The 57,671-nt window shown below is 45.9% G+C and carries 57 protein-coding genes, 1 pseudogene and 1 other annotated feature (2 of these 59 running past the window's edge); of the genes and pseudogenes, 36 read left to right on the top strand and 22 right to left on the bottom strand.

Annotated features, from left to right (window positions below; all coding sequences use genetic code 11):
• Positions 1-751 carry the 5' portion of a citrate/malate transporter CimH gene (gene cimH, locus bslm_RS19095; RefSeq protein ID WP_003227271.1) on the bottom strand. It extends 602 nt beyond the left edge of the window, so only the first 751 of its 1,353 coding nucleotides appear in the window; it begins with the start codon at positions 749-751; its stop codon lies off the left edge, out of view.
• 554 nt (positions 752-1,305) lie between these two features.
• On the opposite strand from cimH, the gene cydA reads away from it, so the two are divergent.
• The 5 genes from cydA to bslm_RS19070 all read left to right on the top strand — a co-directional run bounded on the left by cydA (position 1,306) and on the right by bslm_RS19070 (position 8,055).
• Entirely contained in the window at positions 1,306-2,712 is a 1,407-nt protein-coding gene (gene cydA, locus bslm_RS19090) for a cytochrome ubiquinol oxidase subunit I (RefSeq protein ID WP_014481318.1), read from the top strand.
• On the top strand, positions 2,696-3,712 hold the full coding sequence (cydB, locus tag bslm_RS19085; RefSeq protein WP_046381444.1) for a cytochrome d ubiquinol oxidase subunit II: 1,017 nt from the start codon (positions 2,696-2,698) through the stop codon (positions 3,710-3,712). Before cydA ends, cydB begins: the two co-directional genes overlap by 17 nt.
• Positions 3,712-5,415 carry a thiol reductant ABC exporter subunit CydD gene (gene cydD, locus bslm_RS19080; RefSeq protein WP_046381443.1) on the top strand — a complete coding sequence of 568 codons (1,704 nt, stop codon included), beginning with the start codon at positions 3,712-3,714 and terminating at the stop codon, positions 5,413-5,415. Before cydB ends, cydD begins: the two co-directional genes overlap by 1 nt.
• Complete coding sequence (gene cydC, locus bslm_RS19075; protein WP_046381442.1) at positions 5,412-7,139, top strand: thiol reductant ABC exporter subunit CydC; 1,728 nt, start codon at positions 5,412-5,414, stop codon at positions 7,137-7,139. Before cydD ends, cydC begins: the two co-directional genes overlap by 4 nt.
• Positions 7,140-7,224: 85 nt before the next feature.
• Entirely contained in the window at positions 7,225-8,055 is an 831-nt protein-coding gene (locus tag bslm_RS19070) for an NAD(P)H-hydrate dehydratase (protein WP_046381441.1), read from the top strand.
• A 14-nt stretch (positions 8,056-8,069) separates the two neighbouring features.
• Here the strand turns inward: bslm_RS19070 and bslm_RS19065 are convergent, their stop codons facing one another.
• Complete coding sequence (locus tag bslm_RS19065; protein ID WP_003244111.1) at positions 8,070-9,443, bottom strand: cytosine permease; 1,374 nt, start codon at positions 9,441-9,443, stop codon at positions 8,070-8,072.
• A gap of 211 nt (positions 9,444-9,654) precedes the next feature.
• Here bslm_RS19065 and sigY point away from each other — a divergent pair, with 211 nt between their 5' ends.
• The 6 genes from sigY to bslm_RS19035 are packed head-to-tail and all read left to right on the top strand — an operon-like array spanning position 9,655 to position 12,559.
• On the top strand, positions 9,655-10,191 hold the full coding sequence (sigY, locus tag bslm_RS19060) for an RNA polymerase sigma factor SigY (protein WP_015250905.1): 537 nt from the start codon (positions 9,655-9,657) through the stop codon (positions 10,189-10,191).
• Positions 10,184-10,504, top strand: coding sequence for a YxlC family protein (locus bslm_RS19055; RefSeq protein WP_046381440.1), 321 nt, complete (start codon positions 10,184-10,186; stop codon positions 10,502-10,504). Before sigY ends, bslm_RS19055 begins: the two co-directional genes overlap by 8 nt.
• On the top strand, positions 10,501-10,707 hold the full coding sequence (gene yxlD, locus bslm_RS19050) for a sigma Y negative regulator YxlD (RefSeq protein ID WP_003227291.1): 207 nt from the start codon (positions 10,501-10,503) through the stop codon (positions 10,705-10,707). The genes bslm_RS19055 and yxlD overlap by 4 nt, the downstream gene beginning before the upstream one ends.
• Complete coding sequence (gene yxlE, locus bslm_RS19045) at positions 10,704-10,892, top strand: sigma Y negative regulator YxlE (protein WP_003227293.1); 189 nt, start codon at positions 10,704-10,706, stop codon at positions 10,890-10,892. Before yxlD ends, yxlE begins: the two co-directional genes overlap by 4 nt.
• A gap of 6 nt (positions 10,893-10,898) precedes the next feature.
• The gene (locus bslm_RS19040; RefSeq protein ID WP_033882875.1) at positions 10,899-11,786 is read left to right on the top strand and encodes an ABC transporter ATP-binding protein; all 888 of its coding nucleotides are present in this window, start codon (positions 10,899-10,901) and stop codon (positions 11,784-11,786) included.
• Positions 11,783-12,559 (top strand): ABC transporter permease, encoded by a 777-nt coding sequence (locus bslm_RS19035; RefSeq protein ID WP_046381439.1) that lies wholly within the window; start codon positions 11,783-11,785, stop codon positions 12,557-12,559. The genes bslm_RS19040 and bslm_RS19035 overlap by 4 nt, the downstream gene beginning before the upstream one ends.
• On the opposite strand, the gene bslm_RS19030 is transcribed toward bslm_RS19035, so the two are convergent.
• Together bslm_RS19030 and katX are read right to left on the bottom strand one after the other, a co-directional pair.
• A complete protein-coding gene (locus tag bslm_RS19030) occupies positions 12,556-13,758 on the bottom strand; it encodes an MFS transporter (RefSeq protein WP_046381438.1) in 1,203 nt (400 codons plus the stop codon). The two genes, bslm_RS19035 and bslm_RS19030, sit on opposite strands and share 4 nt — an antisense overlap.
• A 102-nt stretch (positions 13,759-13,860) precedes the next feature.
• Positions 13,861-15,504: a catalase KatX gene (gene katX, locus bslm_RS19025; RefSeq protein WP_046381437.1), complete on the bottom strand. Its 1,644-nt coding sequence runs from the start codon at positions 15,502-15,504 to the stop codon at positions 13,861-13,863.
• Between the two features lie 128 nt (positions 15,505-15,632).
• On the opposite strand from katX, the gene bslm_RS19020 reads away from it, so the two are divergent.
• The 7 genes from bslm_RS19020 (at position 15,633) to licH (ending at position 21,985) form a co-directional block, all read left to right on the top strand.
• Complete coding sequence (locus tag bslm_RS19020) at positions 15,633-16,223, top strand: DNA-3-methyladenine glycosylase (RefSeq protein WP_003227303.1); 591 nt, start codon at positions 15,633-15,635, stop codon at positions 16,221-16,223.
• 28 nt (positions 16,224-16,251) lie between these two features.
• A complete protein-coding gene (locus tag bslm_RS21155; RefSeq protein WP_009968374.1) occupies positions 16,252-16,410 on the top strand; it encodes a hypothetical protein in 159 nt (52 codons plus the stop codon).
• 162 nt (positions 16,411-16,572) lie between these two features.
• On the top strand, positions 16,573-18,498 hold the full coding sequence (gene licR, locus bslm_RS19015) for a transcriptional regulator LicR (RefSeq protein WP_046381436.1): 1,926 nt from the start codon (positions 16,573-16,575) through the stop codon (positions 18,496-18,498).
• Between the two features lie 128 nt (positions 18,499-18,626).
• Complete coding sequence (gene licB, locus bslm_RS19010; RefSeq protein WP_003218755.1) at positions 18,627-18,935, top strand: PTS lichenan transporter subunit IIB; 309 nt, start codon at positions 18,627-18,629, stop codon at positions 18,933-18,935.
• 15 nt (positions 18,936-18,950) lie between these two features.
• Complete coding sequence (licC, locus tag bslm_RS19005; RefSeq protein WP_046381435.1) at positions 18,951-20,309, top strand: PTS lichenan transporter subunit IIC; 1,359 nt, start codon at positions 18,951-18,953, stop codon at positions 20,307-20,309.
• A gap of 18 nt (positions 20,310-20,327) precedes the next feature.
• Complete coding sequence (gene licA / locus bslm_RS19000; protein WP_003227313.1) at positions 20,328-20,660, top strand: PTS lichenan transporter subunit IIA; 333 nt, start codon at positions 20,328-20,330, stop codon at positions 20,658-20,660.
• Positions 20,657-21,985 (top strand): 6-phospho-beta-glucosidase LicH, encoded by a 1,329-nt coding sequence (licH, locus tag bslm_RS18995; RefSeq protein ID WP_003244285.1) that lies wholly within the window; start codon positions 20,657-20,659, stop codon positions 21,983-21,985. Before licA ends, licH begins: the two co-directional genes overlap by 4 nt.
• 33 nt (positions 21,986-22,018) lie before the next feature.
• On the opposite strand, the gene bslm_RS18990 is transcribed toward licH, so the two are convergent.
• From bslm_RS18990 to bslm_RS18960, 7 genes are all read right to left on the bottom strand, one after another.
• Positions 22,019-23,110 carry a branched-chain amino acid aminotransferase gene (locus bslm_RS18990; RefSeq protein WP_003244231.1) on the bottom strand — a complete coding sequence of 364 codons (1,092 nt, stop codon included), beginning with the start codon at positions 23,108-23,110 and terminating at the stop codon, positions 22,019-22,021.
• A gap of 140 nt (positions 23,111-23,250) precedes the next feature.
• Complete coding sequence (locus bslm_RS18985) at positions 23,251-24,009, bottom strand: SDR family oxidoreductase (RefSeq protein WP_046381434.1); 759 nt, start codon at positions 24,007-24,009, stop codon at positions 23,251-23,253.
• A gap of 90 nt (positions 24,010-24,099) precedes the next feature.
• Complete coding sequence (gene dltD, locus bslm_RS18980) at positions 24,100-25,278, bottom strand: D-alanyl-lipoteichoic acid biosynthesis protein DltD (protein WP_003227323.1); 1,179 nt, start codon at positions 25,276-25,278, stop codon at positions 24,100-24,102.
• Positions 25,278-25,514 (bottom strand): D-alanine--poly(phosphoribitol) ligase subunit DltC, encoded by a 237-nt coding sequence (gene dltC / locus bslm_RS18975; RefSeq protein ID WP_003227325.1) that lies wholly within the window; start codon positions 25,512-25,514, stop codon positions 25,278-25,280. Before dltC ends, dltD begins: the two co-directional genes overlap by 1 nt.
• A 16-nt stretch (positions 25,515-25,530) precedes the next feature.
• The gene (dltB, locus tag bslm_RS18970; protein WP_046381433.1) at positions 25,531-26,718 is read right to left on the bottom strand and encodes a D-alanyl-lipoteichoic acid biosynthesis protein DltB; all 1,188 of its coding nucleotides are present in this window, start codon (positions 26,716-26,718) and stop codon (positions 25,531-25,533) included.
• On the bottom strand, positions 26,715-28,226 hold the full coding sequence (gene dltA / locus bslm_RS18965) for a D-alanine--poly(phosphoribitol) ligase subunit DltA (protein ID WP_041054155.1): 1,512 nt from the start codon (positions 28,224-28,226) through the stop codon (positions 26,715-26,717). The genes dltB and dltA overlap by 4 nt, the downstream gene beginning before the upstream one ends.
• Before the next feature lie 17 nt (positions 28,227-28,243).
• Positions 28,244-28,393 (bottom strand): teichoic acid D-Ala incorporation-associated protein DltX, encoded by a 150-nt coding sequence (locus tag bslm_RS18960; RefSeq protein ID WP_003227330.1) that lies wholly within the window; start codon positions 28,391-28,393, stop codon positions 28,244-28,246.
• 149 nt (positions 28,394-28,542) lie between these two features.
• Between bslm_RS18960 and bslm_RS21495 the strand changes: the two genes are divergently transcribed.
• The 6 genes from bslm_RS21495 to bslm_RS18935 all read left to right on the top strand — a co-directional run bounded on the left by bslm_RS21495 (position 28,543) and on the right by bslm_RS18935 (position 33,169).
• Positions 28,543-28,677, top strand: a complete 135-nt coding sequence (locus tag bslm_RS21495) for a hypothetical protein (protein WP_003227332.1) — start codon at positions 28,543-28,545, stop codon at positions 28,675-28,677.
• Between the two features lie 162 nt (positions 28,678-28,839).
• On the top strand, positions 28,840-29,775 hold the full coding sequence (locus tag bslm_RS18955; protein WP_015714937.1) for a 1,4-dihydroxy-2-naphthoate polyprenyltransferase: 936 nt from the start codon (positions 28,840-28,842) through the stop codon (positions 29,773-29,775).
• Positions 29,776-29,916: 141 nt separating this feature from the next.
• Positions 29,917-30,549, top strand: coding sequence for a GTP pyrophosphokinase YwaC (ywaC, locus tag bslm_RS18950; protein WP_003244564.1), 633 nt, complete (start codon positions 29,917-29,919; stop codon positions 30,547-30,549).
• 129 nt (positions 30,550-30,678) lie between these two features.
• Positions 30,679-31,872: an MFS transporter gene (locus tag bslm_RS18945; protein WP_046381432.1), complete on the top strand. Its 1,194-nt coding sequence runs from the start codon at positions 30,679-30,681 to the stop codon at positions 31,870-31,872.
• 6 nt (positions 31,873-31,878) lie between these two features.
• On the top strand, positions 31,879-32,262 hold the full coding sequence (locus tag bslm_RS18940; protein ID WP_033882888.1) for a carboxymuconolactone decarboxylase family protein: 384 nt from the start codon (positions 31,879-31,881) through the stop codon (positions 32,260-32,262).
• Between the two features lie 67 nt (positions 32,263-32,329).
• Complete coding sequence (locus tag bslm_RS18935; protein WP_046381431.1) at positions 32,330-33,169, top strand: helix-turn-helix transcriptional regulator; 840 nt, start codon at positions 32,330-32,332, stop codon at positions 33,167-33,169.
• Between the two features lie 47 nt (positions 33,170-33,216).
• Here the strand turns inward: bslm_RS18935 and ywaD are convergent, their stop codons facing one another.
• The 3 genes from ywaD to ywaE form a co-directional block, all read right to left on the bottom strand.
• On the bottom strand, positions 33,217-34,584 hold the full coding sequence (gene ywaD / locus bslm_RS18930; RefSeq protein ID WP_046381430.1) for an aminopeptidase YwaD: 1,368 nt from the start codon (positions 34,582-34,584) through the stop codon (positions 33,217-33,219).
• A gap of 155 nt (positions 34,585-34,739) precedes the next feature.
• Positions 34,740-35,981: a tyrosine--tRNA ligase gene (tyrS, locus tag bslm_RS18925; protein WP_080480990.1), complete on the bottom strand. Its 1,242-nt coding sequence runs from the start codon at positions 35,979-35,981 to the stop codon at positions 34,740-34,742.
• Between the two features lie 41 nt (positions 35,982-36,022).
• Positions 36,023-36,237: a binding site (T-box leader), on the bottom strand.
• Positions 36,232-36,747 (bottom strand): tyrZ transcriptional regulator YwaE, encoded by a 516-nt coding sequence (gene ywaE / locus bslm_RS18920; RefSeq protein WP_046381428.1) that lies wholly within the window; start codon positions 36,745-36,747, stop codon positions 36,232-36,234. It overlaps the preceding feature by 6 nt.
• 150 nt (positions 36,748-36,897) lie before the next feature.
• Between ywaE and bslm_RS18915 the strand changes: the two genes are divergently transcribed.
• Both bslm_RS18915 and bslm_RS18910 read left to right on the top strand, forming a co-directional pair.
• Positions 36,898-37,611, top strand: a complete 714-nt coding sequence (locus bslm_RS18915) for a YwaF family protein (RefSeq protein WP_033882895.1) — start codon at positions 36,898-36,900, stop codon at positions 37,609-37,611.
• Positions 37,612-37,720: 109 nt separating this feature from the next.
• Positions 37,721-38,581 (top strand): glycosyltransferase family 8 protein, encoded by an 861-nt coding sequence (locus tag bslm_RS18910; protein ID WP_015714932.1) that lies wholly within the window; start codon positions 37,721-37,723, stop codon positions 38,579-38,581.
• A gap of 52 nt (positions 38,582-38,633) precedes the next feature.
• On the opposite strand, the gene sacY is transcribed toward bslm_RS18910, so the two are convergent.
• The 3 genes from sacY to epr form a co-directional block, all read right to left on the bottom strand.
• Positions 38,634-39,476, bottom strand: coding sequence for a transcription antiterminator SacY (gene sacY, locus bslm_RS18905; RefSeq protein WP_046381427.1), 843 nt, complete (start codon positions 39,474-39,476; stop codon positions 38,634-38,636).
• Positions 39,477-39,529: 53 nt separating this feature from the next.
• The gene (sacX, locus tag bslm_RS18900) at positions 39,530-40,909 is read right to left on the bottom strand and encodes a SacY negative regulator SacX (RefSeq protein ID WP_046381426.1); all 1,380 of its coding nucleotides are present in this window, start codon (positions 40,907-40,909) and stop codon (positions 39,530-39,532) included.
• A 426-nt stretch (positions 40,910-41,335) separates the two neighbouring features.
• The gene (gene epr, locus bslm_RS18895; RefSeq protein ID WP_046381425.1) at positions 41,336-43,273 is read right to left on the bottom strand and encodes a minor protease Epr; all 1,938 of its coding nucleotides are present in this window, start codon (positions 43,271-43,273) and stop codon (positions 41,336-41,338) included.
• Positions 43,274-43,500: 227 nt separating this feature from the next.
• On the opposite strand from epr, the pseudogene celB reads away from it, so the two are divergent.
• The 3 genes and pseudogenes from celB to bslm_RS18880 all read left to right on the top strand — a co-directional run bounded on the left by celB (position 43,501) and on the right by bslm_RS18880 (position 47,267).
• Positions 43,501-44,836 (top strand): annotated as a pseudogene (celB, locus tag bslm_RS18890) (PTS cellobiose transporter subunit IIC).
• A 78-nt stretch (positions 44,837-44,914) separates the two neighbouring features.
• On the top strand, positions 44,915-45,592 hold the full coding sequence (locus bslm_RS18885; protein WP_041338005.1) for a DUF2711 domain-containing protein: 678 nt from the start codon (positions 44,915-44,917) through the stop codon (positions 45,590-45,592).
• 382 nt (positions 45,593-45,974) lie between these two features.
• On the top strand, positions 45,975-47,267 hold the full coding sequence (locus tag bslm_RS18880) for a Kelch repeat-containing protein (protein WP_046381423.1): 1,293 nt from the start codon (positions 45,975-45,977) through the stop codon (positions 47,265-47,267).
• 249 nt (positions 47,268-47,516) lie between these two features.
• On the opposite strand, the gene glxA is transcribed toward bslm_RS18880, so the two are convergent.
• Positions 47,517-47,897 (bottom strand): glyoxalase GlxA, encoded by a 381-nt coding sequence (gene glxA, locus bslm_RS18875; protein ID WP_003227362.1) that lies wholly within the window; start codon positions 47,895-47,897, stop codon positions 47,517-47,519.
• A 120-nt stretch (positions 47,898-48,017) separates the two neighbouring features.
• Here glxA and bslm_RS18870 point away from each other — a divergent pair, with 120 nt between their 5' ends.
• A complete protein-coding gene (locus bslm_RS18870; protein ID WP_046381422.1) occupies positions 48,018-49,205 on the top strand; it encodes a class I SAM-dependent rRNA methyltransferase in 1,188 nt (395 codons plus the stop codon).
• Positions 49,206-49,238: 33 nt separating this feature from the next.
• Here bslm_RS18870 and bslm_RS18865 read toward each other — a convergent pair whose 3' ends face one another.
• The 4 genes from bslm_RS18865 to bslm_RS18850 all read right to left on the bottom strand — a co-directional run bounded on the left by bslm_RS18865 (position 49,239) and on the right by bslm_RS18850 (position 51,821).
• Positions 49,239-49,436 (bottom strand): YwbE family protein, encoded by a 198-nt coding sequence (locus tag bslm_RS18865; RefSeq protein WP_003227367.1) that lies wholly within the window; start codon positions 49,434-49,436, stop codon positions 49,239-49,241.
• Between the two features lie 33 nt (positions 49,437-49,469).
• Positions 49,470-50,672: an MFS transporter gene (locus tag bslm_RS18860; protein ID WP_046381421.1), complete on the bottom strand. Its 1,203-nt coding sequence runs from the start codon at positions 50,670-50,672 to the stop codon at positions 49,470-49,472.
• Between the two features lie 103 nt (positions 50,673-50,775).
• Positions 50,776-51,453, bottom strand: a complete 678-nt coding sequence (locus bslm_RS18855) for a CidB/LrgB family autolysis modulator (protein ID WP_003227371.1) — start codon at positions 51,451-51,453, stop codon at positions 50,776-50,778.
• Complete coding sequence (locus bslm_RS18850) at positions 51,435-51,821, bottom strand: CidA/LrgA family holin-like protein (protein ID WP_003227375.1); 387 nt, start codon at positions 51,819-51,821, stop codon at positions 51,435-51,437. The genes bslm_RS18855 and bslm_RS18850 overlap by 19 nt, the downstream gene beginning before the upstream one ends.
• 105 nt (positions 51,822-51,926) lie before the next feature.
• Here bslm_RS18850 and cidR point away from each other — a divergent pair, with 105 nt between their 5' ends.
• The 6 genes from cidR to efeB all read left to right on the top strand — a co-directional run.
• Positions 51,927-52,832 (top strand): cidABC operon transcriptional activator CidR, encoded by a 906-nt coding sequence (gene cidR / locus bslm_RS18845; RefSeq protein ID WP_003227377.1) that lies wholly within the window; start codon positions 51,927-51,929, stop codon positions 52,830-52,832.
• A 7-nt stretch (positions 52,833-52,839) separates the two neighbouring features.
• A complete protein-coding gene (gene thiM, locus bslm_RS18840) occupies positions 52,840-53,658 on the top strand; it encodes a hydroxyethylthiazole kinase (RefSeq protein ID WP_029726196.1) in 819 nt (272 codons plus the stop codon).
• On the top strand, positions 53,655-54,323 hold the full coding sequence (gene thiE, locus bslm_RS18835; RefSeq protein ID WP_046160983.1) for a thiamine phosphate synthase: 669 nt from the start codon (positions 53,655-53,657) through the stop codon (positions 54,321-54,323). The genes thiM and thiE overlap by 4 nt, the downstream gene beginning before the upstream one ends.
• A gap of 156 nt (positions 54,324-54,479) precedes the next feature.
• Positions 54,480-55,925 carry a ferrous ion permease EfeU gene (efeU, locus tag bslm_RS18830; protein WP_046160982.1) on the top strand — a complete coding sequence of 482 codons (1,446 nt, stop codon included), beginning with the start codon at positions 54,480-54,482 and terminating at the stop codon, positions 55,923-55,925.
• Positions 55,922-57,079, top strand: coding sequence for an iron uptake system protein EfeO (gene efeM, locus bslm_RS18825; RefSeq protein WP_046381420.1), 1,158 nt, complete (start codon positions 55,922-55,924; stop codon positions 57,077-57,079). The genes efeU and efeM overlap by 4 nt, the downstream gene beginning before the upstream one ends.
• Before the next feature lie 18 nt (positions 57,080-57,097).
• Positions 57,098-57,671, top strand: partial view of an iron uptake transporter deferrochelatase/peroxidase subunit gene (gene efeB, locus bslm_RS18820; protein ID WP_029318658.1) — the 5' portion only. 677 nt of this gene lie beyond the right edge of the window; 574 of the gene's 1,251 nt are visible here — the first part of the coding sequence; its start codon is at positions 57,098-57,100; its stop codon lies beyond the right edge, outside the window.

Below are 57,671 nucleotides of genomic sequence, written 5' to 3'. Positions count from 1 at the left end.
CTGTCCATTCCGGTTTTTTCTTTCCGATTCGGTTCAGCAATCCCGCTAGAATAATCGCGCATAAGCTGCCCAGCATAATCGATGGCAGAACAAGTGCGAACGCTTCCCCTTGAGAAATGGGCATGATGTCAGAATATCCGATGGACAGCGGGATAGCGCCTTCTCCGACTCCTCCAGCCATGATCGGAATGACAATGTACAGCAGGGTATGCTGAAATCCGAGTCCGAGCAATGTCCCGACAGCCAGTCCGACAATAGCGGCTGTGACAGAACCGACAATAAGCGGAATAAAGATTTTCATGAATGCTTTTACGAGTGTTTCTCTTTTCATGCCGAGAATGCTTCCGACGACAATACCGGCGATAAACAAATATAGAAAGTTTGAGTTTTCTGTAAATTCTGTGGTGGATTTTACGATATCATTAGGCAGCAGGTGATAGTACACGACAGCGGACGGAATAAAAGTAGCTAGGATGGCCGGGCCGCCGATAGAACGAACAATCGGTATCGATTTGCCGATTTGGGCAAAGGTAAATCCGAAAAACGCCATGACGGCAATGGATGTCAAAATGTCACTTTTTACATCGTGATGCATAACAAAAACAGTGATTAATATAAACAGCAAGGCATACACAGGAAGCGGTATGATGCCTACTTTTATATTCATGGCTTTCGCAAACCAATTCTCTTTTCGAACCCCTTCGTGAATTGTATCCGTTTGCAATTGCATGTGTGTTTGAAGCTCTCCCATTGAAAAACCTCCCCTATTCTTGATGCAGTGAAATTGTTCACTATGTTAAGTATACTAAAAAATTGAAATTATTAATATATTAAAAATTTACTATTCAACTTTTCTCCACTTGCCGGTTCAAATGAAAAGAGGCATCCTGCCTAAAATCTGTTTATGACGGAGTGCGGAGAAACGAGTGCTGGTGCAGGGCAAGCATTTTGTTCGCAAGGAACGATGTGTTGATGTACGATAATAAAGGGTCATTTATCCTAGCAGCCGACATAAATAAGCAACAAAATAGACAAAAATCCGTCACATAGTGCGGGACTTTTTAGGTATTTTAGGCTTTATTTTTGAAATGAATCGTTGTAAAGTACTTAATATGAACCAGTCAGAGATTGTGTCATTTGGTCAGTCTGGCAATCTTGCCTCATATTGGACGACTTTTTGACACATTTGTGAAATATTGAACAATATTTTTTTCGTCTATTTTGTGAATTACTGATCAAAGTCTCGGTTCTATTTGTGAAGTAGTGAGCAAATTAACAGTTTTAACCGGAAATGGAGGAGAAAGCATGAGTGAATTGGTATTAGCCCGCATACAATTTGCATCAACAACGTTGTTTCACTTCTTGTTTGTGCCGATGTCTATCGGGCTTGTGTTTATGGTTGCGTTGATGGAGACTCTTTATCTTGTAAAGAAAAATGAGCTGTATCTCAAAATGGCAAAGTTTTGGGGACACTTATTCTTAATAAATTTTGCAGTCGGTGTTGTAACGGGGATTTTGCAAGAATTCCAGTTTGGACTGAACTGGTCAGATTACTCCCGTTTTGTCGGAGATGTATTTGGCGCTCCGCTTGCGATTGAAGCATTATTGGCGTTTTTCATGGAATCTATTTTTATCGGATTATGGATTTTTGGCTGGGACCGCCTGCCGAAGAAAATTCACGCTCTCTGCATATGGCTCGTATCATTCGGAACGATCATGTCATCTTTCTGGATTTTAACAGCAAACTCCTTTATGCAGGAGCCGGTCGGCTTTACGATCAAAAACGGCCGCGCGGAAATGAATGATTTTGGCGCGTTGATTACAAACCCTCAGCTTTGGGTTGAATTCCCGCACGTTATTTTCGGTGCGCTTGCCACTGGAGCTTTCTTTATTGCCGGAGTGAGTGCTTTTAAACTGCTGAAGAAAAAAGAAGTGCCGTTCTTTAAGCAATCTTTTAAACTCGCAATGATCGTCGGCCTTTGTGCCGGTCTTGGCGTCGGCCTTAGCGGACACATGCAGGCTGAGCACTTGATGGAATCACAGCCGATGAAAATGGCTGCCAGTGAAGGCCTATGGGAAGACAGCGGTGACCCTGCTGCTTGGACCGCTTTTGCGACGATCGATACAAAAAATGAAAAAAGCTCAAATGAAATCAAAGTTCCTTATGCCTTGAGCTACTTGGCGTATCAGAAATTCAGCGGAAGTGTCAAAGGGATGAAAACCCTTCAGGCTGAGTACGAAAAAATATACGGAAAAGGCGACTACATTCCGCCAGTGAAAACGACATTCTGGAGCTTCCGCATCATGGTAGGAGCAGGTGTTGTCATGATTCTTGCTGCGTTAGGCGGCCTTTGGTTAAACCGCCGCAAAAAGCTTGAAAACAGCAAATGGTATTTGCGCATCATGATCGCGTTGATTTCCTTCCCGTTTCTTGCGAACTCCGCGGGCTGGATTATGACAGAAATCGGACGTCAGCCTTGGACGGTTATGGGGTTAATGACAACCGCTCAATCTGTGTCACCTAACGTAACAGCGGGCTCCTTGTTATTCTCAATCATCGCATTCGGTGTGATGTACATGATTCTTGGTGCACTGCTTGTCTTCTTGTTTATCCGTGAGATTAAAAAAGGTGCGGAGCATAGTGATCATCATGATGTTCCTGTATCAACAGATCCATTTAGTCAGGAGGTATACCATGGCATCTCTTCATGATCTTTGGTTTATACTCGTTGCTGTATTGTTTGTAGGATTCTTCTTTTTGGAGGGCTTTGATTTCGGGGTCGGCATGGCGACCCGTTTTCTTGGCCATAATGAATTAGAACGCAGAGTGCTGATCAACACGATCGGGCCGTTCTGGGACGCGAATGAAGTGTGGCTTTTGACTGGTGCAGGCGCCATTTTCGCGGCATTCCCAAACTGGTATGCAACGATGCTGAGCGGTTATTACATTCCGTTTGTCATAGTGCTGCTTGCGTTAATGGGCCGCGGGGTCGCGTTTGAGTTCCGCGGCAAGGTGGATCATTTAAAATGGGTAAAGGTTTGGGACTGGGTCGTTTTCTTCGGCAGTCTGATTCCTCCGTTTGTGCTTGGTGTGCTGTTCACGACATTATTCCGCGGGATGCCGATTGATGCCGACATGAACATTCACGCACATGTATCTGATTATATCAATGTATATTCTATACTTGGCGGTGTGACGGTAACACTTCTTTGCTTCCAGCATGGATTAATGTTTATCACGCTGCGTACGATTGGTGATTTGCAAAACCGCGCCCGGAAAATGGCGCAAAAGATAATGGGTGTTGTTTTTGTAGCGGTTCTTGCCTTCGCGGCCCTTTCTGCGTATCAGACAGACATGTTTACACGCCGCGGCGAGATTACCATTCCGCTCACTGTTTTGATTGTCATCTGCTTTATGCTCGCGGCTGTATTTATTCGTAAGAAAAAAGACGGCTGGACATTTGGGATGACAGGCGCTGGTCTGGCGCTGACCGTGGGAATGATCTTTATTTCCCTATTCCCTCGCGTAATGGTCAGCTCGCTTCATAGCGCATACGATTTAACAGTAGCTAACGCTTCTTCCGGAGATTATTCGCTTAAAGTCATGTCAATTGCAGCATTAACGCTATTGCCGTTCGTCATCGGCAGCCAGATCTGGAGCTATTATGTCTTCCGGAAGCGCGTCAGCCATAAGGAGCCTATGACTTATTAATGGGAAAAGACCTGTTTCGATATAAAGGAATGAAGCGGATTCTCACCGTGATTACTTGTTTAACGCTGATTCAGACAGCCGCCATTATTATGCAGGCAGAGTGGCTGAGTGAGGCCGTAACCGGACTGTTCAACGGGAAGGGCATTACCTCTCTTTTTCCGGTGATCGGCTTTTTCCTCATCGCTTTTATCGCCCGGCACGGGGTGACGGTGGCGCGACAGAAAATCGTCTATCAATACGCCGCCCGGACAGGAGCAGATTTGAGAAAAAGTTTTCTTGATCAGCTGTTCCGATTAGGCCCCCGCTTTGCAAAGAAAGAGGGGACGGGGCAAATGGTGACGCTGGCGATGGAAGGCATCAGCCAGTTCCGCCGCTACCTGGAGCTGTTTCTGCCGAAAATGGTCAGCATGGCGATTGTGCCTGCGGCAGTTGTCATTTATGTGTTTTTTCAGGATCGGACATCAGCCATCATTTTAGTCGCTGCTATGCCGATTCTGATCATCTTTATGATTCTCCTCGGGCTTGTCGCGCAGAGAAAAGCGGATCGTCAGTGGAAATCCTATCAGAGACTTTCCAATCATTTTGTTGATTCTCTTCGCGGGCTGGAGACATTGCGTTTCCTAGGTTTGAGCAAGTCACACAGCAAAAATATTTTCTATGTGAGTGAGCGGTATCGCAAGGCAACGATGAGCACACTCCGGGTGGCGTTTTTGTCATCATTCGCCCTCGATTTTTTCACGATGCTGTCGGTGGCGACAGTCGCAGTATTTCTGGGCCTGCGCCTTATTGACGGCGATATTTTGCTTGGCCCTGCTTTAACGGCGCTTATTCTGGCGCCTGAGTATTTTTTGCCGGTGCGGGAAGTGGGGAATGATTATCATGCAACGCTGAACGGCCAGGAAGCAGGAAAAACTATTCAAGAGATTTTGTCACAGCCTGGTTTTAAAGAAGAGACACCGCTTCAGCTTGAGGCTTGGTCCGATCAGGATGAACTGAAGCTGTCAGGCGTATCAGTCGGCCGTTCGGTGTCTGATATTGATCTCTCATTCAAGGGCAAGAAAAAAATTGGCATTATCGGTGCAAGCGGAGCCGGAAAATCAACATTAATTGATATTCTCGGCGGATTTTTAGAGCCGGATGGCGGAATGATTGAGGTTAATGGTACAAGCCGGTCCCATTTGCAGGTCGGCAGCTGGCAGAAGAACCTTCTGTACATCCCTCAGCATCCGTACATTTTTGATGATACGTTGGGGAACAACATTCGCTTCTACCATCCAAGCGCTTCGGCAGAGGATACAGCCCGTGCTGCTGCTGCGGCGGGACTGGCGGAGCTGGTGGATAACCTTCCTGAAGGATTAGAGGGGCGGATCGGGGAAGGCGGCCGGGCGCTCAGCGGCGGCCAGGCACAGCGTGTCGCGCTGGCCCGCGCCTTTTTGGGAAACCGTCCGATCCTGCTGCTGGATGAGCCGACCGCCCATCTTGATATCGAAACAGAATATGAAATAAAAGAAACGATGCTGGATTTATTTGAGGATAAGCTCGTCTTTCTCGCGACTCACCGCCTTCACTGGATGCTCGATATGGACGAAATTATCGTGCTGGACAGAGGCAGGGTTGCGGAAATCGGGACTCACAATGAACTGCTGGAGAAAAACGGTGTGTATACCAAACTCGTGAAGGCACAACTGGGGGAAAGAGCATGAAGAAAGAAGAATGGATTTTGCCGTATATCAAGCAAAATGCCCGCCTGTTTGTTCTGGTTATCTTTTTGGGCGCGGTGACGATTTTTTCTGCTGCTTTTCTCATGTTCACCTCAGGTTTTTTGATTTCTAAAGCGGCGACAAGGCCGGAAAACATTCTGCTCATTTATGTGCCGATTGTCGCTGTGCGCACCTTTGGGATTGCGCGGTCTGTGTCGCGATATGTGGAACGGCTCGTCGGGCATCACATCATTTTGAAAATCGTATCCGACATGCGCGTCCGCCTTTACAATATGCTTGAGCCGGGTGCTTTGATGCTGCGTTCCCGTTTTCGCACGGGGGATATGCTCGGCATTTTGTCTGAGGATATTGAGCATTTGCAGGATGCATTCTTAAAAACGATTTTTCCTGCGATCTCAGCCTTGCTCCTGTATGCTGTGTCAGTGATAGCGCTCGGCTTCTTCTCTTGGCCGTTTGCCATATTGCTTGCGCTGTATTTGTTTGTTCTTGTTGTATTGTTTCCGGTTGTGTCTTTGCTCGTGACGAGAGCGAAGAATGCGAAGCTGAAAAGCGGACGGAATGTGCTGTACAGCCGTCTGACAGATGCTGTGATGGGTGTCAGCGACTGGATGTTCAGCGGACGCCGGCATGCTTTTATTGATGCTTATGAAAAAGAGGAACGTGATTGGTTTGAGCTTGAACGGAAAAAACAACGCTTTACAAGATGGCGGGACTTTGCTGCGCAATGCCTTGTCGCTGGCCTTATTTTGCTGATGCTGTTTTGGACAGCGGGACAGCAAGCGGACGGCGAGCTCGCTAAAACGATGATTGCCGCTTTTGTGCTAGTGGTGTTTCCGTTGACGGAAGCCTTTTTGCCGCTTTCGGATGCCTTAGGCGAAGTGCCGGGCTATCAGGATTCTATCAGACGCATGAACAAGGTGGCTCCTCAGCCGGAGGCGTCACAAACTGAATCAGGGGATCAAATTCTCGATCTTCAAGATGTCACCTTGGCCTTTCGTGATGTGACGTTTTCTTATGACAACAGCAGCCAAGTGCTGCACAACTTTTCCTTTACGCTGCGCCAAGGAGAAAAAATGGCGCTGCTCGGCCGAAGCGGCTCTGGGAAATCAACATCGCTTGCATTAATCGAAGGCGCCTTGAAACCGGACTCCGGTTCTGTGACGTTAAACGGAGTGGAGACAGCGCTGTTAAAGGATCAGATTGCGGATGCGGTGGCCGTGTTAAATCAAAAACCGCACCTGTTTGATACAAGTATTTTGAACAACATCAGGCTCGGAAACGGAGAAGCAAGCGACGAGGATGTGCGCCGCGCCGCAAAGCAGGTCAAGCTGCATGACTACATTGAGTCATTGCCTGATGGATATCATACCTCTGTACAAGAAACCGGCATCCGTTTTTCCGGTGGAGAGCGCCAGCGGATCGCACTTGCGAGGATTTTGCTGCAGGATACACCGATCATCATCCTCGATGAGCCAACAGTCGGCCTCGATCCTATTACCGAACGTGAATTGATGGAAACGGTGTTTGAGGTGCTGAAAGGAAAAACGATTTTATGGATTACCCACCATCTCGCGGGAGTGGAAGCGGCTGATAAAATCGTATTTCTCGAAAACGGCAAAACAGAAATGGAAGGAACCCATGAGGAGCTTCTGGCGGCAAACGAACGGTACAGCCGCCTGTATCACCTTGATGTTCCTGTAAAATAGAAGACAGCCCTAAAAGGCTGTCTTTTTTGTTTGAAAAAGAAAAGGGACAGGAAAAATAGGAAAAGAAAGCAGAGGAGGGATAGAGATGAATGTTCCATATTGGACGGAAGAGCATGTAAGGGCCACGCTTCCTGAAAGAGATGCGGAGAGCCATAAAGGCACGTACGGTACGGCTTTGCTGCTGGCTGGAAGTGACGACATGCCGGGGGCAGCGCTGCTTGCAGGGCTTGGGGCCATGCGGAGCGGTCTCGGCAAGCTTGTCATCGGTACATCAGAAAGCGTAATCCCGCTAATTGTTCCTGTTTTGCCCGAGGCGACCTATTGGCGTGACGGCTGGAAAAAGGCGGCGGATGCTCAGCTTGAAGAGACGTACCGGGCCATTGCCATCGGACCGGGCCTTCCGCAAACGGAAAGCGTACAGCAGGCAGTCGATCATGTGCTTGCGGCTGATTGTCCTGTTATTTTGGATGCCGGAGCGCTGGCGAAGCGCACATATCCGAAACGGGAGGCCCCCGTCATCCTCACGCCGCACCCGGGCGAGTTTTCCCGAATGACAGGGGTGCCCGTGAACGAATTGCAGAAAAAAAGAGCGGAATATGCAAAGGAATGGGCGGCTCAGCTGCAGACTGTCATTGTGTTAAAAGGAAACCAAACCGTCATCGCGTTTCCTGATGGAGACTGCTGGCTCAATCCAACCGGAAACGGGGCGCTCGCCAAGGGCGGAACCGGTGACACGCTGACGGGCATGATATTGGGGATGCTCTGCTGCCATGAAGATCCAAAGCACGCCATATTAAACGCGGTCTATTTGCATGGTGCGTGCGCCGAGCTCTGGATGGACGAGCACTCCGCTCATACGTTGCTCGCTCATGAGCTATCTGACATCCTGCCCCGCGTGTGGAAACGATTTGAATGATAAAAAAGCTGTCTTCAGAGAGAAGACAGCTTTTCTTGATACCCCGCCCGTTTTTTCAGACGCGGTTTCATTAATACATAGTAAAGCACAGAAGGCACGGCCAAGCCGATAATCCATGCGATGTCTCCGCCGCCAAACATTTTGGCAAGCGGTCCGATGTAAAAGCTTGTGTTGATAAACGGAATTTCCAGCAAGATAGACAGAACGAACGCAATTGTGGTGATCCAATTGACCTTTCCATAAGGCCCGTTTACGTCGAACATGGCTTTGACTTGATACTTTCCGTGGCGAACGAAGTAGTAATCGACTAAATTGATTGCCGTCCACGGAATTAAGAAATAACTGATGAAAAAGATAAAATTCAAAAACAGCTCCATAAAATTGCTCTGTCCCAGTAGGCTTAAGACTGTGCCGACAAGCGTGACACCCAGGATCATGATGATTCTGACTTTGGGCGTGACTTTTAATTTCAGAAACGGCTCCAGCGTTGTTGTCGTGGACATGAAGGCCCCATACAGGTTAAAAACATTGATTGCCATTTGCCCAAATAACACAATGATCAGCATAATAAACGAGAAGGGACCGAACAATTGGACAATCTGGCTGCCTGAGTTTGCCGTAAAGTCAGGAAGTGAGGTTGTCAGCAATGCGCCGAGCAGCATCATCCAGATGGAGCTGACAGATGTACCTGCATAGCTGTACCAAAATGTTTTTGAAGCCGGTGTTTTAACTGGCAGATATCTTGAATAATCGGCAACGTACGGCGCGTAGGCAAGCTGCCACGTCGCAACTGCGCTGACTGCCACCAAGAAAATTGGCAGATCAATCGCTCCGGGAATCCAGCTGCCTGCTGGAATCGGCAATTGAAAAATGAGAATCGTTGCAGCAAAAAATACAGCAAAAGAGGTCCAAGAAAGGATTTTTTGCATTTTGTGAATCAAATCATGGCCGAAAATGGTGAGTAAAAAACATACGGCGCTTAAGCCTATAATGCTCCATGATCCCGGGATGGGAACAAAGCTGCTTAAGGTTCCGGCCGCCAGAATCGTGCTGCTTGCGAAGAAACCAAGGTAGATAAACATGACTAAGAAGAGGGGAAGAATCGCTCCGATTACGCCGAATTGGGCACGGCTTTGAATCATTTGCGGGATGCCTAGCTGAGGGCCTTGCGCGGAATGAGACGCCATAAATATGGCACCGATTAAGGTTCCGCAAATAATAGCGGCAACACTCCAAAACAGATTAAGTCCCATTGCAACGGGAATCGTGCCGGTCACTAACGTGGTGATATGCATATTAGCCCCGAACCATACGGGAAATAAATCTTTCGCTTTACCATGTCTTTCTTCATTCGGAATATATTCAATCGTTCGCCTTTCTACTTTCAATGCATCGTCCTCCATATTGGATGTTTTTTTGAAATCGACATAAAGTCATAGCTTAACAGACTATAAGGGGGTTTACAAATAAGGATATGCAGCCAAACGGCCGGGAAGCCTGATCTGTCAATGGCTGAAAAGAATTGTAAAAAAGATGAACGCTTTTGAATCCGGTGTCGTCTCATAAGGCAGAAAAACAAAAAAGGGGGGATCACGGTCATTGGATACACATGAAGAACAGCGGCTGATCCAGCAGGCGAAAGAGGGAAACGACGAGGCGTTTACAGCCCTTTTCCACTATCACTATTCTTTCTTATATAAATACTTGTTAAAGCTTTCCCTTCACCCCGATCTCAGCGAGGAACTTGTTCAGGAAACCTTTCTGAAAGGGTACATCCATTTAAGAAGCTTTCAGGGCCGTTCAAAATTCTCCACATGGCTGATCTCCATTGCATCGCGGCTCTATCTCGATCACCAGAAAAAGAGAAAGAGAGAATGGAAACGGAATCAGACAGTTACGGAGGAAACAATCCGCAAGATCAAGTGGGACGTGTCGGCGAAAGGGGCAGAGTGGAGCGAAACGCTCGATCTGTTTTCAAAGCTGGACCCTAAACTGCGCACACCGGTTTTATTAAGGCATTACTACGGCTATACCTACGCTGAAATCGGGGTGATGCTTCAAATCAAAGAAGGCACTGTAAAGTCCAGAGTTCATAAAGGGCTCCAGCAAATCAGAAAGGAGTGGGACGATGAATAAAGAAAAGCTTTCTGATCATTTAAAGTCAGAATGGAAAAAAATTGATCAAACAGCCAATCCCTCTATACCGAATCAAAAAGAACTGCTTCACCAGCTGTCACAAATGAAAGCTGAATGCAGAAAAAAACTTCTTCAAGAGATCATTTTATTTGTATTCTGCGCGCTGATGGTTGTGAGTGCTGCAATCTTAGCTTTCACTCAAGTTCCTGCTGTGTTTATTGTGCTTCAGGTTTGTGTGCTTGCGGTGCTGCCGATTTTGATTGCGGCTGAGAAAAAAAGGCATCTCGGCGAATGCGAGGTGAAACGCGGATGACACAAACAGAAATTATCATAACGGTTGCGGCTTGTCTCATCGTATTGGCGCAGGGAATCTTTTTATTTATTGATGCGAAAAAACGTAATCGCATGGCATGGGTTTGGGGGATTGTCGGATTGATTCAAGCACCGATGCCTCTGATTTGTTATTACTTTTTTGTCATTAGGCCGGATCGGAAGAAAAGGGGGATCAAGCAATGAATATTTCTTGGGAAATGATTTTGCCGCTGATTGTATTACAGCTGGCTTTGGCGGTGTTTGCCCTTATCAGCTGTATAAAAGAAGAGCGGACAAACGGTCCAAAGTGGATGTGGGCTGCAATCATTGTATGTATCAATATTATTGGGCCGATTTTGTTTTTTACCGTCGGCAGAAAGCAAAGGTAAGCCGATATGCTGTCTATTGAATCATTATGCAAATCGTACAGGCATCATGAAGCTGTAAAGAATGTCAGTTTTCACGTGAATGAAAATGAGTGTGTCGCACTATTAGGACCTAATGGAGCCGGCAAAACCACGACTCTGCAAATGCTGGCCGGACTGCTTTCGCCAACCTCCGGAAACATTAAGCTGTTAGGAGAAAAAAAGCCGGATCGGCGTTTGATTGGGTACCTCCCGCAGTATCCAGCTTTTTATTCCTGGATGACCGCAAATGAATTTTTGACATTTGCGGGGAGACTGTCCGGCCTTTCGAAGAGAAAATGCCAAGAGGAAATCGGCGAGATGCTGGAATTTGTGGGTTTGCATGAAGCGGAGCACAAAAGGATCGGGGGCTATTCAGGAGGAATGAAACAAAGACTCGGTCTGGCACAGGCACTGCTCCATAAACCGAAGTTTTTGATATTGGATGAACCGGTGTCTGCACTTGATCCGACAGGACGGTTCGAGGTGCTGGACATGATGCGTGAGCTGAAAAAGCATATGGCCGTTCTGTTTTCTACACATGTTTTGCACGATGCAGAGCAGGTGTGTGATCAAGTGGTGATTATGAAAAACGGTGAAATTTCATGGAAAGGCGAGTTACAGGAGCTGAAACAACAGCAGCAAACGAACGTTTTTACCCTTTCAGTGAAAGAGAAGCTGGAAGGCTGGCTTGAAGAGAAGCCTTACGTCTCAGCTATTGTCTATAAGAATCCGTCCCAAGCTGTTTTCGAGCTGCCTGATATACACGCTGGCCGGTCATTATTAAGTGACTGTATCCGAAAGGGATTGACCGTCACCCGATTTGAACAGAAAACGGAGTCTCTAGAAGACGTCTATCTAAAGGTGGTGCACGCATGAAGGTGATGATGGCGCTTTTGCAGAAGGAGTGGCTGGAAGGATGGAAAAGCGGCAAGCTGATTTGGCTGCCGATTGCGATGATGATCGTCGGGCTGACACAGCCGCTGACCATTTATTATATGCCGGAAATCATCGCACATGGAGGGAACCTTCCTGACGGCATGAAAATCAGTTTTACGATGCCCTCCGGGTCTGAAGTGATGGTCAGCACGCTTTCTCAATTCAACACGCTTGGCATGGCTCTGGTCATCTTTAGCGTGATGGGCAGTGTAGCCAATGAAAGAAATCAAGGGGTAACAGCGCTGATTATGTCGCGGCCTGTGACGGCAGCCCATTATATCGTGAGTAAATGGCTCATCCAAAGCGTGATCGGCATTATGTCGTTTGCAGCTGGATACGGGCTTGCTTATTATTACGTTCGGCTGCTGTTTGAGGACGCATCATTCAGCCGCTTTGCTGCAAGCCTTGGCCTTTACGCGCTTTGGGTGATATTTATTGTGACCGCCGGCCTTGCCGGAAGTACGATATTCCGGTCTGTCGGAGCAGCTGCGGCTTGCGGGATCGGGTTCACAGCAGCCGTTTCCTTTACTGTTTCACTATTTCCAGATGGTGCGAAGTGGCTTCCAGCTGAGATTTGCAAGCAGGCGGAGCATATCCTTCTTCATGGAGAGCAGGCAGATTTTTTCGGATGGTCACTCACTTTCTCCATTCTGTGCATCATGCTTCTGGCCGTGTTTTCTGTGTGGCGCTTCCGGCGGTATGAAAGCTATTAATTGATCATGTTACGTTTTTGCGCGAGCATCACAAAAAAGGCGGCAAATGCCAGAGACCCGGCTCCATAAAAAACTCCCGCAAGCCCGACAAGCTGTGCGATTTTTCCGGCAAGAAGGGGCCCGAGGAAGATGCCTAGCGCATAAAATGATTGATAAAACCCCATCACTGACATTTTTAAACGGGCAGAACTGATTTCGACGACATGGCTTAGCAGCAGAGGAAAAACGATGCCGAGCGCCAGTCCGATACAGGCGTGTGTGATGCAAACCGTGAACAATGCAGCTGAAAAAGGAACATATAGCAAACAGACCCCGGTGACAGCGAAACTAATGAGCATCACGGAGTAAGCGATACGGCTTGTAAAGCGCAGAAACACAAAGCTTAATGTGGCGGCTGCGTGTGGGAGGAAAAATGCGCTCATCACCCAAAGCAGCTCCGCGTCGCCCATTCCGAGCTGATCCATGTAAAGCGGCGTAAAACCAAACACTGTCATAAATAATACGGCATGGGCCGTCATAGACAGGATGGTGAAAAGCTTCAGCTTTGGCAGCCGCAATGTATCTTTGATGTACTGATTGACACGAATGGTGTCACGGTTTGCGGGAGGAGCAGACGGATCCTTAATAAAGCAGCAGATCACCAGACCTGCGGCAGAAGCTGCCAGCGCCATCCAAAAAGGAACCTGCCTCCCTAAATGGGCTGCGGCGAGCCCGCAGAACACAATGCTGGCAAACTGAGGCATGACGGTAAAAAACTGCATGATGCCCATTGCTTTTGATGCATTGCCATTGTTGAAATAATGTGCGTATAAAATGGTCGCCATCACCCACATAGAAGCAGTGATTCCCGCGAACAGCCGGGCGGCCAGCACGAAGAAGAAAGAATCAAACATCAGAAAAAGCAGGCTGCTGAAGACGGAAAAGCCGAACCCGGCAATTAACAATTGCTTGCGCAAGGAAAACAGGATGTCTGACAAAAGGCCGAGCGGGAATCGCAGAAGGATTTGCGTGACCCCGTAGCTGCCGAGAATGATGCCGATTGCGCCATATGAAAAGTGCAGATCCTCCAAATACAGGCTGAATACAGGAACGTAAATATAGCCTGAAAACCAGAAACAAAATACCATGCATAAAAAAACGGCGTGATCTAAAGCGCCGATTGTTTTTTTCTGAGGAATCAAGTCCTGCTGTAATTCCATCGTATCTCTCCACCCCTTTCCTTCCAGTACAACACAATTGTTGAAAGCGTTTCAATAGAAAAATAAAAAAACAGGGCTTCAAAAAAGCCCTGTTCGCTGTTGTTAATACGGATCAGATGGATGGCTCTCCTGTTCAGCCTGCTTTGCAGCCTGTTCCGTTTCAGTTGTGCCGATCGGCCCGTTGCTGTTGTTTTCGGAAACCTTTTTTATCCCTTCTGCTACGCGTTTTCCGTAGTCAGGATCAGCTTTTGTGAAATTCTCAATCATTTGATCCTGAATTTCTTTTCGGCACGTAGAAAGCGCATTCACCAAATTCGTAATCAGTTCGTTCCGCTCAAATTCAGTAAATCTCCGGTACGTTTCTCCAGCCTGTCCGAAGTTGTTTGTTCTGTCAATCGCTTCACGCTTTACATCACCTTCGACATGCGGCGTATGGTCTTTTCCGTCCTGCTTCGCTTCCTTCAGCCCGCCCATAATGGATGGCTCATAGTTGACGTGCGGGTTTTGTCCTTCTGCTCTATCGACCCGATATTGCATTTGCCCGCCTTCCTGGTTGGTGGCGACATGCTTTTTCGGCGAGTTGATCGGAAGCTGCAGGTAATTTGCGCCTACACGGTAGCGCTGCGTATCAGAATAAGCAAACGTACGCCCCTGGAGCAATTTGTCGTCTGAAAAATCAAGCCCGTCGACAAGCACTCCCGTTCCAAATGAAGCTTGCTCCACTTCCGCATGGTAGTTTTCCGGATTTTTGTTCAGCACCAATTTGCCGATCGGTTTCCATGGGAAATCGTCTTTATACCACAGTTTTGTCGGATCAAGAGGATCAAAGTCCAGTTCAGGATGCTCATCATCGCTCATGATTTGAGCATACACTTCCCACTCTGGATAATCGCCATTTTCAATCGCGTCATATAGATCCTGTGTGGCATGGTTAAAGTTTCTCCCTTGAATCTCTTCTGCTTCCTTCTGTGTCAGGTTGCGGATGCCCTGCTTCGGTTCAAAATGGTATTTCACGAGAACGGCCTTGCCCTCCTCATTCACCCATTTATAGGCATGTACGCCTGAACCCTGCATTTGCCGGTAGTTGGCCGGAATGCCCCAAGGCGAAAACAAGAAGGTGATCATGTGTGTCGCTTCAGGAGATTGAGAAATGAAATCGAAAATACGTTCACCATCCTGGATGTTGGTCACTGGATCAGGCTGAAATGCATGTACAAGATCCGGAAATTTCAGCGGGTCGCGGATAAAAAAGATTTTCAGGTTGTTCCCGACCAAATCCCAGTTTCCGTCTTCTGTATATAGCTTTACAGCAAAACCGCGCGGGTCTCTCAATGTTTCAGGCGAGTGTTTTCCATGATTCACAGTTGAAAAACGGACAAATGCCGGTGTTTTCTTGCCTTTTTCCTGAAAGAGTTTGGCCCGTGTGTATGTTGAAATCGGTTCATCTCCGAAGCTTCCGTACGCTTCAAAATACCCGTGTGCACCTGCTCCCCTGGCATGAACAACCCGCTCAGGGATGCGTTCCCGGTCGAAGTGGCTGATCTTTTCGAGAAAATCATAGTTCTCAAGTGTTGTAGGCCCTCTATTCCCGACGGTTCTCGCATTCTGGTTGTCAGTAACAGGATGCCCCTGCCTATTCGTTAAGGTATCCTCTGACTCGTTTTTCCCGGATGTCTTATGGGAAAGCGCTTCCTCGCTCCCTTGGGCATTTGATTGGTGCTGCTTGTTTTGATGATCATCTTTCAATGGTTGGCCCTCCTTTTTTGAACGGTAACAATATTCCCTGAATGGAAAGATTTTAAAACAGCCGTTTTTTTTGATCTGCTTCGGGAATGGTACAATGTACAAAAATCGGTAAAAGGAGAGGTCGATTCGTGACGAGAGAAAAAAATCCGCTGCCCATCACGTTTTATCAAAAAACCGCTCTTGAGCTTGCCCCATCGCTTCTGGGCTGCCTTCTTGTAAAAGAAACAGACGAAGGCACAGCGTCAGGCTATATTGTGGAAACAGAGGCCTATATGGGGGCTGGAGACAGAGCGGCCCACAGCTTTAACAACCGCCGGACGAAGCGGACTGAGATCATGTTTGCAGAAGCTGGGCGGGTATATACATACGTGATGCACACCCATACATTGCTGAATGTCGTTGCCGCGGAAGAGGATGTCCCGCAAGCGGTATTAATCAGGGCGATTGAGCCGCATGAAGGCCAGCTGTTAATGGAGGAGAGAAGGCCGGGCAGGAGTCCGAGGGAATGGACAAACGGACCAGGAAAGCTGACGAAAGCGCTTGGCGTCACGATGAATGACTACGGACGCTGGATCACGGAACAGCCGCTTTACATCGAAAGCGGGTACACACCGGAAGCAATTTCAACCGGCCCGCGCATCGGCATTGACAACAGCGGGGAGGCACGCGATTATCCATGGCGTTTCTGGGTGACGGGAAACAGGTACGTGTCGCGTTAGCATGTTTAAGGAAGAGGCAATCAGGGGAATGGTTGAGAAAAAAGAAGGGAGAATCGGAGCTTTGAAAAAGATGATCAAAACCGTTATCAAATGGGCGCCGGTCATTTACCCGATTGTTCGAAAAATCATGAAGGATCGCAAGGCGTCTAAACAAAAGAATATGTCCGCATCTAGAACAGCCGGCTGATCCCGGCTGTTTTTTTATAGGTCAGTTTTCCCTCTAGTCCTCCGGATGTTCATTGACTTGCCATTCTCTCCATTATAGAATTTATATACATTTCGCATCCCTTCATCATCCTTTCTGCCTATTCACTGAATCCCTGCATCTACTAGTTAGGAGGTTTTTCTCATGCTTCATGGGCGACTACGTGATATTCTGCGCTTGCTGATGGCGGCTGAAGCCCCGGTGACAAGTTCGTTTTTTGCCGCGCAATTAAACGTAACGACGCGGACAGTCCGCAATGATATAAAGGAACTTCAAGGTGTGCTAAGCGGTCACGGTGCCTTTGTACAATCTGTAAGAGGCTCCGGCTACAAGCTCCGCATTGATGACGAGCAAGTATTCAGAACACTGCTGCAAGATGAATTTCAGCAAAAAAAGGGCCTGCCGGTATTGCCGGAGGAGAGAATGGCCTATCTTATGAAACGTCTGCTGCTGGCGGACCATTATCTCAAGCTCGATGAACTTGCTGAAGAACTATTTATCTCAAAATCTACACTCCAAACGGATTTAAAGGAAGTAAAGAAACGTCTGCTGCCTTACCGCATCGTCATGGAAACACGTCCGAATTACGGCTTCAAGCTGCGCGGGGACGAGGTGCAGATGAGGTACTGCATGGCGGAGTACATTGTCGATGAAAGAGAAACGGAGATAGATGTTTTAAATGAAAAGGCTGATATTTTGCCAAAAGAAGAAATTGAGATCATCCGTTCCGCCATCTTGAAAAAAATGAAAAACGACCGCATCCCTCTGTCCAACATGGGACTGAATAACCTCATTATCCATATCGCTATCGCCTGTAAACGGATCAGAACGGAAAACTATGTATCTCTTTTCCCGAAAGATATGGATCATATCCTGCATCAAAAGGAGTACCAGGCTGCAGAAGCCATCGTAAAAGAGCTGGAATCAGCGCTTGCCGTTACGTTTCCGAAAGACGAGACGGCCTACATCACCATGCATCTCCTTGGCACAAAACGAATGACACAATCACAATGCGGAGAGGGCACATTCTCAATAGAAGAAGAAACCGATCAGCTGACACTTGCCATGATCGAAGCTGTTGATCGTGAACTGAAGCTTGGCATCCTGCATGACAAAGAGCTGAAAATCGGCTTGGCCCTGCATATGAAGCCGGCGATCAGCCGCAACCGATACGGCATGAATCTTCGAAATCCGATGCTGGCAGCGATCAAGGAACATTATCCACTCGCTTTTGAAGCCGGGATCATTGCCGGAATCGTGATAAAGGAACAAACGGGTATTGAGATTCATGAAAACGAAATTGGATATTTGGCTCTCCACTTTGGCGCCGCGATTGAACGAAAAAAAACAGAAAGCCCGCCGAAACGCTGTATCATTGTATGCGCATCGGGAGCCGGAAGCGCCCAGCTTCTGCGCGAAAAACTGCGTTCCCATTTCGGCAAGCGGCTCGATATTCTTGGAACGGCTGAGTATTATAGTCTTGATCAAATGTCCTACGAATCAATTGATTTTGTCATCAGCACCATTCCGATTAAAAAAGAGCTCCCTGTACCAGTACTGAAGGTTAACACAATCTTAGGCGGAACTGACTTTACAAAAATAGAATCTATTCTGAGTGATGAAAAGGAAAAAGCCAATCGCTACCTAAAAAAAGAACTCGTTTTTTTTCAGGAGGATCTGCGCTCAAAAGAAGAAGTGATTCAATTTTTAGGGCAGAAAGCGGTCGAATGCGGCTTTGCCGATGAAGAAATCATAGATTCCATTTTTGAAAGAGAAGACATGTCGCCAACGTGTTTTGGCAATCTAGTTGCCATCCCGCACCCGCTTGTTCCGCAGACGAAAACAACGTTTTGGGCTGTTTGTACGCTCAAAAAACCGATCGATTGGGAGAGTCAGCGAGTTCAATTTGTCTGTCTGCTTTGTGTCGAAAAGGAGAACAAAGCGGATTTGCAAAGCATGTATAAACTGCTTGGCAGCATTTTGGATGACCCGGCGGCGGTGAACCAGCTGGTCAAATGCCGTTCGTATCAAGAGCTTTCGGATGTGTTTGACCAAAAAATGCTGAGCTGACAGCCTGTATATACCTTTTTTCCGTTGCCTGCGGAAAAACCCTGAGTGTTTATGAAAGCGATTTCATAATATGATGATAGCAACAGCAGGACATTACAAAATTGATCAAACTCTAGGGGGTCTTTTACATGAATATATTACTCGTTTGTGCAGCAGGCATGTCTACTAGTTTACTGGTGAGCAAGATGGAAAAAAGTGCGCAGGAACAGGGAAAAGACTATACCATTTGGGCAGTTTCAGGCGATTCTGTACAAAATCATATCGATAAAGCGGATGTATTGCTTCTCGGTCCGCAAGTCCGTTACATGCTTCCACAGCTCAAAAAATTAGGAGAGTCAAAGGGGGTTCCGGTAGACGTCATTAATACCGTCCATTATGGCACGTGCAACGGGGCGGAAGTGCTGAAATCAGCTGAACAGCTTGGACATGTGTCATAGAGAGGGGCGGGCTATGTGAATAAAGTCAATCAGATCTTAGAAGAAAAGGTCATGCCTATAGCGGGAAGAATTGCGGGACAGCGTCATTTGCAGGCGCTGCGTGATGGTATCATCCTCACGATGCCCCTGATTATCATCGGTTCCTTTTTCCTCATCATTGGCAACCTCCCGATCCCGGGATACGCTGAGTTTATGGCAAAAACGTTTGGCAGCTCCTGGTCTGAAAAACTGGCCTACCCAGTCGACGCGACCTTTGAAATTATGGGTCTTGTCGCCGCGTTCGGCATCGCCTACCGGCTCGCCGAGAAATACGGCGTTGATGCCTTGTCGGCCGGAGCCATTTCCCTTGCGGCATTTTTATTAGCAACACCTTATCAAGTGCCGTTTATGCCGGATGGCGCGACGAAAGAAATCATGGTTGGCGGCGGGATTCCGCTTTCGCTCATGGGAAGCAAAGGCTTATTTGTCGCCATGATTATCGCAATGGTGTCCACAGAGATTTACCGCCTTATTATCCAGCGCAATTTAGTCTTCAAAATGCCGGACGGTGTTCCGCCGGCGGTAAGCAAGTCATTTGTCGCGTTAATCCCCGGCTTTGCCGTTATCTTCCTGATTTGGGCAGCCCGGCTGATTGTTGAAGCGACACCGTTTGAAAGCCTTCATAATATTGTAAGCGTTTTATTGGGGACTCCGCTTTCCATTCTGGGAGGAAGCCTTGGAGGAAGCCTTGTCGCCGAAGCCGTCAAAATGCTTTTATGGGCCTGCGGCCTTCACGGTGCAAACATTGTCGGCGGTGTCATGGCACCGATTTGGTACGGCGCAATGGATGCCAACCGGATCGCATTCCAAGCCGGTGAGGAGCTTCCTAAGATTTTCACCCAGCAATTTTTCGATATCTGGGTCAATATCGGCGGAAGCGGCGCCACATTGGCACTGGTTGTCACGATGTTCCTGCGCGCCCGAAGCAAACAAATGAAGCAGCTCGGGAAGCTTGCGGTCGGCCCGGCCATCTTCAATATTAACGAACCGATTATATTCGGAATGCCGATCGTCATGAACCCAATGCTCTTACTTCCGTTTATCATCACGCCGCTTGTCACAGTGACACTTACGTACATCGGAATGAGCACCGGCCTTGTCGCCAAACCGGCGGGTATCGCAGTGCCGTGGACCATGCCGCCGATCTTTTCAGGCTACTTGGCGACAGGAGGAAAAGTCTCAGGCGCGGTCATGCAAGCCATTAATATCGTCGTATCCTTTGTTGTCTACTATCCATTCTTCAGAATGTGGGATAAGCAGAAGCTGAAAGAAGAAAACGATCTGGAGCCGGTCCAAACGCCTGCAGCATCAGATGACAAAGAAGCGGCTCTGTAGAGAAAGGAAGTGAATCGCGTGAATGAGGAAATGGAACAAATCATTTTTCAAATCATCCTTCACGGAGGAAACGGTAGGAGCTCCGCAATGGAGGCCATTGCCGCTGCGAAAAGCGGTGACGCAGAAGAAGCGCGGAAAAAGCTTCAAGACGCTGCTGAAGAATTGTCAAAAGCCCATCATTATCAGACAGAGCTGATCCAAAATGAAGCGGGCGGAGAAAAGACGGAAATGACGCTTCTGATGGTTCATGCACAGGATCATTTAATGAATGCAATGACAGTGAAGGATATGGCTGCAGAGATCATTGAGTTATATGAAAAAATCACCGAGCAAAGGGGTGCAAGCATATGACAAAAGGATTGAAGATTGTAACGATTGGCGGAGGTTCAAGCTATACGCCCGAGCTAGTGGAGGGGTTCATTAAACGGTATGATGAGCTGCCTGTCCGTGAATTATGGCTTGTCGATATCCCCGAGGGCGAAGAAAAGCTGAATATTGTCGGCACACTCGCCAAACGGATGGTTGAAAAAGCTGGCGTCCCGATTGACATTCATCTTACGCTCGACCGGAGAAAAGCGCTGAAAGACGCAGACTTTGTCACGACCCAATTCCGCGTCGGACTTTTGCAGGCAAGAGCAAAGGATGAGCGAATTCCGCTAAAATACGGTGTAATAGGCCAGGAAACAAACGGCCCGGGAGGCCTGTTTAAAGGATTGCGCACAATTCCGGTCATCCTTGAGATCGCAAAGGACATAGAAGAGCTTTGCCCGAACGCTTGGCTTGTTAACTTCACAAACCCTGCCGGCATGGTAACAGAAGCCTTGCTTCGCTACTCCAACCTGAAGAAAGTCGTCGGTCTCTGTAATGTTCCAATCGGCATCAAAATGGGCGTAGCCAAAGCGCTTGATGTAGATGTGGACCGCGTAGAAGTCCAATTCGCCGGACTGAACCATATGGTATTTGGGCTGGATGTTTTCTTGGACGGCGTAAGTGTGAAGGAGCAAGTCATCGAGGCGATGGGCGACCCGAAAAACGCGATGACAATGAAAAATATCTCAGGCGCCGAATGGGAACCGGATTTCTTAAAAGCGCTCAATGTCATCCCTTGCGGCTATCACCGTTACTATTTCAAAACAAAAGAGATGCTGGAGCACGAACTGGAAGCATCACAAACGGAGGGCACCCGCGCTGAAGTCGTACAGAAGGTCGAAAAAGAGCTGTTCGAGCTTTATAAAGATCCGAACCTTGCGATCAAACCGCCGCAGCTGGAAAAACGGGGCGGAGCTTACTACAGTGATGCAGCATGTAACTTAATCAGCTCCATTTATAATGATAAACATGACATTCAGCCGGTGAACACGATCAATAATGGTGCAATAGCGAGTATTCCAGACGATTCCGCAGTTGAAGTGAACTGTGTGATGACGAAAACTGGCCCTAAGCCAATTGCTGTCGGCGACTTGCCGGTGTCTGTCCGTGGCCTCGTCCAGCAAATCAAATCCTTTGAACGTGTCGCGGCAGAAGCGGCAGTTACAGGTGACTACCAAACTGCACTCCTTGCCATGACGATTAACCCGCTTGTCCCGTCCGATACTGTGGCCAAACAGATTTTAGACGAAATGCTGGAGGCGCACAAAGCGTATCTGCCGCAGTTTTTCAACAAAATTGAAGCGTAAAAAAAGCCGGCCTGTAATGGGCCGGCTTTTTTCTTATTTGCTTTCAGTCAGCGCTGCGACTTCGGTCGTCCATCCGAATTCGTCTGCGACAGCGCCTTTTTGAATGCCTGTAATCGTGTCATATAGTTTTTTTGCGATTTCCCCTGTTTCACCGTTGTTGATCGAAAGTGTTTCATCCTGCCAAATCAGCTCGCCGACTGGGGAAATAACAGCTGCTGTACCAGTTCCGAAGGCTTCTTCAAGGATGCCGTCTTTATGGGCTTGGATGACCTCATCGATCGCAATTTTTCGTTCTGAAACTTGAAGGCCCCAATGCTTAAGCAAGGCGATGACTGAATTGCGCGTAATGCCTTCCAGGATGCTTCCGTTCAGCATCGGCGTTACGATTTCACCGTTGATTTTGAAGAAGATGTTCATGCTTCCTACTTCTTCGATGTATTTCTTCTCAATGCCGTCCAGCCAAAGCACTTGGGAAAATCCTTTCTCTTCGGCCACCTGCTGCGCTTTTAAGCTTGAAGCATAGTTCCCTGCGGTTTTGGCATTTCCTGTTCCGCCTTTTACCGCACGGACAAATTCACTTTCAACAGCGATTTTGACCGGCTTAATGCCTTCTTTGTAATAAGAGCCGACCGGAGAAAGAATGATCAAGAGCTTATACGTATGAGATGCCGCAACACCAAGGAAAGGCTCGGTTGCGATGATGAACGGACGGATGTAAAGGGACGTGCCCTCCGCATTTGGAATCCAGTCTTTATCAATTGCGACAAGCTGCTTTAAGCCTTCAAGAACCTGTTCTTCATCAATTTGCGGGATGCAGAGGCGGTCGTTTGATTGATTCAGGCGTTCCATATTTTTTTCCGGTCTGAAAAGCAGAACATGGTCATCCTCTGACACGTAAGCCTTTAACCCTTCAAACACGGTTTGGCCGTAGTGATAGACCATTGCAGCCGGATCCATTGATAAGGGTTGATAAGGAATGATTCTTGGATCGTACCAACCTTTATCTGCCGCATAGTCCATTACAAACATGTGGTCTGTAAACACTCTTCCGAACGAAAGCTGATTTGGGTCTGGTTTCGGTTTTTTTGTTGATGTCAATTCAACGCGAATCGTTTGTTTAGTCATGGTCAATCTCCCTGCTGTTAAATTGTTTATATTATCAAACTTATTTGAAAATAATTATATTCTATTGTATACCTTCAACAAATAATCGCAATAGGTTTGCTCAAATTTGTAAGAAATTCATATGAAAAAAGCAGGAGAAATTAATTCTCCTGCGTGTTCATTTGCTCGAATAATCTGTCATAATCGGCGCGAGTGGCATCCCGAAGACCTTCAACACGTTCATTTGTAATCTCCTGTTTGCCTTCCTTCAAGCCGTCCAAGAAATATTGAACATATTCTTCAGATGAAATGCCCCGGTACGTCTGGCCTTGTTTATCGCGTGATTTTTGGTTTAAGCCCGTGTCCACCATAGGCGGTGCCATTTCAATCACTTCCACGCTCGTGTCGCGGAGCTGGTGTCTGAGCGTAAGCGAGAACGAGTGAAGTGCTGCTTTTGTTGCGCAGTACACCGGATAAACAGCTAACGGGTTAAACGCAAGCCCGGATGTGACCTGAACGATTGCCGCTTCAGGCTGCTTCATCAAATGAGGTGTGAAAAGGGCGGATAAATGGACAGGCGCTTGGAAATTAAGTTCAATTTCATCACCGTCCACAAAAAGATCCTCTGTCCCTTTTTTAAAGTCAATTTCCTTTTGAATGCCGGCGTTGTTGACGAGAACATTCAAGTTCGGATATTCCTTTAAAGCCCATTCATACAATGCTTCCCGCTGCGAACGGTCTGCAACATCACATTGCTTTGTATGGATGTTTGGGAGCTGCTGCTTCGCTTCTGCAAGACGTGCTTCGCTGCGTCCGCAAATGATAACTTCATTGCCGAGCTCCAGCAGGCGCTTGGCCAGTTCAAGCCCGATGCCAGCAGAACCCCCTGTGATTAAAACCGTATTGCCTGTCATCTTCATTGGATGTAACACCTCTTAATTAAGTTGGCTGTGATTCCTTTACTATTTCAAATCTTAGCAGGAAATATGCAGCCGCGTCCTATGAGATGCTCAGGATGAAGTGACTTTTCCGGTTTTATAAAATTCGTCAATTGCTTTATCGACATACACCCAGCCTTTCCAGCCGATGTGAATGGTGTCTTTCATGAAATACGGGTCATATTCATGCCCTGAGAAATCAGCAACCTGGAAGCCCTTCGCTCTGATTTGTTTATTTACCTTTTTGTAATAGTCAGTGCGTCCTTTTTTCGGGAAGCCCGTGTAATCGTACCATTTCCCGTTAACAGGAATGGTGACAAACATAGGCTCTGCGCCCGCATCCTTCAGGATATCGAGCATCATTTCAAAGTCGCCATATTCCGGTGACACCGCATACGATCTTCCTTTGTTTTTCCCTTTCAGCTTAGGCACTTTCGGCTTCAGCTTTTTATAGACAGGGTTGTCGATGTGAAAATCGTTAGAACCGGAGTGGCGTTTGCCTGATTGATCCGCTAGTTTATTCAATTCAGACCATGACTTATCCTTTACTGACTGCGAGATATAGCGCTTTGGCCCGGATGATTCTGTCGTTGAATAATACAGATCTTTCTTTTCCAGCATGCTGTAATACACTTTCGCCGCCGGCTTCAGCGCGTTCACTTTCCACGTCTGACCGTTTACCATTGCTTTGTACAGCTCAGAAAGAATGGCATCGTTTTGCACAGCCTTAAAGCGAAGCATGCGTTTCATCATTTTCTTTTTAATTTCAGGATCGATCTGATCGTTAAATGCCAAATCAAGCCCTTGCAGCGCAGAATAGTTCGGCGCGAAATGCTGTTCATCAGACCCGCGCTTAATAAACCATTGCGGAGACACGATGAATACGATTTTTTTGCCCTTCAGCTGATCCATATGGGCAGCGAAGTTTAAAGAATGAATCAATGACTGGGATCCGCCTTTGCCGACAAGGTATGGCGTGAATCCCTCATTGTTTACCTGAAAATAATTAGATGGGTGGAACTCGTCCAGCCGAGAAAGCTCAGAAGACCCGTAAATCGGAAGATATGTCGGATCTTTGAGCATCTGATCTTGTAAATATAGCCCTTGAAACATACTCGGATTCAAGGCTGTTGCTGACTCTTTCACACGCTTATCGGTGATGAAGCCTGTCAGCCATGAAGATGGAATTGCGATGGCGCCTGCGAATAGAATAAACGCCAAAATAATTGGACCGAAAAAACGCTTTTTCATTATTTCAACTCAGACAGCTGATTTACAATGTTGTTAGGTGTATTCCAAACGTCCCGGTCAAATTCAGTGATCGGCACTAAAATATCAAAACGGTTTTCAATCGCAAGCAGCAATTCTACTGTTCCAAAAGAATCAAGCAAACCTTCTTCAAAAATTTCAATATCAGGATTTTCCTTTACGATGTCATCCTGGCAAACCTCTGCTAAAACGTCTAATACCTCTTGTTTAAAATCCATAGCTTTCTAATCTCCTTTAATGGTGGTGATGAAATGGTTTTCCTGAGAAAATGTAAAACCCGAGGCAAACGAAATGGAATGTGATCACAATAGCGAGAATGGTTGTCCAGCGGTTGGACGGCAGCCATTTATATTTCTTATTCCACTTCTCGAAAAAGTTGTAACACGTCATCAGCACGGCGTGATAGAGGCCGTAAATGATATATTGCGGCGCGAGCCCGTGCCAAACCCCCATCAGCATAAACAGCAGGAAATACCCGATGTTTGAGACGGCCATACGGTTTTTGATCCACTTTTTCTTAGTCATCCAAAATACGAATCTCATAAACACATAATCTCTGAACCAAAATGACAGAGACATATGCCAGCGATTCCAGAAATCTTTAATATTTTTACTGATAAATGGTTTATTAAAGTTTTCTGGTGATTTAATGCCCATAATGTAGCTGACCCCGACGGCAAACATCGTGTAGCCGGCGAAATCAAAGAATAAATACATGCTGTAGCCGTACATGTACAGCAGGTTCCCAAGAATCTTATTGTGCGTGATTGCGGGAAGATTCATGATGAAGTACGTATTGATCGCGTAGCCGATAATAAATTTATACAGGAAACCGATGAAGATTTTATGGATTCCCGTATACAACAGGTCGGCGTATTCTTCTTTCGTCCAAGCCTTCTGTTCATCCTTGACGAACCGGCGGTATCTGTCGATCGGGCCGGAGGAAATCGTCGGGAAAAACAGGATGAAATACAGCAGGCGGTGCAATGGCAGCTGTTCTTTCAGCAGTCCGTCTCTTGCTTCCATAATCAGCTGAACGCCTTTAAAGGTTAAATATGAAATCCCTAAAAAGCTGATCAGGTTATGCGGCGGATGATGCGGCTGCGGGTGTGAAAGAAACGGCCATATTTTTGACAGAAATAAAGGCAGAATAGACGCGATAACAGCCCCGCAAAAGACAAAGCCACTGTTCGCTTTCTGCCGGTATGCCAGATAGCCGCTGATCAGGAGCACCTGCCATATTGTAAACAGGCACAGCGCGATGACCCCGTGTAAGTCGTGCGAAAAAATTAAAGCCAATATAATGATAGATATGAACATGTTGTATGCTTGAAATCTTTTTCCGTTTAAGCCGAGAATGATCGTCGGCAGAAGAAGAATGCCAAGCAGTATAAAGAATAAAAACGAGCTGTAAGGCGTCATACAAGAACCTCTTCGCCAATGCGTTTTCGGTCAATTTTGCCGTTAGCCGTCATTTGAATGTGATCCTGATAGATAAATTTTCTCGGGATCATATATGCCGGAAGAGAAGCGGCAAGCTCTTTTTTAATAGCGCTTGTCAGCTGGAATTCCTTCTCGAACTCATGCTCCTCAGGCACAATAGCAGCGATCAGGTACTCAACTGTTCCGTTTGGCTGATAAGGAATCACGACAGCAGAGCGAACGTACTGTGACTGTCTGACATGGAACTCGATTTCCTCCAGCTCCATTCGATAGCCGTGAAGTTTAATCTGAAAATCCAAACGTCCTTGGCAGAAAATCTGACCGTCTTGAATAAAGCCGGCATCGCCAGTTCGGTATGCCCACTGGCCTTCATGAGAGAAAAACGCTTTTTCCGTCAGCTCTGGCTCACCAAGGTAGCCTCGGCTTACACTCGGCCCTGCAATGACGATTTCTCCTTTTTCTCCATCAGGAAGCGGCTGTCCCTGTTCATCCATAATGAAAATGTTCATATCTGGTTTGGCGAAGCCCACTGGAAGCGATTCGCTGCGGCTGATGACGTCAGCCGTAATTTCAACCGATGTGACAGCCACTGTCGCTTCAGTCGGGCCGTACGTATTAAAAATCTTCGCTTTCGGAAAACGCTCAAGCAGCGCTTTTGCCACAGAAACCGGAAGAACCTCTCCGCAAAACATAAATGTGTCCGCATGAGGCAGCAGATCCTGTGAAAAACCCGGATCCATCAGGCACATTTGCACAAAGGAAGGTGTTGATGTCCACACATTCAGTCCGGACTTCTTCAGCTCTTCAAATAAGACTTTCGGCTTGTTCACAGCATCCTTTGTCACGCAATGTAAAGTCCCGCCTGATTGAAGGCACGGATATAGGTCCATGACAGACAAATCAAATGAGAACGGCGCTTGGTTTAAAAATATTTTTCCTCCGCTGACTGGAAAGTCTGCACAAATCCAGTCTGTGAAGCTTTGAAGGTTCGCAGCGGAAATCTGCACGCCTTTCGGATTTCCTGTGCTTCCGGAAGTGTAAATGATATAAAACGTTTCGTGTTCTTTGACCCATTGATCTTGGCTGACAGAGCCGCCTTCGTTTTCCAGCAGTTCTTCCGCAGAAACTGTCTGAATCTGCTGGCCGACTGCATCAATTGAGAGTCCTGCTGCATGGATCAGCAATTCTGCTCCAGAGCTTTCGATAATTTTCGCAATCCGTTCGGACGGAATAGACAGGTCAACCGGAATATAAGGATGTCCCGCTTTGACACTTCCCAAGAAGGAAACAAGCATGTGCGGCTCCATGTGGCCGTACACAAGGATAGGAGATTTCTTTTCCCCAGAAATGCGTTTTTGGATCGCGGCAGCCGCGCGGTCAGACTGCTCCCATAATTCCTGATACGTGAGCGACTGGCCTTGAGAGCGGAAGGCATCGGTTTGCGGATAAGTTTCCGCATGTGTTTGAATAGCATGTAAAAGTTTCATAGTTATTCTCTCTCCAATTAGAAATCGTTATAAATATATGAACCGGTATTCGCGGTGTGAAAACCATACATAAAAAACAAAACAAGCAGTATCATCAAATAAAAGCCTGTATGACATGTCCACTTGACAGCGGGTTTTTCATACAGCTGTTTCATTAATTGCAGCATATCAAAAATTCCCTTCCCGTTTTTTCGACAATCACATGATTATTTGACGATCAGATGCTCAAAAAGTTTCATTTTTTCCCTAATCTCCCTCAAATTAATATATCGGCGTATGTTTTTGAAAATGAATCTTTATACCTGCAAGGGCAAGAATGGAATGTTTCGAGCTGATTCATAATAAAGGAAAAGATACCTGGAGTCAAAAGATCTTTTTAACTTTTAAAAAGTGTAATGTACTTAAAAAAATTTTTCTGTACCTGTTCGTTCAAGTGAAAGCAGAAACCTAATGAAATCAGGGCGAGAAGCGTATAATAAGAAAGAAAACGCCTTCTTGCGGTATCTTGTGAAATAAGGGAGAAGTCATTATGATAGATAAGGAAGCAAAAGGAGTTTTTTATTAAGCTGCCGGCTGAAAAAAAGTAAGCCTTTTAATAGAAAGGAAGAGGAAGATGAACCAAACAAATAAGGGTGAGGGTCAGACAGCGCCGCAAAAAGAAAGCATGGGGCAGATCCTTTGGCAGTTAACCCGTCCTCATACGTTAACCGCATCGTTTGTGCCTGTGCTGCTCGGAACCGTTTTGGCGATGTTTTATGTGAAGGTTGATCTGCTGCTGTTTTTGGCTATGCTGTTTTCTTGCCTATGGATCCAGATCGCGACGAACTTATTTAATGAATATTATGATTTTAAACGCGGATTAGATACAGCAGAATCAGTCGGAATCGGAGGGGCCATTGTACGCCACGGAATGAAGCCTAAAACGATTTTGCAATTAGCTCTTGCCTCATACGGGATTGCCATTTTGCTCGGTGTCTATATTTGTGCCAGCAGCAGCTGGTGGCTTGCGCTGATCGGCCTTGTCGGCATGGCGATCGGCTACCTGTATACAGGCGGGCCGCTGCCGATTGCGTACACGCCGTTCGGTGAATTATTCTCAGGCATTTGCATGGGTTCGGTGTTTGTGCTGATTTCGTTTTTCATTCAGACAGATATGATCAACACGCAAAGCATTTTGATTTCCATCCCGATTGCGATTCTTGTCGGCGCGATTAACCTGTCGAACAACATTCGTGATATTGAAGAGGACAAAAAAGGCGGACGCAAAACATTGGCGATTTTGATGGGGCATAAGGGAGCTGTTACTCTGTTAGCTGCGTCGTTTGCCGTCGCTTATATCTGGGTTGTCGGCTTGGTTATTACCGGTGCCGCAAGCCCATGGCTGTTTGTCGTCTTTTTGAGCGTGCCTAAGCCGGTTCAGGCAGTGAAGGGCTTCGTCCAGAACGAAATGCCGATGAATATGATTGTCGCAATGAAATCAACAGCCCAAACAAATACATTTTTCGGATTCCTGCTCTCGATCGGATTATTGATCAGCTACTTCCGATAATAAAAAAGACCGCTCGTTTCGTGCGGTCTTTTTTTGTTACAATCGACCGCATTTTGTAAAAAAATTCATAGAACCTTGCAGCAGACAGGGACGTCTAGTACATGGACAGCGGATAAAGTTCCGTTAAAGGAGATGACGAACATGGATTTATCTGTAACACATATGGACGATTTAAAAACAGTAATGGAAGATTGGAAAAATGAATTATTAGTTTATAAATTTGCGCTAGATGCACTCGATACAAAGTTCTCAATTATCAGCCAGGAATATAACCTCATTCACGGACACAACCCGATTGAACATACAAAATCCCGTGTCAAAAGCTTTGAAAGCATCGTGAATAAGTTAATGAGAAAGGGCTGTGAGATTACGACGAAGGAAATGAAGGAGCATATTCACGACATTGCCGGCGTGCGCATCATCTGTTCCTTTATTTCTGACATTTATAACGTCGTGAATGTGTTGAAGCAGCATGAAGATTTGAGAATCGTAAAGGTAAAGGATTATATCCAGACACCCAAACCGAATGGCTATCGAAGCCTGCATTTAATCATTGAGATGCCTGTGAATTTAACGAACCGTGTGGAATACGTCAAAGCAGAAATTCAAATCCGGACAATCGCGATGGATTTCTGGGCGAGCCTTGAACATAAAATTTATTATAAATTGAACAATGACGTTCCTAAGCAATTAACAGATGAGCTGAAAGAAGCCGCGGAGATTGCCCATTACCTAGATGAGAAAATGCTGGGGATTAAGAAAGAAGTGGATTGATAACAAAAGCGAAGCCTGACAGGGTTTCGCTTTTTTGCTTTGCTTGCTAGTACTTTTTATACCATTATAAACTCACTTCTGTTTCCAGGATTGAACCTGCTTTATCATGCATGAAGAAAGGGGGTAAACATGAACCATTCCATTTCATTATCGAGAGGTTTGATTTTTCTTATCGCGGTGACTAGCGGGTTTACGGTAGCTAATGTCTATATCAATCAAACATTGCTCGTCAGCATGGCAGGCACGTTTCATGTGACGCCGGCACAAGCTGGGATGATTGCTACATTGGCGCAGATTGGCTATGCGGCGGGGAACCTTCTGCTTGTTCCATTGGGAGATCTTTTTGAACGCCGCCGCTTAATTGTGAGCCTGCTATTCTTAGTGGGGGTTTGTTCGGTCGCTTCAGCGTTAGCTGTAAGCTTTCCATGGCTAGTCATCACAAATTTATTATTGGGATTCTTCACGATTATTCCTCAAATCCTTGTGCCGTTTGCGGCAGGTTTAGCAAATGACAGGAACAGAGGAAAAGTACTCGGAAACGTAGCCATCGGCTTGGTTTGCGGAATTTTAGGGGCGAGAGTGGTCAGCGGGGCGATAGATGCCCATTATGGCTGGCGCGTGATGTATTGGATTGCCTGTGCAGCAGCCGTCATCATTATGTTGATCATTCACTTCTGCTTTCCGAAAAGCAAAGGGACACATGCATTTCATTACGGAAAACTCATTTCTTCATTATTTCCGCTTTTGATCAAGGAGAAAGTGTTAAGAAAAGCATGTGTAAACCAAGGCTTCATGTTCGGCGCCTTCAGTTTATTTTGGACGACGTTAGTGTTTATGGTGAGTGAACCTCCATTCTCGTTTGGCAGCCAGACTGCCGGAACAATCGGTTTGGTGGGAATTGGCGGGGCTTTTGCAACTCCGCTGATCGGCCGGATTATTGATCAAAAAGGAGTTGCTTTTTCCAACAAGCTTTGTATGTCTTTTACCTTATTGTCATTTGTTTTATTAATGGCAGGCCAGACTTCATTGATTGTGATTGTATTGGGCGCTTTATTCATCACCATGGGCATTCAGGCGAATCAGGTGGCGTGTCAGGCGGAGATTTTCCAATTGTCGGCTGAAATGAGAAGCAGATTGAATGGCATCTTTATGGTCAGCACGTTTTTAGGCGGCGCCTTGGGATCGTATGCAGGGGGTGCAGTCTGGATGCTGTTTCATTGGAACGGTGTTTGTATTCTGGGGATGATCATGGTCGGTATTGCCTTCAGTTCAAGGATTACCATAAATCGTACTACTAAAAAAGCGATATTGGAAGGGAGATAGAAGCTGGTGCGAACAAGTGAACATTATAAAAAAGGGTTAGATATTCTGAAACAAATTGATGAGGAGAACTATGAAGCGATCGTGGGCAATTTTAAACATTCCATCGCTCCGGACCTTGGTGTGCTTGCCGTGGAGTTTAACTACGGTCAGATTTTTTCAAGACCAGGTCTTGATCTGAAATCCAGATTATTAGCAACCGTTGCTGGATTGACTGCATTGGGCAATACCCAGCAGCTAAAATTCTATATTAACGGAGCCCTGAATGTCGGATGGACACAAGAAGAACTCATAGAAGTCATGATGCAGATGATTATTTACTCAGGTTTCCCGAATGCACTGAATACCATTCTTCCTGTGGCCGCGGAAGTATTTGCAGAACGAAACAAATAATATAAAAACCTTCTCCTTTTTATGTAGAATACTAATAGGAAATTCTATGCAGAAGGAGAGTGTGTATGTGGACAGTATGGCAGAAAAACGGAAAGAGCTAGGGGAGTTTTTAAAACTGAAAAGGGCACAGCTTTCTCCGCAAGAGTTTGGATTGCCTATGGGCACCAGAAGGAAAACAACAGGCTTGAGAAGAGAGGAATTGGCCCAGCTGTCCGGTATAGGTGTCACATGGTACACATGGCTGGAGCAGGGAAGGGATATTCGGGTATCGACACAGGTACTGGAAAGCATATCGAGAGTGCTCAAATTGAATTATGAGGAAAAACGTCATGTCTTTCTGTTGGCTGGCCATCATGTTCCTTTAGATGATCAGGATGAAGATAATAAGAGCCTTCCTCTGGCTGTGCGGCACTTTATTGATCATTTAACCAATTGCCCTGTTTATGTGACTGACGAAAAGTGGGACGTTATTGCTTGGAACACACCAGCTTGTGCTGTGTTCGGCAATTTTGGCCAAATGGGCAGTAAGGAAAGGAATGCCATATGGCGATGTTTCACCTCGAAGGAGTATCGGGATCTGCTTGACGACTGGGAAAGCCACGCCAAAAAACTTATCGCACAGTTTCGATCGACAGCCAGCCGGTTTCTTGGGGAAGCATGGATAAAAGAGCTGATCGATGAGTTAACTGAAAGAAGCCCGGAATTTAAAAAGTGGTGGAACCACCACGAAGTATTAGGCACACACGCAGGAGAAAAAGTACTTCATCACCCGGCAGCCGGAACAATGGTGATGGAGCATATGACATTACAAATATATGACTCTCCTGATTTGAAACTGACCATTTATCGCCCGTTAGAAAAAGAAAATACAGTTGATAAACTGAAAGCTTTACTTATAGACGGCTAAACAGCTGATTATTATAAAAAAAGACGGCAACCAAGTGCCGTCTTTTTTTATTTGATATTTTCAAAAATGTCAGATGCTTTGGCTTTCATTTGTTTCTTAATGGTTTTTGGTTTCTTCTCTCTTTTCACAGCCTCATAGACTGCGGCTGTCACAAGATCGCCTGCTTGCTGGAGGCGTTCTTTGCTGATATGTTCGATCGAGTCTTCAGGGGTATGATACCACGGCTCAACTTCTTCTGTTTCCGGGTCTCCCCAAATAAAGTTGGCGGAATCAATGCCGGCTTCGTGGAATGGCACATGATCAGATGATCCTCCCTGTGTCAGAGACAGGCTGTCAAATCCAATTTTTTCAGCAGCCGTATGACTGGATTCCCAAACATAGTTAGATTGGCCATCCAATGTGTTGACATACAGCTCAGACGCTTTTTCCCAGCTTGTGCCTACCATGTCTAAGTTGAAGTTCACTTCACTTCGTTTCAGCTCTTTTTCCGATAGATGATCTACATAGTGAGAGGAGCCGAGCAGGCCGAGCTCTTCGGCGCCGAAAGCGATAAAGCGGATTTCTTTATCAGATGGAACGCTTTTTAAGACACGCGCCATCTCCAGCATAACAGAGGTTCCTGAGCCGTTGTCATTTGCCCCGGGTGAAAAAGGAACACTGTCGTAATGGGCCGTCACGTACACAATGTCTGGATGTTTGATGTTCTTTGGTTTTTTGATTCCGATGATATTCTGGGAGGTTTGGTTTGTGAATGCTTTTAGTTTTAAGGTGGCTTCTTTTTGCTGGGTAAGTGCTTCGCCGTCTTCTTTCTTAATGCCGACGACCGGAATGCCGACTTTATTTCCCGACAGGTTTGGCGTCATAGGCACGAGGCTTTCTTTGTTGTTATAAATGATGACAGCTTTTGCTCCGGCGGCTTCGGCATTTTTGGCTTTCTCGTAATAAGTCAGGTCTCCTCTGGAAATTAAGGCAATTTTGCCCTTGGCGTCAGCGGTAAAGTCCTTTTGATTGCCCAATCCCGCATTGTAAAGCGGGGCCGTCAGTCCTTGTTCCTCAGTCGGAGCTGAGCCGGACGCCGCTTGGAGGAGAATATCGCGTCCTGCTGAAGACAGTGTTCCCTCAAGCCGGTCAGGAATGTTGAATCGTTGAACCTTCACATCAAGCTTTAATTTTCTCATTGATGAGGCGATCAATAGGGCACTCTTTTTTTCAGCTGCAGTTCCGGCTATTCTGGGGCCGATTGCTTCACTTAGCTGAGAAATGGTAGAGTACGCATGTTTTGCTTTGAATGGAAGCTCGCGCTCGCTATTTGATATTTGTACAGCGTGCGCGGCAGGGGTGACACTCTGTGCCGGCAAGAGCAGTGTGCCGGCAGTTAAAACAGCCATCGTCATGACAGTCAAAAGCTTTTTCATCAAAAATAAACCTCCCCTAAATGTATGGTTGGGGAATATTTCGGGATGCTAAAGGAGTTTCCTGCAAGATGGAGAGCGTTTTTGAAAAGACAGTGCTTTATACCTGCAAAAAAACGCTTATGAATGAAGGGTCATAAGCGTTTCGGAATATCAGACTATTGGAGCTTTAAAAACTTGCGTTTGCCGACTTGGATGATCATATTCTCTCTTATCTCTGCTTTGGTCTGAACATCTGTTATTTTCTCTCCGTCGATGCGTACACCTCCGTTTTGAATCATGCGGCGCGCCTCGCTCTTCGAAGAAAGGAGCTTTAGCTTGACGAGCAGATCAATCATCGCTATCGTTTTTTCGCCTTTCCAGTTTACGGCCGGTATATCTTCCGGCAGGCTGTTTTCCTGAAAGACTGTCTTAAACGAGTGTTCGGCAGCTTCTGCTGCTTTCTCTCCGTGATACATTCGGACGATTGTTTTGGCTAAAAGCATTTTGGCATCACGCGGATGAACGGCGCCGGTTTCTAAGTCTTTTACGAGCTGTTTTTTCTCTTCAAGCTCTAAGTCTGTCGCCAAGTGGATGTATTTTTTCATCAGGCTGTCGGGCAGTGACATCGTTTTTCCGTACATGTCGTTTGGATGTTCGTTAATGCCAATGTAGTTGTGTTTCGACTTCGACATTTTCTCGACGCCATCCAAGCCTTCCAAGAGCGGCATAAGGATAACGACTTGTTTTTCTTTGTTGTATCGTTCTTGAAAATGCCGCCCCATGAGGACATTGAAATGCTGATCCGTTCCGCCTAATTCAATATCACTTTCGAGAACGACAGAATCATATCCCTGCATCAATGGGTAAAAGAATTCATGCAGTGAGATTTGTTTTTGCATGGCGATGCGTTCTTCAAAGTCGTCGCGCTCCATCAGGCGGGCTACCGTTATTTTCCCTGCTAATTCAATGACATCTTCCAGATTCAATGTTTTCAGCCATTTTGAGTTATAGTGAAGCTCGACTTTTTCTGGATCAAGAACTTTTCCGAATTGCTCAAAGTAGGTTTTGGCATTGTGCTGAACTTCTTCATCAGTCAGTTGCTTTCTGGCTGCCGATTTTCCGGTCGGATCACCAATTTTTCCTGTGAAATCCCCAATTAACAGCTGGACAATGTGGCCGTTTTCTTGAAATTGGCGAAGCTTATTTAACACAACCGTATGGCCCAAATGTACATCCGGTGCAGACGGATCTAATCCGAGCTTAATTTTAAGCGGCGTGCCTGTGGAAATTGATTTCACGAGCTTTGCCTTTAATTCCTCCGGCGGTATGACTTCGTGGGCGCCTGTCATGTATAGCTGTAGCTGTCTTTCTACCTCTTTTTGCTGTGATGCTGTGAGCTGCTCAAATGTTATCATCATTTTTCCTCCTTTTTTACAAACACAAAAAAGAGCCCATCCCGATAAGGGACGTGGCTCAATGCACGCGGTACCACCCTGGTTGAAGACATCGTCTTCCGCTCATTCGAATAACGGTTTCCCGTTCTTTGCTACCTTTAAGGTTCACAAAGAAAGCTCGGGGAGGTAATTCACGTTTGCTGTGTGCCGGCTCGCACCTTCCGCCGGCTCTCTGAAACAGGGAGACAAACCGCTACTGGATTCCCGTCAAAGCTTATGTTGTATGAAGATTGTCAGCTACCTTTCTAAGCAGCCCTGTCAATATTTTCTGTTCGTCCTTCGTCATTCCCGCAATGAGCTCTGTTTCCCCTTTGTGAAACTCCGGGTAGAGTTCTTCGATCGCTTGTTTGCCGGAATCGGTGATAGAGACAAACACGAGTCGCCGATCTCTTGTGTCGATGCTTTTACGGCAAAAACTCTTTTTTTCGAGCGTTTTGATCACGTTGCTTGCTGTAGCTGTAGATATCCCTGACAGCTCAGCGATTTTTCTCGTTTCGAGCGCTCCCCATACCCATAGATCATAAAGAATGGAGAAAGCGGTCCAAGAAAGGTTATAGGAAGAAAGAACCTCAGTCTCCATTTTGACACGGAGCCTTTGTGCAGACCGATACAGATTCGTAGCGATCGAAATGGCTTCCAGGCTAAGTGACTCGATGGGCATTTGTTTGAGCTTAGAAAGTGTATCGTGTTCTTCCTTCCGAAGCTGCTGATGTTGATGTGAACGTTCCATTTTTTAGGCCTGCCTTAAATTATCAGAATCATTAGCTATGAAACGAATTGTAGCAGAGTCTGGTGTGAACTTCAAGCCCATATATCGGTTGAATAAAAAAAGCCCAAACAACGCCAAAATAAACAAAAAACCGCAAACGGGGGTGCAGTTTTGCAAAAATATGTTCAATCCGTCTATAAACATGATCCGTTTCATCTATTTTCGACAGAGCATGTAGTGACGTTAGCGATTATCGCCCTTTTGGCCATTCTGTTGTTTTTGTTCCAAGAGAGGGTCAAGCAGCCGAGGGCCAGCCGGTTTTTGCGTTCTCTGTTTGTGTTTCTTTTGCTTGGTTCGCAAATCGGCTATCAAATATGGATGGTCGCCACGGGCAGGTGGTCGGTGCGCACTTCATTGCCTCTCCAGCTTAGTGACCTGTCGGTGTATTTGTCAGCTATTATGTTAGTGACAAAAAGCAGAAAGCTGTTTGTATTTTTGTTTTTTGTCGGCGTCGGCAGTTCGATTCAGGCTCTTGCCACTCCTGACCTCGGTATGTTTTCATTTCCGCATATACGATATATCCTCTTTTTTATTTCTCACGGATCTGTGTTTTTATCTTGTCTGCTGATGGCTGTGATTGGCACCTACAGAATGGGCCAGCGCTCATTATGGGTGACAGTCCTGCTTGTTAATGTGTACGGCGTCTGTATTTTCCTGATTGATCGCTGGCTTGGCGCAAATTATATGTATTTGACGAAAAAACCGGGCGGATCCTCTCTCTTAGATGTTCTCGGACCATGGCCGTGGTATATCGTCTCGGCTGAAGCCATCACAATCGCAAGCTTTTTCATTCTTTATTGGCTTTATCGCATCTTCAAAAAATGACACCTTTTTTGTTGTATCACACATTCTGTTTAAAAAAATGTCGGAGAACGTGTTTATTTTTTTGAAAAAGGGTATGTAACTTGTACAACAAAAAGGGAGATGAATACCATTGAGGAAAGATGAAATCATGCATATCGTATCATGCGCAGATGATAATTATGCTCGTCATTTAGGTGGGATGTTCGTTTCTTTATTGACTAACATGGATCAGGAGAGAGAGGTAAAATTATACGTCATTGATGGCGGAATTAAGCCTGATAACAAAAAAAGACTGGAAGAAACCACTTTGAAATTCGGAGTGCCGATTGAGTTTTTAGAAGTGGATACCAAAATGTATGAACATGCGGTAGAGAGCAGCCATATTACAAAAGCCGCGTATTACCGCATTTCGATTCCCGACTTAATTAAGGATGAAAGCATCAAACGAATGATTTACATCGATTGCGATGCGCTTGTCCTAGAGGATATTTCTAAGCTATGGGACTTAGACATTGCGCCATACACCGTAGCCGCTGTTGAGGATGCGGGGCAGCATGAACGCCTGAAAGAAATGAACGTCACTGATACAGGGAAGTATTTTAACTCAGGTATCATGATTATTGATTTTGAGTCTTGGAGAAAGCAAAACATCACAGAAAAAGTCATCAACTTTATCAATGAACACCCAGACGAAGACTTTCTTGTGCTGCATGACCAAGATGCACTGAATGCGATCTTGTATGATCAGTGGTATGAACTTCATCCGCGCTGGAACGCTCAAACCTATATTATGTTAAAGCTGAAAACCCCATCGACTCTGTTAGGGCGGAAGCAATATAATGAAACAAGAGAAAACCCGGCAATCGTGCACTTCTGCGGCGGAGAAAAGCCTTGGAACTCCAATACAAAACATCCGTATCGCGATGAGTATTTCCATTACATGTCCTATACGAAGTGGAATACGATTGGGAATCCGGCGATCAACCAATAATACAGATATAAAAAAACGCTTTTGAGATGATCAAAAGCGTTTTTTGTTTGTCTCAGCGTGCGACTGACCGTTGGTAGAACCGCTGAATATGCATGGCGATGTAGCACAATTCTTTTTCAGGAAATTCAAAGCCGTATTCCTTCTTCACAAAGGTGCCGATGCTTAGGGCACACAGGAAGGCATCCTTAAACTTCTCTTTAATGATGTCGATCATTTCTGCGTCCAGCTCGTAAATGGATTCGCCTGCTTTGATATGCTGAATGGCAAAGCGGAGATGGGTCACAAGCCGTTCATAAGAGATGGTATCTTCAACGATATTAATAGACAGTTGAATTTCGATAATCTCGATAATATCACGGATCATTGTTGTAATATCAAGCGTTTGTGTCATATCGCCGGCATTGTTTCTTGCTGTGTGGATATGCATGGCGATATTGCCGATTTCATCATCAGGAATGTGAATCCCCAGTTTATCTTTAATCAGTGTTCTGGCCCATAAGCCGATCTGGAACTCCTTTGGATAAAGGACTTTGATTTCATTCAGCAGCGGATTTTTGATAACCATCCCATTGCTCAGGCGTTCAATTGCAAAAGAAAGATGGTCTGAAAAAGCGACATGAATGCGCTCGTTGATTTTGATGTTCAGCTCTTTTTCGGCATGAGAGATAATTTGCTCAGAAATCTGAATGTGGTCTTCAGGCAATGTTTCTAAAATCTCTTCGAACTGCTTATAGTCAGCTGTATCTTTTCTGATAAAGGTTTTTTCTATTTTTGACGGATCGACAATATCATTCTTCTTTTTGTTAAACGCAATTCCTGCACCCAAGAGAATCTTCTCTTCATTTTGATCTTTTACGACGATAGCATTATGATTTAAGATTCTTTTAATTTTCATAGCTTTTTTGTCCTTTCATCCCCCGTTTTATGAATGAAAACGAATAAATCCAGTTATTCTGTCTCTTCTTTAAACCCGAGAAACAATGTAGCTATAAAAGCAGAGACGGCTGCGATCAAGAAACCGATCATATAATGAACAAAATTCGCGGCGCCAAACGGCAGCACAATTGAAATCATCGGAATGCCTGTCAGCCCGTAGGAATTTGCCACAACTTGTACCGCAACCACGTATGCTCCGCCAATAGCACCGCCGATGGCTGCTCCGATAAAGGGACGGATCAATTTGAGATTTACCCCGAATACAATCGGCTCAACAATGCCTAAAAACGCGGTCAGAGAAGCGGGGAGCGCAATTTTCTTCAGGCTTGATTGTTTCGTTTTGAGGAATACCGCAAGCCCCGCTCCGCCTTGGGCCACATTCGCCATCGACCATATCGGCACTAAAAAGTTGACACCGACATGCGGATTAGCAAGCAGCGTTGCCTCAATTGCATAAAAGCTATGATGCAATCCAGATAGGACGATGGTGGAGTAGATGCCGCCGAAAAGGGCTCCGGCGGCAATGCCGGCGTGATCATAAATATAGACGATCGATTGTGTCATGATCTGGCCGATGATGGACGCGGCGGGATTCATCACAATCAGTGCGAGGCATCCTGTCACCATGACCGTAATAAAGGGAATGATCACGACATCAAGCGACTTCGGCACAATCGATTTTAATAGCTTCTCAATTTTGCTCATGACAAAAACGGAAAGAAGAATCGGTATCATGGAACCCTGATAGCCCATCATTGGGATATGAAGCCCCCATATGTCTAAGGAAGACGGGGTTTTGCTGCCGAGCATAGACGGGTCCAGCAGATCAGGATGCGTCAAAAGCCCTGCAATCACTGCCCCTAGGTATGGGTTGCTGCCAAATTGCCGTGCAGCACTGAAGCCAACTAAAATCGGCAGTAAAATAAAGGCTGTGCTGGACACGAGGTCGAGCATTTTAATCCATGGGCTGCCGGCAGCGAACCAGTGAAACACTTTTATCATGCCGATCAGCCCCATGAGCAGGCCGCTTGCTGTTATTGCCGGAATAATCGGCACAAAAATATCAGATAGTGTTTTCGCAAAAGCTGCGGCAGGGTTCAGCTTCCGGCTGGCTTTTTTCTGGTGGACAGGCTCTTCAGAAGGCGCGGTCTCCCATTCATGAACGACTTCTTTATATATTTTGTTGACGACGCCTGCTCCGAAGATAATCTGGAAAAGCCCATAGCGGAAAAAGGTGCCCTGCACACCTTGCAGGTTCTCAATGGCATGTATATCAATTTTCGTCTCGTCCTTTACATCAAAACGAAGACGGGTCGTACAATGGCTGATGCTAATAATATTGTTTTTTCCTCCTGCGAGCAGCAATAATTCTTTTGCAATCTCTTTCTGCAAGCAATCAAAACCTCCTTTGCTGAAGAAAAGTCGGCTTGTTCATCGTATCAAATGAAAAGTTGACAATCAAAATGAAAAAAGTGAGAAATACCGGCTGAAAATGACAAAAATGCTCGCGTCGACGACGGAGCATGAGAATAGGGGTTGTCCAAGGCGCCGTTATGAGCCCAACACGAAAAGAAGAGTTAAAATGCCCTGCTTTTTAGGCACTAATACTCCCTTTGCATCATTGGGTCTTGCCTGCCTGCCCAGTCACAATCCCGCCATATGTGGTGATAACTGTAATAACGTTCATTTTATGCTGTTCATGGCTGTATAGCAATAGTATGAAAAGCCTGTACAATGGATGGGAAAAAGGTTGTGTGTGATGTTCTTAGAATGTAAAAAACCTTTAAGACCTGGAATGCAAGTCTTAAAGGTTTTTGGTTACTTTTTCGGTTCGACGGCGTTCAGCCGTTTTTGCAGCTTTGTTTTTTCATGGGATGCTTTTAATTGATTCACTGCAGACTGAGCGGATGTCTTTGATTTCTTTGTTTTGTCTTTTTCCGCTTTCTTCACTTTTGCCTTTGCAGTTTCCACTTTTTTTGCTTCAGCCGCCGCCACCTTTTTCTTCACTTTGTCTAACCGTTTTTGCAATGCCATTTTGTCCTTGCCTGCTTGAAGCTGATTGACGGCTGATTGTGCTTTTGCCGCATTTGCATCAGTTGATTTCTTTTCAGCCGCAGATACGGATTGCTGTGCCGTCTTCAAATTGGTGCTCTTCACTTTGTTAAGGCGTTTCTGCAGGGACGTTTTTTCTGAACTTGCAGGCAGCTTGCCAATTGCTGATTGTGCGCTGTCCACATCTGTTTTCTTTTTGCTTTTTTCCGCTTTCGCAACTTTGTCTTTCGCTTGCTTTGACGCGATGTAGCGTTTTACTTGGTCTAAGCGTTTTTGAAGGTTCTTTTTGTCTGTTCCGTTTGGCAGCTTGTTGATGGCAGTTTCTGCTGTATCAACGGTTTGCTGTGTTTTATATTTTTCTGCCTTTGCGACTTTGTCTTTCGCATCTTTTACATTTCTGTATGACTGTACTTTATCCAGTCTTTTTTGCAGGGCAGTTTTGGCGTCGGAGCCCGGCAGCTGGCTGATGAGTTCTCGCGCTTTGTTGATATCGGTTTGTGCTTTTGTTTGTTCCGCTTTTTTCACCGCTTGCTCTGCTGCCGCGTACGCTGAATCTGTTGCCTGTGCTTTATATTGGATTAAGCCGTAGCCAAATTGCTGATCGCGGCCTGCGGTACCAAGATCAACGATATTTCTCCGCATTTCCTCGCGAAGCTGGACGTTTGTCTCGGCAGGATCACGCTGTTTTAACAAGGCAAACATGGCAGCGGCGTGCGGTGTCGCTTGGGATGTTCCGCTTCCCGTTGCATAATACTGGTTTAAGTAAGTGCTTGTGATGTTTGTCCCCGGCGCTGAAAATTCAACTTCATCTCCAGTTGTTGAGAAGGAGGCAAGCTGATTCTTTTCGTTTGTTGCTGAAACAGCAACGACACTGCTGTATGCCGCCGGATAATTCACTGGCTTGCCGTTTCCGTCGTTACCGCTTGCGGCAACAAGCAGAACACCTTGTTCATATGCTTTGTCCACGGCGTCATGAAGGATTTTGCTGTCTGACGTCGTGCCAAGGCTCATATTGACGATGTCCATCCCGTTTGCGATCGACCAGTCAATTCCTTGGAGAAGACTTTGAAGATCCCCCGAGCCGTTCTGATCAAGCGCTTTAACCGCGTATATTTGTGCTTCCGGTGCGATGCCGTCAATTCCGTAGCCGTTATGCTTGGCTCCGATAATCCCTGCGACATGTGTTCCGTGGCCGTTATCATCTTTGTAAGAAGAGGTATAACTGACAGCTGAATACCCGCCGGCAATCGACAGGTCATCGTGGGGGGAGATCCCGCTGTCAATGACGGCAATTTTGATATTTTTTCCTGTCAGTCCTGCCTTCCAAGCCTGTTTCACCTGAATGGGCTCAAGGTTCCATTGCTCAAAGTTGTCAGAGGTGTCAGTGCCGTCTGACAGCACTTTGAAATCCGTGCTGTCTGCTGCGGTAAATGATACGTTGTTTTCTACATACAAAATATCAGGATCCTGCTTTAATTCTTTTACTGTCTCCTGGTCTGCTGTGACCGCTACCGCGGGAAGATGTTTATACTGCTGTTCAACATCAGCATCACTGTCCAGGATGGTTTCCTTACCGTCCTTGTTTTTATAAACCACAATAACCTCTTTCTCGCTGCTGTTTTGCGCATGAGCGAGAGGGCCTATGGTGAGAAAACTGAAAAACAGAGTGACTGATACAACAAGTTTGCAAGACATGTTTTTCATGGTTCATCTCCTTTTTCTATGATGTTTGATATATATATCGGAGAAAAAAAGAGAGATTAATAGTAAGAAGGGAAAAATTTTTCATGGGCAGGGTTGTTTAGCAAAATGCAGATTTTTTCCGCATAAAGAGGAAATTTTTCAAATGAATTTGTAAGCGTTTTCAAAATAAGATAAAGAAAACATTGCGGAGGTTGTTCACAAAGCAATGAGAAAAGGGGGCTTTTAAGATGAGCGCATTCACTCGGGTAATGGAAGAAAAAATAATGCCTGTCGCCGGGAAAATTGCCGGGCAGCGGCATCTCAGCGCTTTGCGTGACGGAATTATCCTGACCATGCCGCTGATTATTATCGGGTCTGTCTTCTTGATTTTAACGAGCCTGCCGATTCCGGGGTATGCTGATTTCATGGCGAGTGTGTTTGGGAAGGAGTGGGCTGATAAGCTCGGATATCCTGTTAACGCTTCGTTTGATATTATGGCGATGATTGCCGCTTTTGGGATCGCCTATCGGCTGGCGGAAAGCTATGGTGTCGATGCCCTTTCGGCCGGAGCGATTTCAATTGCCGCATTTCTATTGGCAACGCCGTTTGAGGTGCCGTTTACACCGGATGGCTCAACGGAACCCATCATGGTAGGGGGCGGAATCCCGATCACGCTGCTTGGCAGCAAGGGCTTATTTGTCGCCATGCTGATCGCCTTGTTTTCAACCGAAATCTATCGGTACATTATTCAAAAAAATATCGTCTTCAAAATGCCAGACGGTGTGCCGCCTGCGGTAAGCAAATCGTTTGTCGCGCTGATTCCCGGCTTTATCATTGTGTTTCTCGTGTGGCTGGCGCGCCTTCTGATTGAAATGACACCTTTTCAGAGTCTGCACAATGTCGTAGGAGACCTGCTTGGCACACCGCTTTCCATCCTAGGCGGCAGTCTCGGCGGAAGCCTGATCGCTGAATTTGTGCAGATGCTGCTTTGGTCGTGCGGGATTCACGGGGCTTCCATCATTGGCGGAATCATGGCGCCGATTTGGTACGGCGCGATGGATGCCAACCGTCTTGCCTTCCAAGCGGGCGAGGCGCTGCCGAGTATTTTTACGACTCAGTTTTTTCAAATTTGGATCAATGTCGGCGGGAGCGGAGCGACACTGGCGCTTGTCCTGACGATGCTTGTCCGATCTCGCAGCAAACAAATGAAGCAGCTTGGCCGATTAGGGATTGGGCCCGCGCTTTTTAATATCAACGAGCCGATCATTTTCGGCATGCCGATTGTCATGAATCCGCTCCTTATTGTCCCATTTATCATCGCACCGCTCCTCACGATTACCGCGACTTATATCGGCATGAGCACCGGGCTGGTGGCAAGACCGGCCGGAATCGCGGTGCCGTGGACGATGCCGCCGCTCATATCAGGCTACCTGGCGACAGGCGGAAAGGTGTCGGGCGCCGTTATGCAGCTGGTAAATCTGCTGATCACCTGTGCTATCTACTATCCGTTTTTCAGAATATGGGATCATCAAAAATGGCGGGAAGAGAGTGCGGTTGAATCTGGCGGATAAAAATGTGATGTGATAGATGATCAGCCTGTCATAGGGCTGATCATCTCCTTTTAAACGAAAGAGAATGTTAGAATATGTAAAGGAGGTGCGCATGCTAGATTATATATGGTTAGATGACGAATCACCAATCTTACAACAAGTACCAGTTGAATACTCATCTGCTGCACTTATCTTTTCTCCTTTTATCCAAATGCCTGAAGGATGGGAGAATGCAAAAAGAAAAAATGATTACGAGCATATTTATCCAAACGATGATGAAATAAGAGGAATAGGCAAGGCTGTTTCCTGGAAGAAGGTTATGTCTTCTTGCGGCTTTCAAACACATGCTGAGCTGGCGCTGGCTTTAATGACGTCGATAGGCGCTTTAAGGGACGAGTTCGCGAGAGAGGATTTGGCTGAGGTGTTACATGAAAACATAAATGGAGACCTCTATTATCCCAGCGAGGATCATATTTCAAATTTTCATATTCCGAGTTTGGTAAAGGTGTTAGGTGCGAACGGATCCAATCGGTTTTATTACGCAGAACCGATTGTGGAAAACCGCGGCGTTTTGGACATAACTGAAGCCAACTTGCGGACGGTTCTTGATGAAGCCGCAGCAGAGCTCGTTTTGACTGATGAGAAAATGGATTTTGTGTTTATGAGTGTATATGACTCATTCATTAATGTCTTTTTAGCAAAAGATAAAAACATCAATGACCTGGTTCAGCGTATGGGCTGGGAAGCCATGATTTGCGATGAGTCAACGTATATCAGTTGGTATAGATAAAAAAGAACGTACATCACAAAATGTACGTTGGATATGTTGAATTTTCCCTATTGTTTTGCTCTGTGCGAAGGTCTATAGCGGTTTCTTGAATATGAAAGTATATATAAATAGACGCCAGTTTTTTTTCTGTAGATTTTCTTTCTAAGCTCTTAACTGATAAAGAAAGTACTACTCGATGATATCCTGATACAATATCTGTAAATCATCAACTCCTTGATGTATAATGTCAGCTAGTTTTTGATTTTATTTCAATTTATAAAAAGACACTCCTATAATAGAGCGAGAACAATGCATTTTAACATAAATTTCAATAAAAGCTATAAAAAATTGGTAAACGAAGTCGATATTTGTTAAGTGCACCTATTAAAAAGGAGTGTTTAATTTGAGGAAATACTTAATTATGTTACTTTTGTTGATCATTTCAGTGACTCAATCGTTCCAGACTGCGAGTGCGGCTGAAGAAATTGGATGGAAAAAAAAGGCGGATTTACCAGAGGCGAGGGTTCATGCAAGTAGCAGTGTTGTCGATGGAAGAATTTACATAATTGGTGGTGGGAGCACTGCGAACTATGCTGAAAATCAAACATTTATGTATGATCCAAAAACAAATGAATGGACGAGGAAAGCTAACATGCCTACAGCGAGAGCGGGTGCTGCTACTGTTACCGTTGATAATAAGATCTATGTAATGGGGGGCAGATCGTTAGAGGGGTATGTCAATACAGTAGAAGTGTATGATACCAAAACTGATACTTGGGAAAAAATGGATGATCTTCCGTTTGAGTTGAAAATTCCAGCGAATAGTTTATACGCAGGGGTCATCGGAAAGAAAATATATGTAGTCGGATCTGGGAATACTTTAGCTCATAAAGATTATGGGAATACTTATAGTTATGACTTGGAAAATAAAAAATGGGAAAAGAAACAAAGATTTAATTATGAGGTAACTGATGGAACCTCGGCGGTAATCAATGATAAATTATATATTTCTGGCGGCAGACAAGCATCGAATCAAAGTATGTATGAATATAATCCAGTGAGTGATAGCTGGAAAGTAAAAAAGGGAGGATTTTCAGGACATTATCTTTCGTCGGTGGTTTATAATGGTAAGATGTTGGTAACAGGGAATGTCTATACAGTTAGGGTTTATGATCCTAACTCGGAAACATTTACAACTCTATCTGTTCCTAAAACAGACTATTACAAAATGGCGCATTCATCTGTAATAGTTGATGATACTCTTTACATGATAGGCGGAAGGGAGCAAAACGGCGGTTTTGCTGAAAAAGCGTTCAAATATAAATCAGTTGATGCAATTTCATTAAAAGATTTAGGTATAAAATCAGATAGTAGTACAGAAGGTGAAAAAGATAAGCCTTCTGGTGGTGATACGACAATACCAGGAGATAAAGATAATGATGATGTAACATCTGGCTCAGATGAGGGGCAAGCTCTTCTTGTAGTCACGATGACCAACGGTCTACAAAAGGAATATGAGCTTTCCATGAAGGAAGTGAATGATTTCATCAAATGGTACGGAGCACGTGATAAAGGGGAAGGACCTGGTTTTTATGTAATTGATGAGCATGACAACAACAAAGGGCCGTTTGAAAGCAAAAAAGATTATGTTGTATTTAAGAATATTTTAATGTTTGAGGTTAACAAATATAAGTAAGCCTGTCAGCCATTCAGTGAACTGAATGGCCTTTTTATTTTACACTAATTTTTTTATTCTGCTTAAAGAGATTTTTTTCTCATCCTCCCCTTCATGCATAGGATGCGCGCCTAGATACGGCTTCGCCACACCTTCAAGTAATTGCGGAATTCATACGGAAACTGATGTAGTGTTGCTGGCCTTCCGGATATGACATACTCTCTGTTAATCAGGCTCGAACGTACATCACAAAATGTACGTTCTTTATTTTTATCGCTGAAAGAACTCAATCCACTCACCGTCAGGGCCTTCGATATAGAAATAACGGTATCCGTTTGGAAGTGTTGTGATCTCCTCGTCGATAAATTTTGCGTTCATTTTTTCCGCTTTTGTATATTCAGCCGCGATGTCATCAGTCAGCAGGGCAATGTGGTGCACTTTTCCTTCAGCGGGAAGCTCGCTGCTGTAGCCTTGAATCAGTTCAATTTCTGTTTCCGGGCCGTCTTCAAAGCCAAGAAATGCAAGCTCGATTACACCGTTCGTGTGTGTGATGCGATCCTTCAATTTCATGCCGAGTACCTCTTCATAAAATGTGATGGACGCGTTAATATCTCTTACCATGATGCCTGTATGGTCAATTCGTTTTGGCATGCTGCTCCTCCTCGAAACTCTTTTTGTCTATCGTAGAAAAACCTTTCCTTTCTGTCAATGCAGACATCTTGGCGTTTTGTGGTACGATAAGAGAAAGCAAACAGAAAGAGGACGACATATATGAAGCTACTCATCCTAAAGAAAGCACACGCTGCCAAAATCAAAAAAGGCTATCCCCTTATCGAAAAAGAAGCTCTCGCAGGGAGTGCGGGGCACATGAAAGAAGGAGACCTCGTTGATATCGTGTCTGAGAGCGGCGAGTTTCTCGCGCGGGGCTATTACGGCCTGCAAAACAAAGGGGTCGGCTGGACACTTACCCGCAATAAACATGAACAGGTTGACCAGGCATTTTTTCTCACCAAATTAACAAAAGCGGCCCAAGCGCGCGCCAAACTATTTGAGGCTCAAGATACAACAGCTTTCCGCCTGTTCAACGGTGAGGGCGACGGTGTCGGCGGCGTCACCATCGACTATTATGACGGCTACCTGCTGATTCAATGGTACAGCAAGGGGATTTACACCTTTAAAGACATGCTGATTTCCGCATTGGATGAGATGGATCTTGATTATAAAGCGATTTACGAGAAGAAACGCTTCGACACGGCTGGACAATACGTTGAAGATGATGACTTCGTGAAAGGGAGAAGGGGCGAGTTCCCGATCATCATCCAGGAGAATGGCATTCAATACGCGGTGGATCTGAATGAAGGCGCCATGACGGGCATCTTTTTGGATCAAAGACACGTGCGCAAGGCGATCAGAGACCGCTATGCAAAAGGGAAAACCGTTTTAAATACATTTTCTTATACGGGTGCATTCTCCGTGGCAGCGGCGCTTGGCGGAGCGGAGAAAACAACAAGCGTCGACGTGGCAAACCGAAGTCTGGCCAAAACGATCGAGCAATTCAGCGTGAACAAGCTGGATTACGAAGCGCACGACATTAAAGTGATGGACGTGTTTAACTATTTTTCATATGCTGCAAAAAAGGATTTGCGCTTTGATCTGATTATTCTCGATCCGCCTTCCTTTGCGCGCACAAAAAAACGCACCTTCAGCGCGGTCAAGGATTATAAAAACCTGCTGAAGGAAACGATCGCCATCACTGCTGACAAGGGTGTCATTGTTGCCTCTACAAACAGCAGCGCCTTTGGCATGAAGAAATTCAAAGGCTTTATCGATGCCGCATTTAAAGAAACAAACGAACGCTACACCATCATTGAGGAATTTACGCTGCCGGAGGATTTCAAAACGATTTCGGCATTTCCGGAAGGCAACTACCTGAAAGTGGTCCTTCTGCAGAAAAAATAATGAAAAAGCTGCCCTGTTCAGGGGCAGCTTTTTTTATGTAGAAATGATCTGCTGGACGCGGCCAATGCGGCCATCTTCAAGACGGACTTTAATGCCATGCGGATGAAAGTTTGATTTCGTCAAAATATCCTTCACTGTCCCTCTCGTCAGTTTTCCTGTTTTTTGATCTGCTTTCAATACAATATCAACCTGCAACCCTTTCGAAATGCTGTTTCGCTCTTGCCCGTTCATAACGCACATCCTTTCTTTTGTTCATTATAGTCATTATGGTTTAAAAGTAACAGCCGGCTGATGAAGTGTATGTTTGTTTTTTTCAGCCTTCATTAAATATAATGTCAGGCCAAAGCCTGCTATGCTCAGAATGCCAAAAAGCAAGTAGACTGCGAAAATCGACACGTAGTCAAAAATGTACCCGCCTGCAAATGTGCAGAACCAGTTGCCGAACCCGTTGCCAATGGCGGCGTACATGGTCAGCGCCGTCGCTTCAACGTGTCTTGGGGTAATCTTTTTCACATATTGAAGCGCCGCCGGGATAAATAAACCGATGGCCACTCCCTGAAGAAAGACCGTCGCATAAATGATCCATAGTGAAGGCGCCGTGAAATAGAGCGCCCACCTGAATAATGAGACTCCGCCTGACAGCATAATGACGTTGAGCAGCCCCATTTTATCTATAAATGTTTGGGCGAATCTCATAAATGGAATTTCTGAAATAACGCCGATGAAAAATAAAATGCCGATAGCGGAAAGTGACGCGCCGCTTTTGTCCAGAAAAAGACTGAAATACGTATTGTTCGCTAAGTTTGGAGCAAATGTCGTAAAGGTGATGATCATAAAGATGAGGACAGTTTTGTTGCTGATAAGCTCCCGGAATCCTTTGCGGATATTGACCTTTGTTTTCGTTTTCTGCTGGCCCGGCATTTGAGAAGCCAATATGGCGGCAATGCACAGAAAGGCACAGCCAAAGATAAAGATCACGTGAATGGGGTACAGCTGGTTCGTCACCTGTCCCATGGCAAACACCGCGACGCCGAAGCCGAGAGAGCCAAACAGGCGGATTCCGCCGTAGTTGCCGTTTGTTTCTTGTGTGTACCTTAGTGAAATGCTGTCCGAAAGTGGAATAATCGTGCTTTGAAAGGCTGCAAAACAGGCCGCAATCAAAATAAACAGAGGAAAGCTGTCAAATGCAATATAGCCTAGTCCAATGATGCCTGTGATTGATGTGCAAACCGCCAGCAGGCCTTTCGTTTTTTGCGTATAGTCGCTCAGCATGCCCCAAAACGGCTGAAAGAAAATCATCACAATCGGGCCCAGTGACATGATCAAGCCGACCTGTGATCCGCTTAAATGCTGTTCCTTCGTTAAATACATACTGAGTAGGGGAATCATGCTGCCCGTACCGAGAAAAGCAAACAAATAAAATCCTTTTAACGCGGCATAATGCCGTCTCACCTGCAAGTTGTGCATGAGGGTGCCTCCTTTGGTATCCACAAATACATTATATTGGAATTCGTCAGCTTTTCAATAAGGGGAAGCACATAAAAAAAACTGCCCTCGAGAGGACAGTTTTTTACATAAATGAAAGCAAAAACGGCGCCGCGCAAAGCGTCATAATCGCAGCTAAGATCATCGATACGCTTGAAATCGTGCCGGACACAGAGCTAAGCTCAAATGCCTTTGACGTTCCCGCTCCGTGTGCGCTTGTGCCGAGCAGCACGCCCCGCGCGATTTCGTTATCAATACGGAAATAGCGGATGACCATCGGGCCGATCACTGTGCCGAGCAAAGCGGTTAAAATCACAAACACGGCTGTGACGGCAGGCATTCCGCCGATCATTTCAGATACGTTCATCGCGATCGGCGTTGTCACTGATCTCGGGACGAGGCTGTCAATTAAGCCGGTGCCGAGGTGAAGCCATTTCGCAATAAGAGCGGTAGAAATAATCGCGATGCATGAACCGACGGCCACATTCAAAATAATTTCCACTGCGTATTTCTTTAAAACAGGGAAATATTTATATAGCGGGATCGCGAATGCCACGGTGGCCGGCTGTAGCATATCGGTCAGCAATCCGCCGCCGAGATTATAGGACTCGTACGGGACATTCACCAGCAGCAGCAGACCGACTAACACAGCGGGCGTCACCAATAGCGGCGACGTATAAACACGCGGAAAGCGTTGATATACCTTTTTTGCTCCTAAATACACCAAAACCGTTAAAAACAAACTTACAATTCCGATGAACACGTATGCTTTTTCTCCTTTCTCTTTGCAATGAGTTGTGTAAGCGTTCCTGTAGACACCATCACGACAAACGTGCTGATGATGACAACAAGCAGAATGCTGACACCAAATTTCGACATAATGTCTCCGTATTCAATCACTCCGACGGCAGACGGGATAAAAAATAAAAGCAGCTCCCCGAGAAGCCACGCTGCACCAAGCTCTATCCATTCAAGCTTGATAATGTTAAAGTGCAATAATGTGAAAAGAATCACAATCCCTATTATACTGCCGGGAATATTTATATGAAGAAGGGCTGTCACCCAATTAATCAGCCGAGCAAATATAAATAACAGAGCGATTTGAATAACGGTTAGCAACAGTTTTTTCATATTGATGCCTCCCTTATATACTTATTGTACATAAGGTCTCGCTATAGGTAAAATATATATTAAGAATAAGAAGTATTCCTTTTGTCTATAGAAAGGGTGAAGCACATGGATATCCGCCATTTAACATATTTCTTGGAAGTCGCCCGTTTAAAAAGTTTTACGAAGGCTTCCCAATCCCTTTATGTTTCTCAGCCGACGATATCAAAAATGATCAAAAATTTAGAAGAAGAGCTCGGAATTGAACTGTTTTACCGAAACGGCAGGCAGGTAGAACTGACTGATGCCGGCCATAGCATGTATGTGCAGGCGCAGGAAATCATTAAATCATTTCAAAACCTGACGTCAGAATTAAATGATATTATGGAAGTCAAGAAAGGGCACGTACGGATTGGACTGCCGCCGATGATCGGATCGGGGTTTTTCCCGAGAGTGCTCGGCGATTTCCGTGAAAACTATCCGAATGTCACCTTTCAGCTAGTCGAAGACGGTTCTATAAAAGTCCAAGAAGGTGTCGGGGACGGCTCTCTTGATATCGGCGTTGTGGTCCTTCCCGCAAACGAAGATATCTTTCATTCGTTTACAATCGTAAAAGAAACCTTAATGCTTGTCGTTCACCCTTCCCACCGGCTGGCTGATGAGAAAGAATGTCAGCTGCGTGAGTTGAAGGACGAGCCTTTTATTTTCTTCAGAGAGGATTTTGTCCTGCACAACCGAATTATGACGGAATGTATCAAGGCTGGGTTCCGGCCCCATATCATTTATGAAACATCACAATGGGATTTTATCAGTGAGATGGTATCAGCCAACCTTGGGATCGGACTTTTGCCGGAACGAATCTGCCGCGGCCTTGACCCGGAAAAAGTGAAAGTCATTCCGCTTGTCGATCCGGTCATCCCTTGGCACCTCGCCATTATTTGGAGAAAGGACCGGTACTTGTCGTTTGCGGCCAGAGCTTGGCTCGAACATACGAAATCGTATTTATGGGACCCGAAAAAAGATAGTAAAGGATGATGCAAACATGGATGCACAATCAGCAGCAAAATGTCTTACTGCTGTCCGCCGGCATAGCCCACTGGTGCATAGCATAACCAACAATGTCGTAACGAATTTCACAGCAAACGGCCTGCTCGCGCTCGGCGCATCGCCCGTTATGGCATACGCGAAAGAAGAGGTCGCCGATATGGCGAAGATTGCGGGTGCACTCGTTTTAAATATCGGAACGCTGAGCAAGGAGTCAGTCGAAGCGATGATCATCGCGGGGAAATCAGCTAATGAACATGGCGTTCCCGTCATTCTTGATCCTGTCGGTGCCGGAGCAACACCGTTCCGCACTGAATCGGCACGTGACATCATTCGTGAGGTGCGCCTTGCTGCAATCAGAGGAAATGCGGCGGAAATTGCCCATACCGTCGGCGTGACCGATTGGCTGATCAAAGGTGTTGATGCGGGTGAAGGCGGAGGCGACATCATCCGGCTGGCTCAGCAGGCGGCACAAAAGCTAAACACGGTCATTGCGATAACTGGTGAAGTTGATGTCATAGCCGACACGTCACATGTATACACCCTTCATAACGGCCACAAGCTGCTGACAAAAGTGACAGGCGCCGGTTGCCTGCTGACTTCCGTCGTCGGTGCGTTTTGCGCTGTGGAAGAAAATCCATTGTTTGCTGCTATTGCGGCCATTACTTCGTATGGGGTCGCCGCTCAGCTTGCCGCACAGCAGACGGCTGACAAAGGCCCTGGAAGCTTTCAGATTGAATTGCTGAACAAGCTTTCAACTGTTACTGAACAAGACGTCCAAGAATGGGCGGCTATAGAAAGGGTGACTGTCTCATGACTCGTATTTCTCGGGAAATGATGAAAGAGTTATTATCTGTATACTTCATTATGGGGTCAAACAATACGAAAGCCGATCCTGTTACAGTTGTACAAAAAGCGTTAAAAGGCGGTGCCACCCTGTACCAGTTCCGTGAAAAAGGCGGGGATGCGCTGACAGGAGAGGCTCGGATTAAATTTGCTGAAAAAGCGCAGGCAGCTTGCCGTGAAGCTGGTATTCCGTTCATTGTCAATGATGATGTGGAAATGGCTCTGAAGCTGAAAGCTGACGGTATCCACATCGGCCAGGAAGACGCAAATGCGAAAGAGGTAAGAGCTGCCATAGGTGATATGATTCTCGGCGTTTCCGCTCATACGATGTCTGAGGTGAAGCAAGCCGAAGAAGACGGAGCGGATTATGTCGGGCTTGGGCCGATCTATCCGACTGAAACGAAAAAAGATACGAGAGCGGTACAGGGTGTATCTCTTATCGAAGCAGTGCGCCGTCAAGGCATCAGCATTCCAATTGTCGGCATCGGCGGAATCACAATAGATAATGCCGCACCTGTTATCCAAGCGGGGGCCGATGGCGTCAGTATGATCAGCGCCATCAGTCAGGCGGAGGATCCTGAGAGTGCTGCACGCAAGTTTCGTGAGGAAATTCAAACGTATAAAACAGGAAGATAATCGTTCATTTTCCTTCAAAGGGCTGTTCTGTAAAAGGACAGCTTTTTTGCTGTCCATCAAGGTTTTCAGACCTTCAAATTTTAATTGACAAAGGACAAGAACTGGCTATGATTATGTTATACAATGATAATCATTTTCAATTATAGGAGGAACATGATGGCTCGGGGGCTGGCACTTATTCTATTCAGCTTGTTGATGGTTTTCGGTTCTGCGGCACATGCGGAAGATGATCCGATCGCCGCATTAATTCAATTAAACAAGCAAATGATCAAATCCGTAAAAGACGGGGATATGGATTCGGCACAACAAACGTTTGACACCTTCAAAGCGAAGTGGAAAAAAGAAGAACCTTCTATTAAGAAAGAAAACCTTTCTTCTCACAGTGAAATGGACGCGAATATCGCGATGATTTCTCTTTCTTTTATCAATCAAGACGCAGGCAAGCTCAAAACACAGCTTGAAGAGCTTGCGTCTCATTTAGAAACCTATCAGCAGGCTGTCGTGCTGAAAAAGACATCCTCAGGTCAATCAAGGGCGTCCTTAACAGCCTATATACAAAGCTTGAAAGACACAAAACAGTTCATAGAAAAAAAACAATTGGATGAAGCGTCATCCGCAATCGACAATTTAGTTACATCCTGGCTCGCTGTTGAGGGAGATGTCGTGTCCCAATCGAAAGAAGCCTATACGACATCGGAGGAAAATCTGGCGCTGATGAAGGCGGAGATCGGCAGCCATCCTGAAAAGGTATCAAAGCAAATTGACGAAATGATTCAATTGCTCGAGCCGATCGCTTCAAGCAGCTACAGCTGGTGGGATGCGGCGCTGATCCCGATTCGTGAAGGAATGGAGGCCCTCCTTGTCATCGGAGCGCTATTAACCATGACAAAAAAAGCGCGGGTTACGCGTTCCTCGACATGGATCTGGGGCGGGGCGTCCGCCGGCATGGCTGTTTCCTTAGCAGCCGGCATCGGTGTCACGGTTCTGTTCTCCTCCAGTGTATTCGGAGAAAACAATTTCTTGCTTGGCGGCGTTACCGGCGTACTGTCCGCTGTCATGCTTTTGTATGTCGGGGTGTGGCTGCACAGAAACGCCTCAATGGATAAATGGAGAGAAAAAATCAATATCCAGAAGTCACAGGCACTAAAAAAACGAAGCCTGCTTTCCTTTGCGCTCATTGCATTTCTGGCAGTTGTAAGAGAAGGTCTCGAAACGGTCATCTTTTTCATCGGGCTTGTCGGGAAGCTTCCGCTCACTGAACTGATCGGCGGAACTGCCGCAGGGCTTATCGTTCTCGTCATCGTCGGTGTTCTGATGATCAAGCTCGGAATGCGCATTCCATTGAAGCCGTTTTTTCTTCTATCAATGGCGGTTGTCCTGTATATGTGCGTGAAATTTCTCGGAACCGGCGTTCACAGCCTTCAGCTGGCGGGCATTCTTCCGTCTGATGCAGAAAGCTGGCTGCCGTCTGTATCGGTGCTAGGAATTTATCCGTCTGTGTACAGCACGATTCCGCAAATGTTGATTTTCCTCTTTTTACTGATTGCGCTTGTTTCAGAAGCGGCAAAACATTTTACAAACGGAAAGGAACTGACAAAATGAATTTCACAAAAATCGCTGTATCAGCCGGATGCATACTTGCGCTGTGCGCAGGCTGCGGAGCCAATGACACATCTTCAACCAAAGAAAAAGCTTCATCTGAAAAAAGCGGGGTCACTAAAGAAATCACCGCATCCGTAAATAAAATGGAAACCATCATTTCTAAGCTGAATGACTCAGCGGAAAAAGGAGACCAAAAAGAGATTGAAAAGAAGGGGAAAGAGTTAAACAGCTACTGGCTTTCCTTTGAAAACGATATTCGCAGCGACTATCCATTCGAATATACAGAAATCGAAAAGCATCTTCAGCCAATCTACACAGAAGCGCAAAAAGACAAACCGGATGCAGCAAAAATCAAGACAGAATCCGAGTCATTGAAAGCATCCTTAGAAGACCTGACAGAAGCGAAGAAGAGCGGCAAAAAGGCTAGCGATCAGCTGGCTAAAGCAGCGGATGAGTATAAAGGCTATGTCAAAAAGCAGAGTGGCCAGCTTGTCAAAGCGACTGAAGCATTTACGAGTGCTGTGAAATCCGGTGATATCGAAAAATCCAAAACGTTATATGCGAAAGCGCGTGTTTATTACGAGCGTATCGAACCGATCGCTGAAAGCCTTGGAGATCTTGACCCGAAAATTGATGCACGAGAAAACGATGTTGAAGAAGGAGACAAATGGACAGGCTTCCATAAGCTTGAGAAGGCCATTTGGAAGGATCAAGATATTTCCGGGGAAAAGGCAACAGCTGACCAGCTTCTCAAGGATGTAAAAGAGCTTGACGGTTCAGTTCAATCACTGAAATTAACCCCTGAACAAATTGTTGCAGGCGCGATGGAGCTTCTGAACGAAGCCGGAATTTCGAAAATCACGGGAGAAGAAGAGCGCTACTCACGGATTGATTTAGTTGACCTTATGGCAAATGTGGAAGGCTCCGAAGCCGTTTATCAAACAGTGAAAAGCGCGCTTGTAAAAGATCACTCCGACTTGACGGAAAAACTGGATACGGAGTTCAGCGAATTTGAAGTTTTAATGGCAAAATACAAAACAAGTGATCAGTCCTATACGTCTTATGATAAATTAAGTGAAAAGCAAATCAGAGAGCTGAGCACAAAGCTGACGACTCTTTCTGAAACCATGTCGAAGATTGCGAATGTGCTATAAAAGGAGTTTTGTAACATCATGAGCGATGAACAAAAAAAGCCAGAACAAATTCACAGACGGGACATTTTAAAATGGGGAGCGATGGCGGGGGCAGCCGTTGCGATCGGTGCCAGCGGTCTCGGCGGTCTCGCTCCGCTTGTTCAGACTGCGGCTAAGCCATCGAAAAAGGATGAAAAAGAGGAGGAGCAGATTGTTCCGTTTTACGGAAAGCATCAGGCCGGAATCACAACTGCCCATCAGACGTATGTCTATTTTGCTGCCCTGGATGTAACAGCAAAAGACAAAAGCGACATCATTACGTTATTTAGAAACTGGACAAGTCTCACACAGATGCTGACATCTGGCAAGAAAATGTCAGCGGAGCAGAGAAATCAATATCTGCCGCCGCAGGATACAGGTGAGTCTGCTGATTTATCCCCTTCCAACTTAACGGTCACATTCGGATTTGGGCCTAGCTTTTTTGAAAAAGACGGAAAGGACCGCTTCGGGCTGAAAAGCAAAAAGCCGAAGCACCTAGCCGCTCTTCCAGCGATGCCCAATGACAACCTGGATGAAAAGCAGGGAGGCGGGGACATCTGCATTCAAGTATGTG

This window comes from Bacillus sp. LM 4-2 (genome assembly GCF_000978495.1).
In the GTDB taxonomy this organism is placed as follows: Bacteria; Bacillota; Bacilli; order Bacillales; family Bacillaceae; genus Bacillus; species Bacillus subtilis.
Note: the sequence above shows the minus strand (reverse complement) of the source record. Positions and strands in the feature narration are given on the sequence as shown.

Bases quoted from the DNA above. Each gene is read 5' to 3' on its own strand.
- cydA (WP_014481318.1), top strand. From the start codon at position 1,306: ATGAGTGAATTGGTATTAGCCCGCATACAATTTGCATCAACAACGTTG.
- cydB (WP_046381444.1), top strand. From the start codon at position 2,696: ATGGCATCTCTTCATGATCTTTGGTTTATACTCGTTGCTGTATTGTTT.
- cydD (WP_046381443.1), top strand. From the start codon at position 3,712: ATGGGAAAAGACCTGTTTCGATATAAAGGAATGAAGCGGATTCTCACC.
- cydC (WP_046381442.1), top strand. From the start codon at position 5,412: ATGAAGAAAGAAGAATGGATTTTGCCGTATATCAAGCAAAATGCCCGC.
- bslm_RS19070 (WP_046381441.1), top strand. From the start codon at position 7,225: ATGAATGTTCCATATTGGACGGAAGAGCATGTAAGGGCCACGCTTCCT.
- bslm_RS19055 (WP_046381440.1), top strand. From the start codon at position 10,184: ATGAATAAAGAAAAGCTTTCTGATCATTTAAAGTCAGAATGGAAAAAA.
- yxlD (WP_003227291.1), top strand. From the start codon at position 10,501: ATGACACAAACAGAAATTATCATAACGGTTGCGGCTTGTCTCATCGTA.
- yxlE (WP_003227293.1), top strand. From the start codon at position 10,704: ATGAATATTTCTTGGGAAATGATTTTGCCGCTGATTGTATTACAGCTG.
- bslm_RS19040 (WP_033882875.1), top strand. From the start codon at position 10,899: ATGCTGTCTATTGAATCATTATGCAAATCGTACAGGCATCATGAAGCT.
- bslm_RS19035 (WP_046381439.1), top strand. From the start codon at position 11,783: ATGAAGGTGATGATGGCGCTTTTGCAGAAGGAGTGGCTGGAAGGATGG.
- bslm_RS19030 (WP_046381438.1), bottom strand. From the start codon at position 13,758: ATGGAATTACAGCAGGACTTGATTCCTCAGAAAAAAACAATCGGCGCT.
- bslm_RS21155 (WP_009968374.1), top strand. From the start codon at position 16,252: ATGGTTGAGAAAAAAGAAGGGAGAATCGGAGCTTTGAAAAAGATGATC.
- licR (WP_046381436.1), top strand. From the start codon at position 16,573: ATGCTTCATGGGCGACTACGTGATATTCTGCGCTTGCTGATGGCGGCT.
- licB (WP_003218755.1), top strand. From the start codon at position 18,627: ATGAATATATTACTCGTTTGTGCAGCAGGCATGTCTACTAGTTTACTG.
- licH (WP_003244285.1), top strand. From the start codon at position 20,657: ATGACAAAAGGATTGAAGATTGTAACGATTGGCGGAGGTTCAAGCTAT.
- bslm_RS18990 (WP_003244231.1), bottom strand. From the start codon at position 23,110: ATGACTAAACAAACGATTCGCGTTGAATTGACATCAACAAAAAAACCG.
- bslm_RS18985 (WP_046381434.1), bottom strand. From the start codon at position 24,009: ATGAAGATGACAGGCAATACGGTTTTAATCACAGGGGGTTCTGCTGGC.
- dltD (WP_003227323.1), bottom strand. From the start codon at position 25,278: ATGAAAAAGCGTTTTTTCGGTCCAATTATTTTGGCGTTTATTCTATTC.
- dltC (WP_003227325.1), bottom strand. From the start codon at position 25,514: ATGGATTTTAAACAAGAGGTATTAGACGTTTTAGCAGAGGTTTGCCAG.
- dltB (WP_046381433.1), bottom strand. From the start codon at position 26,718: ATGACGCCTTACAGCTCGTTTTTATTCTTTATACTGCTTGGCATTCTT.
- dltA (WP_041054155.1), bottom strand. From the start codon at position 28,226: ATGAAACTTTTACATGCTATTCAAACACATGCGGAAACTTATCCGCAA.
- bslm_RS18960 (WP_003227330.1), bottom strand. From the start codon at position 28,393: ATGCTGCAATTAATGAAACAGCTGTATGAAAAACCCGCTGTCAAGTGG.
- bslm_RS21495 (WP_003227332.1), top strand. From the start codon at position 28,543: ATGGAATGTTTCGAGCTGATTCATAATAAAGGAAAAGATACCTGGAGT.
- bslm_RS18955 (WP_015714937.1), top strand. From the start codon at position 28,840: ATGAACCAAACAAATAAGGGTGAGGGTCAGACAGCGCCGCAAAAAGAA.
- ywaC (WP_003244564.1), top strand. From the start codon at position 29,917: ATGGATTTATCTGTAACACATATGGACGATTTAAAAACAGTAATGGAA.
- bslm_RS18945 (WP_046381432.1), top strand. From the start codon at position 30,679: ATGAACCATTCCATTTCATTATCGAGAGGTTTGATTTTTCTTATCGCG.
- ywaD (WP_046381430.1), bottom strand. From the start codon at position 34,584: ATGAAAAAGCTTTTGACTGTCATGACGATGGCTGTTTTAACTGCCGGC.
- tyrS (WP_080480990.1), bottom strand. From the start codon at position 35,981: ATGATGATAACATTTGAGCAGCTCACAGCATCACAGCAAAAAGAGGTA.
- ywaE (WP_046381428.1), bottom strand. From the start codon at position 36,747: ATGGAACGTTCACATCAACATCAGCAGCTTCGGAAGGAAGAACACGAT.
- sacY (WP_046381427.1), bottom strand. From the start codon at position 39,476: ATGAAAATTAAAAGAATCTTAAATCATAATGCTATCGTCGTAAAAGAT.
- epr (WP_046381425.1), bottom strand. From the start codon at position 43,273: ATGAAAAACATGTCTTGCAAACTTGTTGTATCAGTCACTCTGTTTTTC.
- bslm_RS18885 (WP_041338005.1), top strand. From the start codon at position 44,915: ATGCTAGATTATATATGGTTAGATGACGAATCACCAATCTTACAACAA.
- glxA (WP_003227362.1), bottom strand. From the start codon at position 47,897: ATGCCAAAACGAATTGACCATACAGGCATCATGGTAAGAGATATTAAC.
- bslm_RS18870 (WP_046381422.1), top strand. From the start codon at position 48,018: ATGAAGCTACTCATCCTAAAGAAAGCACACGCTGCCAAAATCAAAAAA.
- bslm_RS18865 (WP_003227367.1), bottom strand. From the start codon at position 49,436: ATGAACGGGCAAGAGCGAAACAGCATTTCGAAAGGGTTGCAGGTTGAT.
- bslm_RS18860 (WP_046381421.1), bottom strand. From the start codon at position 50,672: ATGCACAACTTGCAGGTGAGACGGCATTATGCCGCGTTAAAAGGATTT.
- bslm_RS18850 (WP_003227375.1), bottom strand. From the start codon at position 51,821: ATGAAAAAACTGTTGCTAACCGTTATTCAAATCGCTCTGTTATTTATA.
- cidR (WP_003227377.1), top strand. From the start codon at position 51,927: ATGGATATCCGCCATTTAACATATTTCTTGGAAGTCGCCCGTTTAAAA.
- thiM (WP_029726196.1), top strand. From the start codon at position 52,840: ATGGATGCACAATCAGCAGCAAAATGTCTTACTGCTGTCCGCCGGCAT.
- thiE (WP_046160983.1), top strand. From the start codon at position 53,655: ATGACTCGTATTTCTCGGGAAATGATGAAAGAGTTATTATCTGTATAC.
- efeU (WP_046160982.1), top strand. From the start codon at position 54,480: ATGGCTCGGGGGCTGGCACTTATTCTATTCAGCTTGTTGATGGTTTTC.
- efeM (WP_046381420.1), top strand. From the start codon at position 55,922: ATGAATTTCACAAAAATCGCTGTATCAGCCGGATGCATACTTGCGCTG.